General features: G+C 72.5%; 55 protein-coding genes, 1 pseudogene and 1 riboswitch (1 of these 57 running past the window's edge). Of the genes and pseudogenes, 32 read left to right on the forward strand and 24 right to left on the reverse strand.

The features are described from left to right. Positions 1-48 precede the first annotated feature (48 nt). The 11 genes from ACFV9T_RS06725 to ACFV9T_RS06775 all read right to left on the reverse strand — a co-directional run bounded on the left by ACFV9T_RS06725 (position 49) and on the right by ACFV9T_RS06775 (position 11,855). Positions 49-693 carry a 4Fe-4S single cluster domain-containing protein gene (locus tag ACFV9T_RS06725; RefSeq protein ID WP_385437164.1) on the reverse strand — a complete coding sequence of 215 codons (645 nt, stop codon included), beginning with the start codon at positions 691-693 and terminating at the stop codon, positions 49-51. Next, on the reverse strand, positions 690-1,742 hold the full coding sequence (locus ACFV9T_RS06730) for a hypothetical protein (RefSeq protein ID WP_385437165.1): 1,053 nt from the start codon (positions 1,740-1,742) through the stop codon (positions 690-692). Before ACFV9T_RS06730 ends, ACFV9T_RS06725 begins: the two co-directional genes overlap by 4 nt. A gap of 2 nt (positions 1,743-1,744) precedes the next feature. Beyond that, positions 1,745-2,581, reverse strand: a complete 837-nt coding sequence (locus tag ACFV9T_RS06735; protein ID WP_385437166.1) for a protein phosphatase 2C domain-containing protein — start codon at positions 2,579-2,581, stop codon at positions 1,745-1,747. Further along, positions 2,578-3,348 carry a hypothetical protein gene (locus ACFV9T_RS06740; RefSeq protein WP_385437167.1) on the reverse strand — a complete coding sequence of 257 codons (771 nt, stop codon included), beginning with the start codon at positions 3,346-3,348 and terminating at the stop codon, positions 2,578-2,580. The genes ACFV9T_RS06735 and ACFV9T_RS06740 overlap by 4 nt, the downstream gene beginning before the upstream one ends. Next, complete coding sequence (locus ACFV9T_RS06745) at positions 3,345-3,578, reverse strand: hypothetical protein (protein ID WP_385437168.1); 234 nt, start codon at positions 3,576-3,578, stop codon at positions 3,345-3,347. Before ACFV9T_RS06745 ends, ACFV9T_RS06740 begins: the two co-directional genes overlap by 4 nt. A gap of 152 nt (positions 3,579-3,730) precedes the next feature. Next, complete coding sequence (locus ACFV9T_RS06750) at positions 3,731-4,834, reverse strand: macro domain-containing protein (protein WP_385437169.1); 1,104 nt, start codon at positions 4,832-4,834, stop codon at positions 3,731-3,733. A gap of 49 nt (positions 4,835-4,883) precedes the next feature. Further along, positions 4,884-5,561, reverse strand: coding sequence for an RES family NAD+ phosphorylase (locus tag ACFV9T_RS06755; RefSeq protein WP_385437171.1), 678 nt, complete (start codon positions 5,559-5,561; stop codon positions 4,884-4,886). Then, positions 5,561-6,247, reverse strand: coding sequence for a hypothetical protein (locus ACFV9T_RS06760; RefSeq protein ID WP_385437172.1), 687 nt, complete (start codon positions 6,245-6,247; stop codon positions 5,561-5,563). Before ACFV9T_RS06760 ends, ACFV9T_RS06755 begins: the two co-directional genes overlap by 1 nt. Next, on the reverse strand, positions 6,244-9,555 hold the full coding sequence (locus ACFV9T_RS06765) for a CHAT domain-containing protein (RefSeq protein ID WP_385437174.1): 3,312 nt from the start codon (positions 9,553-9,555) through the stop codon (positions 6,244-6,246). Before ACFV9T_RS06765 ends, ACFV9T_RS06760 begins: the two co-directional genes overlap by 4 nt. A gap of 108 nt (positions 9,556-9,663) precedes the next feature. Continuing rightward, positions 9,664-10,161: a hypothetical protein gene (locus ACFV9T_RS06770; protein WP_385437418.1), complete on the reverse strand. Its 498-nt coding sequence runs from the start codon at positions 10,159-10,161 to the stop codon at positions 9,664-9,666. Between the two features lie 185 nt (positions 10,162-10,346). Continuing rightward, positions 10,347-11,855 (reverse strand): hypothetical protein, encoded by a 1,509-nt coding sequence (locus ACFV9T_RS06775; protein WP_385437175.1) that lies wholly within the window; start codon positions 11,853-11,855, stop codon positions 10,347-10,349. 132 nt (positions 11,856-11,987) lie between these two features. Between ACFV9T_RS06775 and ACFV9T_RS06780 the strand changes: the two genes are divergently transcribed. From ACFV9T_RS06780 to ACFV9T_RS06850, 15 genes are all read left to right on the forward strand, one after another. Then, complete coding sequence (locus tag ACFV9T_RS06780) at positions 11,988-12,794, forward strand: LamB/YcsF family protein (protein ID WP_385437419.1); 807 nt, start codon at positions 11,988-11,990, stop codon at positions 12,792-12,794. Beyond that, positions 12,772-13,551, forward strand: a complete 780-nt coding sequence (locus ACFV9T_RS06785) for an allophanate hydrolase subunit 1 (RefSeq protein ID WP_385437176.1) — start codon at positions 12,772-12,774, stop codon at positions 13,549-13,551. Before ACFV9T_RS06780 ends, ACFV9T_RS06785 begins: the two co-directional genes overlap by 23 nt. Continuing rightward, positions 13,544-14,515 carry a biotin-dependent carboxyltransferase family protein gene (locus tag ACFV9T_RS06790; RefSeq protein ID WP_385437178.1) on the forward strand — a complete coding sequence of 324 codons (972 nt, stop codon included), beginning with the start codon at positions 13,544-13,546 and terminating at the stop codon, positions 14,513-14,515. Before ACFV9T_RS06785 ends, ACFV9T_RS06790 begins: the two co-directional genes overlap by 8 nt. Before the next feature lie 58 nt (positions 14,516-14,573). Beyond that, positions 14,574-15,806 (forward strand): aminotransferase class I/II-fold pyridoxal phosphate-dependent enzyme, encoded by a 1,233-nt coding sequence (locus ACFV9T_RS06795; protein ID WP_385437179.1) that lies wholly within the window; start codon positions 14,574-14,576, stop codon positions 15,804-15,806. An 88-nt stretch (positions 15,807-15,894) separates the two neighbouring features. Beyond that, a complete protein-coding gene (locus tag ACFV9T_RS06800) occupies positions 15,895-17,232 on the forward strand; it encodes an MFS transporter (protein ID WP_385437180.1) in 1,338 nt (445 codons plus the stop codon). A gap of 36 nt (positions 17,233-17,268) precedes the next feature. Then, positions 17,269-18,324 carry a M24 family metallopeptidase gene (locus tag ACFV9T_RS06805; protein WP_385437182.1) on the forward strand — a complete coding sequence of 352 codons (1,056 nt, stop codon included), beginning with the start codon at positions 17,269-17,271 and terminating at the stop codon, positions 18,322-18,324. Between the two features lie 37 nt (positions 18,325-18,361). Then, positions 18,362-19,186 carry an aldo/keto reductase gene (locus ACFV9T_RS06810; protein WP_385437184.1) on the forward strand — a complete coding sequence of 275 codons (825 nt, stop codon included), beginning with the start codon at positions 18,362-18,364 and terminating at the stop codon, positions 19,184-19,186. A 4-nt stretch (positions 19,187-19,190) separates the two neighbouring features. Continuing rightward, positions 19,191-20,228: an NAD(P)-dependent oxidoreductase gene (locus ACFV9T_RS06815; RefSeq protein ID WP_385437186.1), complete on the forward strand. Its 1,038-nt coding sequence runs from the start codon at positions 19,191-19,193 to the stop codon at positions 20,226-20,228. Next, positions 20,225-21,007: an SDR family NAD(P)-dependent oxidoreductase gene (locus ACFV9T_RS06820; protein ID WP_385437188.1), complete on the forward strand. Its 783-nt coding sequence runs from the start codon at positions 20,225-20,227 to the stop codon at positions 21,005-21,007. The genes ACFV9T_RS06815 and ACFV9T_RS06820 overlap by 4 nt, the downstream gene beginning before the upstream one ends. Continuing rightward, positions 21,000-22,004 (forward strand): sugar phosphate isomerase/epimerase family protein, encoded by a 1,005-nt coding sequence (locus tag ACFV9T_RS06825; RefSeq protein WP_385437189.1) that lies wholly within the window; start codon positions 21,000-21,002, stop codon positions 22,002-22,004. Before ACFV9T_RS06820 ends, ACFV9T_RS06825 begins: the two co-directional genes overlap by 8 nt. Before the next feature lie 34 nt (positions 22,005-22,038). Continuing rightward, positions 22,039-22,803, forward strand: a complete 765-nt coding sequence (locus tag ACFV9T_RS06830) for an SDR family NAD(P)-dependent oxidoreductase (RefSeq protein WP_385437190.1) — start codon at positions 22,039-22,041, stop codon at positions 22,801-22,803. Then, on the forward strand, positions 22,800-23,591 hold the full coding sequence (locus tag ACFV9T_RS06835; protein ID WP_385437191.1) for an SDR family NAD(P)-dependent oxidoreductase: 792 nt from the start codon (positions 22,800-22,802) through the stop codon (positions 23,589-23,591). The genes ACFV9T_RS06830 and ACFV9T_RS06835 overlap by 4 nt, the downstream gene beginning before the upstream one ends. A gap of 37 nt (positions 23,592-23,628) precedes the next feature. Beyond that, entirely contained in the window at positions 23,629-24,672 is a 1,044-nt protein-coding gene (locus ACFV9T_RS06840; protein ID WP_385437192.1) for an L-idonate 5-dehydrogenase, read from the forward strand. 50 nt (positions 24,673-24,722) lie between these two features. Beyond that, complete coding sequence (locus ACFV9T_RS06845) at positions 24,723-25,400, forward strand: 4-carboxy-4-hydroxy-2-oxoadipate aldolase/oxaloacetate decarboxylase (RefSeq protein ID WP_385437193.1); 678 nt, start codon at positions 24,723-24,725, stop codon at positions 25,398-25,400. Positions 25,401-25,519: 119 nt separating this feature from the next. Beyond that, positions 25,520-26,488, forward strand: coding sequence for a LysR substrate-binding domain-containing protein (locus ACFV9T_RS06850; RefSeq protein WP_385437194.1), 969 nt, complete (start codon positions 25,520-25,522; stop codon positions 26,486-26,488). Here ACFV9T_RS06850 and ACFV9T_RS06855 read toward each other — a convergent pair. Next, complete coding sequence (locus tag ACFV9T_RS06855; RefSeq protein WP_385437195.1) at positions 26,446-27,315, reverse strand: NAD(P)H-binding protein; 870 nt, start codon at positions 27,313-27,315, stop codon at positions 26,446-26,448. The two genes, ACFV9T_RS06850 and ACFV9T_RS06855, sit on opposite strands and share 43 nt — an antisense overlap. Before the next feature lie 104 nt (positions 27,316-27,419). Between ACFV9T_RS06855 and ACFV9T_RS06860 the strand changes: the two genes are divergently transcribed. After that, positions 27,420-28,373 carry a cupin domain-containing protein gene (locus ACFV9T_RS06860; protein WP_385437196.1) on the forward strand — a complete coding sequence of 318 codons (954 nt, stop codon included), beginning with the start codon at positions 27,420-27,422 and terminating at the stop codon, positions 28,371-28,373. Between the two features lie 132 nt (positions 28,374-28,505). Then, positions 28,506-29,978, forward strand: coding sequence for an MFS transporter (locus tag ACFV9T_RS06865; protein WP_385437197.1), 1,473 nt, complete (start codon positions 28,506-28,508; stop codon positions 29,976-29,978). A gap of 112 nt (positions 29,979-30,090) precedes the next feature. Here ACFV9T_RS06865 and ACFV9T_RS06870 read toward each other — a convergent pair whose 3' ends face one another. Together ACFV9T_RS06870 and ACFV9T_RS06875 are read right to left on the reverse strand one after the other, a co-directional pair. Further along, positions 30,091-30,921: an Ada metal-binding domain-containing protein gene (locus ACFV9T_RS06870; protein WP_385437199.1), complete on the reverse strand. Its 831-nt coding sequence runs from the start codon at positions 30,919-30,921 to the stop codon at positions 30,091-30,093. Next, a complete protein-coding gene (locus ACFV9T_RS06875; protein WP_385437201.1) occupies positions 30,918-31,505 on the reverse strand; it encodes an RNA polymerase sigma factor in 588 nt (195 codons plus the stop codon). Before ACFV9T_RS06875 ends, ACFV9T_RS06870 begins: the two co-directional genes overlap by 4 nt. Positions 31,506-31,622: 117 nt before the next feature. Between ACFV9T_RS06875 and ACFV9T_RS06880 the strand changes: the two are divergent. The 3 genes and pseudogenes from ACFV9T_RS06880 to ACFV9T_RS06890 form a co-directional block, all read left to right on the forward strand. Beyond that, a pseudogene (locus ACFV9T_RS06880) lies at positions 31,623-31,790 on the forward strand (Asp-tRNA(Asn)/Glu-tRNA(Gln) amidotransferase GatCAB subunit A); the annotation flags it as partial. A 47-nt stretch (positions 31,791-31,837) separates the two neighbouring features. After that, complete coding sequence (locus tag ACFV9T_RS06885) at positions 31,838-32,110, forward strand: hypothetical protein (RefSeq protein ID WP_385437425.1); 273 nt, start codon at positions 31,838-31,840, stop codon at positions 32,108-32,110. Beyond that, entirely contained in the window at positions 32,107-32,760 is a 654-nt protein-coding gene (locus ACFV9T_RS06890; RefSeq protein ID WP_385437203.1) for an HAD family hydrolase, read from the forward strand. Before ACFV9T_RS06885 ends, ACFV9T_RS06890 begins: the two co-directional genes overlap by 4 nt. On the opposite strand, the gene ACFV9T_RS06895 is transcribed toward ACFV9T_RS06890, so the two are convergent. The 3 genes from ACFV9T_RS06895 to ACFV9T_RS06905 all read right to left on the reverse strand — a co-directional run bounded on the left by ACFV9T_RS06895 (position 32,744) and on the right by ACFV9T_RS06905 (position 34,789). Then, complete coding sequence (locus tag ACFV9T_RS06895; RefSeq protein ID WP_385437204.1) at positions 32,744-33,376, reverse strand: hypothetical protein; 633 nt, start codon at positions 33,374-33,376, stop codon at positions 32,744-32,746. The two genes, ACFV9T_RS06890 and ACFV9T_RS06895, sit on opposite strands and share 17 nt — an antisense overlap. A 115-nt stretch (positions 33,377-33,491) precedes the next feature. Beyond that, positions 33,492-34,223, reverse strand: a complete 732-nt coding sequence (locus ACFV9T_RS06900) for a 2OG-Fe(II) oxygenase (RefSeq protein ID WP_385437421.1) — start codon at positions 34,221-34,223, stop codon at positions 33,492-33,494. A gap of 59 nt (positions 34,224-34,282) precedes the next feature. After that, entirely contained in the window at positions 34,283-34,789 is a 507-nt protein-coding gene (locus tag ACFV9T_RS06905) for a methylated-DNA--[protein]-cysteine S-methyltransferase (RefSeq protein WP_385437205.1), read from the reverse strand. Positions 34,790-34,941: 152 nt separating this feature from the next. Between ACFV9T_RS06905 and ACFV9T_RS06910 the strand changes: the two genes are divergently transcribed. From ACFV9T_RS06910 to ACFV9T_RS06930, 5 genes are all read left to right on the forward strand, one after another. After that, positions 34,942-35,460: a toxin-antitoxin system HicB family antitoxin gene (locus tag ACFV9T_RS06910; protein ID WP_385437207.1), complete on the forward strand. Its 519-nt coding sequence runs from the start codon at positions 34,942-34,944 to the stop codon at positions 35,458-35,460. 83 nt (positions 35,461-35,543) lie between these two features. Beyond that, on the forward strand, positions 35,544-36,392 hold the full coding sequence (locus tag ACFV9T_RS06915) for a DUF4097 domain-containing protein (RefSeq protein WP_385437208.1): 849 nt from the start codon (positions 35,544-35,546) through the stop codon (positions 36,390-36,392). 69 nt (positions 36,393-36,461) lie between these two features. Next, positions 36,462-37,442 carry an ATP-binding cassette domain-containing protein gene (locus ACFV9T_RS06920; protein WP_385437209.1) on the forward strand — a complete coding sequence of 327 codons (981 nt, stop codon included), beginning with the start codon at positions 36,462-36,464 and terminating at the stop codon, positions 37,440-37,442. After that, positions 37,439-38,221: an ABC transporter permease gene (locus ACFV9T_RS06925; protein ID WP_385437210.1), complete on the forward strand. Its 783-nt coding sequence runs from the start codon at positions 37,439-37,441 to the stop codon at positions 38,219-38,221. The genes ACFV9T_RS06920 and ACFV9T_RS06925 overlap by 4 nt, the downstream gene beginning before the upstream one ends. A gap of 168 nt (positions 38,222-38,389) precedes the next feature. Beyond that, entirely contained in the window at positions 38,390-38,818 is a 429-nt protein-coding gene (locus ACFV9T_RS06930) for a hypothetical protein (RefSeq protein WP_385437211.1), read from the forward strand. A gap of 165 nt (positions 38,819-38,983) precedes the next feature. Here ACFV9T_RS06930 and metE read toward each other — a convergent pair whose 3' ends face one another. Then, the gene (gene metE, locus ACFV9T_RS06935; protein ID WP_385437213.1) at positions 38,984-41,302 is read right to left on the reverse strand and encodes a 5-methyltetrahydropteroyltriglutamate--homocysteine S-methyltransferase; all 2,319 of its coding nucleotides are present in this window, start codon (positions 41,300-41,302) and stop codon (positions 38,984-38,986) included. Between the two features lie 165 nt (positions 41,303-41,467). Continuing rightward, positions 41,468-41,691: riboswitch (cobalamin riboswitch) on the reverse strand. Between the two features lie 94 nt (positions 41,692-41,785). Next, complete coding sequence (locus ACFV9T_RS06940) at positions 41,786-42,169, reverse strand: winged helix-turn-helix transcriptional regulator (RefSeq protein WP_385437215.1); 384 nt, start codon at positions 42,167-42,169, stop codon at positions 41,786-41,788. 159 nt (positions 42,170-42,328) lie between these two features. On the opposite strand from ACFV9T_RS06940, the gene ACFV9T_RS06945 reads away from it, so the two are divergent. Beyond that, the gene (locus tag ACFV9T_RS06945) at positions 42,329-43,030 is read left to right on the forward strand and encodes an FG-GAP repeat domain-containing protein (protein ID WP_385437217.1); all 702 of its coding nucleotides are present in this window, start codon (positions 42,329-42,331) and stop codon (positions 43,028-43,030) included. A 67-nt stretch (positions 43,031-43,097) separates the two neighbouring features. On the opposite strand, the gene ACFV9T_RS06950 is transcribed toward ACFV9T_RS06945, so the two are convergent. Further along, positions 43,098-45,086 (reverse strand): APC family permease, encoded by a 1,989-nt coding sequence (locus tag ACFV9T_RS06950; RefSeq protein ID WP_385437219.1) that lies wholly within the window; start codon positions 45,084-45,086, stop codon positions 43,098-43,100. Positions 45,087-45,314: 228 nt separating this feature from the next. Between ACFV9T_RS06950 and ACFV9T_RS06955 the strand changes: the two genes are divergently transcribed. The 4 genes from ACFV9T_RS06955 to ACFV9T_RS06970 all read left to right on the forward strand — a co-directional run bounded on the left by ACFV9T_RS06955 (position 45,315) and on the right by ACFV9T_RS06970 (position 50,545). Beyond that, positions 45,315-46,157: a PhzF family phenazine biosynthesis protein gene (locus tag ACFV9T_RS06955; protein WP_385437220.1), complete on the forward strand. Its 843-nt coding sequence runs from the start codon at positions 45,315-45,317 to the stop codon at positions 46,155-46,157. A 214-nt stretch (positions 46,158-46,371) separates the two neighbouring features. After that, positions 46,372-48,603 carry an MMPL family transporter gene (locus ACFV9T_RS06960; RefSeq protein ID WP_385437221.1) on the forward strand — a complete coding sequence of 744 codons (2,232 nt, stop codon included), beginning with the start codon at positions 46,372-46,374 and terminating at the stop codon, positions 48,601-48,603. 35 nt (positions 48,604-48,638) lie between these two features. Then, the gene (locus tag ACFV9T_RS06965) at positions 48,639-49,865 is read left to right on the forward strand and encodes a sensor histidine kinase (protein ID WP_385437222.1); all 1,227 of its coding nucleotides are present in this window, start codon (positions 48,639-48,641) and stop codon (positions 49,863-49,865) included. Then, positions 49,862-50,545, forward strand: a complete 684-nt coding sequence (locus ACFV9T_RS06970) for a response regulator (RefSeq protein ID WP_385437224.1) — start codon at positions 49,862-49,864, stop codon at positions 50,543-50,545. Before ACFV9T_RS06965 ends, ACFV9T_RS06970 begins: the two co-directional genes overlap by 4 nt. A 7-nt stretch (positions 50,546-50,552) precedes the next feature. On the opposite strand, the gene ACFV9T_RS06975 is transcribed toward ACFV9T_RS06970, so the two are convergent. From ACFV9T_RS06975 to ACFV9T_RS06985, 3 genes are all read right to left on the reverse strand, one after another. Beyond that, entirely contained in the window at positions 50,553-51,515 is a 963-nt protein-coding gene (locus tag ACFV9T_RS06975) for an LLM class flavin-dependent oxidoreductase (RefSeq protein ID WP_385437225.1), read from the reverse strand. Positions 51,516-51,573: 58 nt separating this feature from the next. After that, a complete protein-coding gene (locus tag ACFV9T_RS06980) occupies positions 51,574-52,056 on the reverse strand; it encodes an SLATT domain-containing protein (RefSeq protein ID WP_385437226.1) in 483 nt (160 codons plus the stop codon). Between the two features lie 80 nt (positions 52,057-52,136). Continuing rightward, the gene (locus ACFV9T_RS06985) at positions 52,137-53,381 is read right to left on the reverse strand and encodes an MFS transporter (protein WP_385437227.1); all 1,245 of its coding nucleotides are present in this window, start codon (positions 53,379-53,381) and stop codon (positions 52,137-52,139) included. A 126-nt stretch (positions 53,382-53,507) separates the two neighbouring features. Here ACFV9T_RS06985 and ACFV9T_RS06990 point away from each other — a divergent pair, with 126 nt between their 5' ends. Continuing rightward, a complete protein-coding gene (locus ACFV9T_RS06990) occupies positions 53,508-54,074 on the forward strand; it encodes a TetR family transcriptional regulator (protein ID WP_385437228.1) in 567 nt (188 codons plus the stop codon). Between the two features lie 52 nt (positions 54,075-54,126). On the opposite strand, the gene ACFV9T_RS06995 is transcribed toward ACFV9T_RS06990, so the two are convergent. Further along, the gene (locus ACFV9T_RS06995; protein WP_385437230.1) at positions 54,127-55,032 is read right to left on the reverse strand and encodes a dioxygenase; all 906 of its coding nucleotides are present in this window, start codon (positions 55,030-55,032) and stop codon (positions 54,127-54,129) included. A 135-nt stretch (positions 55,033-55,167) separates the two neighbouring features. Between ACFV9T_RS06995 and ACFV9T_RS07000 the strand changes: the two genes are divergently transcribed. Then, a protein-coding gene (locus ACFV9T_RS07000) for a nuclear transport factor 2 family protein (RefSeq protein ID WP_385437232.1) crosses the window boundary here: on the forward strand, positions 55,168-55,433 show its 5' portion. Its footprint extends 181 nt past the window's final position; the window shows 266 of its 447 coding nt (coding positions 1-266); the start codon lies at positions 55,168-55,170; its stop codon lies off the right edge, out of view.

Here is a 55,433-nt window from a genome sequence, read left to right on the forward strand (position 1 = left end):
GGGCGTACAGCGCCCCGACGCGGACGCTGCTGTACTTCGGTGATCCGCTCATCGTTCCCTCCGTGCCTCGGTGTGCAGCACGAACCCCCGCGCCGCGAGCTGTTCTTCAAGTCCCTCCCGGAATCCGGGGGTTGGCGGCACCCCGGCCCAGGAGACGGATCCGTCGGCGTCCACCGACAGTTCGATCCCGGCGGTCGTGTCCGGCTCGTCCAGCGCCCGCGCGTAGCGGTCGGTGAGCGGGATCAGCCGCTGGTTGTCCGAGCCGCGCCAGCGCAGACTGCCGTGGCGTGCGGCGCGGTACGGCCCGTCGACCAGCAGGTCCAGCCGCTCCAGCAGGGCGAGCCGGTCCGGGGCGCCGCGCCGCAGTGCCTCGTGGCGGAAGCCGGAGTACGCCATCGCGCCGAAGTCCGGGCGCCGGGCCCGCACCGCGTCGAGCAGTTCGGCCAGCGCCCGGGCCTGGCTGAACGGCTCACCGCCGGAGAACGTGACGCCCTCGATGCCGTCCAGCCCGCAGAGCCAGTCGGCGAGTTCGGCGACCGGGCGGCTCGTCCCGCCCTCGAAGGGCAGCGTTTCCGCGGCCACACAGCCCTGGCAGCGCAGCGGGCAGCCCTGGACCCAGATGACCGCGCGGCTGCCGGGGCCGAGAGCCGTGCAGTGGTCCAGCGTCCGGGCGACGGAGAGGTGGGTCGTCATGTCTCCTCCTGAGGAGGGCCGGGGTAGCTGTCGGCGCCGCGCTCGGCCTGGTCGCACCACGGGCACCACGGCCGCTCCACGGTGTGGACGTGGCGGGCGTTCACCGCGCACACCTTCAGCCGCCCGGGAGCCAGCTCGGCCGCGAGCGCCCGGGACCACTCGGCCGCCGCCGGGCGTCGGCCCGCGCCCGCGAACGCCGTCCGGAACAGCTCCGCGAGCCGTCTCGGCAGCAGATCGGCGGGCGGTACGGAGCGGGGCAGCAGCACCGACGTACGGTCGACGATCCGGCAGCGGCCGTGGACCACGTTGTCGTCGTACGACAGATAGTCGCCGCCGTCCGCCGGGTGGCCCGCGAAGGGGTGCAGACCGGCCATGAGGAGCTGATGGACCAGGACGGCCAGGGCGAAATCGTCGGACGCGGTGTCCGGCGGCGTGCCGACGGGAGCGCCGATCCGCTCGGGCGCCGTGTAGCCGGGGGTGCGCATCCGGCCCGGGAACACCTCGCGGCCGTCCCGGAACTGCCACGAGTCGACGTCCGCCATGCCGACCCGGCCGGTCGTATCGACCCAGAGGTTGTCGGGCGTGAGGTCGCCCACCACATAGCCCTCGGCATGCAGTTCGCCCAGCAGCCGGGCGAGGGCGAGAGCGGCGCGGAGGGCGAGCGCCCAGGTCGCCCCGGGCAGGAGAGTGCGGCGGGTGGAGAGGCTGATGAGGTGGCTGAACGGCTGGTAGGCGTGGCGCATGTCCGTCATCACGTAGCCGTCGACACGATCCGCGCCCGTGCCACCGGCCGTACGCACCGGGACCAGCGGCCAGGCCAGCCGGACGGGTGTGCCGGAGAGCAGGCCGACGGTGCGGGGTTCACGGCGCTGGCGCACCAGGCGGGCCACGCGGCGCCGGTAGGCCTCGGGGTCGGGCGGGTCCGGGACGAGTTTCGCGACGAGGGGGCGGGCGTCGTCGACGCCGTACACGAACCCCTCCGAGCCGCTGCCGATCTGCTCGGTGAGCCGCCATGTGTGTCCGCTGCCGGACACCACCGTCAGTCCCACGGTCACCCCCCTTCGACCAGTGCGCACAGCAGGGTCAGATCGTCACCGGTCCGCGCGGCCTCCGGCCCGGAGAGCCGACTCCGCAGCGGCTCGGCGTCCCCGTGGTTCTCGCGGAGCGTGGCGGCGAGGCCGAGGAAGAAGCGCTCGGCCGGTAACGGTCCTGCCTCCAGGGGGAGTTGGCGGACCGAGGGGTGGTCGAGGGTGAGCGCGGCGCAGCCGTCGGTGGCCAGGACCACGCCGCTGAGTTCCGGTTCCCAGACGACGAACGTACGGACCCGGAGGGCCGCGCCGGGGGAGGAGAGGAAGGGGGCCGGGGCGGTGGGCGGAGGGAGGACCAGGTGGCAGCGGTCGTCGCGGGTCAGCAGGGTGCCGAAGCCGTCGCCCAGCGAGACGAAGGCCACCCAGGGCGGGGCGACGACCGCCGCGGTGAGGGTGGCGGCCAGCGCGCCGGAGTGCCCTGGGCCCGGATCTGGACCCGGACCTGAATCCGGACCTGAATCCGGACCGGAGCCCGGATCCGTGCCCGCACAGGGATCCGTGCCCAGCACCCCCGACACCGCCCGCAGATACTCCTCGACCACCCGTCTCCCGCGCCCCGCGATCCACCGGGTCCATGCCTCCGGTGGCTCCTCCGCGCCCGGTATGTCCTCCGCCAGCAGGCGGCAGGCCGCGTCGACCGCTATATGAGCGCCCAGGGCGCTGCGGTCACGGCTGCCCGCGCCGTCGGACACGGCCAGGACCGCCGCGTCGCCCAGGTCGACCGCCTTGAACGCGTCCTGGCAGCCCTGCCCGATGGCGAGATGAGCGGTGCCCTGGACGGAGGCGCCCGCGATGATCACCGGAGGTCACTCTCCAGCCTCTCCATGCGCGCGAGCCGGGCGGCGCGGTCGTTGACCTGCTGGTGGATGAGATCCGCGTCCTGATCGGGGCTGCTGTCGTCCGTGCTCTGGAAGAGCAGGTCGAGGATCCGGCCGAAGTCCAGGTTCTCCAGCGGGGACGTGGCCTTCGGCGCCAGGACCCGGAGCATCGGCAGGTCGGCGCCGCGCACCCCGATCACCTGGAAGACCCACTCCCGCCGCTCCTCGCCCTGGCGCACCCGCCCCGCCGTACCCGCCAGGGCCGCCGCGTCCAGGGGGCGGCCCTCGGCGTCGCTCGGCGCGCCGTCCGTCAGGACCCACAGGAAGGGGCGGCGCGCCGGTACCCGCTGTCGCTGCAGGGTGCGGTAGCGGGCGCGGGCCAGTTCGAGGGCCGTCTCCACCGCGTCCGTCAGCCGGGTCAGGCCCTCGGCGCGCAGCGTGGGCGGGCGCATGCTGTCCACGGGGACGAAGAGCCGGTCCGCGTCGGCTTCCCCGACCGGGATCAGACGGCCGAGGCCGGGGTCGTGGACCCGCACCGCCGAGTCGAAGGTGATGAGGCAGACCTCCACCCGGGTACGCAGCCGCTCCTGCGCGCGGACCCCGTCGAACCAGCGGGTCAGCGCGTCGTTCAGCTCGTCGATCCGCGGGTGTTCCTCGGGGCGGCCCATGGACGCGGAGGTGTCGAGGAGGAGGACGACGGGCTGCCGCTCCTCGTACCCGGCCCCGAACTCCATGCTGTGGACGCTCATCCGGCCACCGCCCCGGAGTCAGGCGCCGCCCCGGTGTCAGCGGCGTGGGCCACCAGCCGCCGCCGCTCGGGATCGTGGCGTACGGTGACGGCCGTACCCGGCGGCAGGCCGGGCGGCTCGGGAACCATGCGCAGCAGAACACCCTCGACGAGTACGAACGCGTCCGGGTCGGGCCAGGTCACCGTGCGACCCGCGCAGCCGTGCGCCCACTCAACCATCCCCCTGGTCATCCGGTCACGGTAGGGGACATTGGCACCCACATGCTCGGTCCTTACAGTAAATTGACACCGCGTTCGATATTGGGCGGTTTTTCGGGCGCGAGCCGCCCAGGGGGAAGGCGCTCCCCCGAGGCACCACCCACCTGAGCGACCCGCCCCTCCAGTCAATCGGACCGGCTGGGCGCCGACTGGTCGCGCGCCGGGCGGGGCCTGGCCGGAATCCGCTCCACCACGCGGGCCGCTTCCGGGGTGCGCACCACGAAGTGCACGTCCCAGCGCGCCCCGCGCGCCAGCTCCGCTTCGACGGCGCTCCATACGGCGGCCGCGCTCACCCGGTACGGAAGCCCGCCGCGCCCGGAGCCCAGCAGCGGAAAGCACACGGAGTGCAGCGGCGGGGTGTGCCGGTCGTGCTCCTCGGCCAGCGTCGCGAACACGCGCGAGGTGGCGCGGGTGATGTCGGCGGGCAGCACGTCGTAGTCGTTGGTACCGGCCCGGGGCGTGGCCACCGCCGCGTGGTAGATCCGCCGTACGCCGTACTCGGCCAGGGCGCCCGAACCGGTCGCCGCCACCGTGCCCGGGATGACCGAACGCCCCGAAGTGCCGTGCCGCGCGGTCCACTTGCGCAGCTCGTCGAGGACCGGGTCGTCCAGCAGATCGCCGGTCACCCCGCGCACGGAGGCGGCGCGGCGCAGCGAGGCGGAGACCGACGCCTTGTACGGCTCGGGCAGCGCGAAGTAGGTGTTGGCGGGGGAGACCACCACGTCCACGTCCCGCAGCAGATCGACGGAGTGGATGTGGAGGGTGAGCCGCGCGCGCCGCTCGCCCGCCAGGACGTCCACGGTGCGGTGGGTGTCGCCCGGCCAGTCGTCCTCGCCCGGTTCGTCGCCGCCGCCCTCCGCCCATTCCACGATGTGCGCGGCCACCTGGCCGAGCACCATCACCTCGTGGTGCTTGCGGAAGCGCTCCTCGCTGACCCGGTACACCTCGGCCGCGCGGGTCCGGCGGGAGGAGGCGGGCCAGTCCCGGGTGCCCTGGGCCAGGCCCAGCGTGTACTCGGCGGCGGTCCGCAGGGTGCCCGCGTCGAGCCGCGCCACCGCGCGGCGGAGCAGCGCCTCCACGGCGCCCTCGCGGGTGCGCGCGGTCGTCAGAGAGGCCGCGGCCGCCTCCAGGGCGGGCAGCTCGCGGCCGCGCAGCCGCAGGAGCCCCGCCCGCCGGACCGCCTGTAGTTCCACCAGAAGTGACGCATGATCAAGGGATCCTGGTGCCATGCCGTAAACGATGACACCACGCGTCACATGGGGACAAGGAGCGGGTGTCTCAACGGCGCATGGGCTCCTTGATCGCCGAATAGAGGGGTTCCAGCAGCTGATTGGCCTCCTTGATGCCGTCCGGGGAGCCGAGATCCGGGATGCTGCGGTACGGCAGCGCTTCGAGCGGTCCGTCCGCCACGTCCGCGAGGCGGTCGCCGAAGAGCACCAGGGCCCGCTGTGACGGGTTGCGCCGCGAGCCCCAGATCATCCCCGTGGCTTCGGGCGCCTGGGCCCGGATTTCCCGCGCCCAGTCCCGCGTGTGCCGGTAGTGCTCCGCTCCCTCGCCCTCCAGCAGGGTGTTGTCCTGGCAGACGGCGGCGAGGGCCGCTCCGGAGCACAGCGAGACGAGTCGCAGCTCGCACCGGGTGCGCACCGCGTTCAGCGACTTGCCCCGCACCTGCGCCCAGGGGACCAGCCGCGTACTGGTCTCCAGGTCGAAGGAGACCGAGCGGAGCAGGGTCTCGGCGAGGGCGGTTTCCGGGTCCGACGCCGCGTACAGACAGGCGTACGGGTCATCCGGCGTGCCGTGGAAGCGGCCGGGCGCGCGGTCGTCCGGGGCGAACGGCTTGAACTCCACGGCCGCGTACCGGGACGAGTGCAGCCGCCACAGCTGAGTACCGGCGGGCAGCACCTCCCAGTGCGGCCGGAAGCGGTACGCGGAGGGCGGCACGGTGTCCTCGTGCATCAGTCCCCCTCCACCAACGCCACTGCCGCGCCCACCAGTTCGCGGTCCGGCCGGATGCCGAGGAGGGCGGCGGGCGGCCCGCCGCCCAGCCACGTATTTCCGCTCAGCCACCAGTCGGCGGCCCCCCACGGGTCCGCGTCGGCGAGCAGTACCCGGTTGACCTCCAGGACGACCTCGTACGGTGCTCCGCCCCCGGGCCGGAACTGGAACTCCGGGTAGCGGTCGCCGAGGTCGGCGTCGGCGAACCGGATCAGCTCGGGTGGTGGCGCCGAACCGCCGTACCGGTCGCGGACGTCGGCGGCCGAGAGGGCGGGTGCCTGGCGCAGTCTGCGCTCGGCGGCGGCGATGATGGCCGTGGTGTCGGGGCGTGATGGCGGCATGAGCTGGACGAGCAGATCCCGCGTCCGCAGGACGGCCAGGCCGCTGACGGGCGCCACGCCGACGAGCCGGACGGAGTCCAGCGCCTTGCGGACCGGGTGGGCGTACGGCAGCGGCACCAGGCAGTGGCGTACGCCCTGGAAGGCGCGGCGCATGGCCCGGAGGTCGTCCGGTGGGATGTGGGCGAGCGTGTTCAGGCGGGTGAGCAGGAGCCGGTACTGCTCTTCGGTCAGTGCGGCGCGGATGCTGTCGGCGTGTTCGGCGATGAGGCCGAGCACCCTCGTCCCGCCGTCCTCACTCCGGGTCATCCGGTCTCCTTTCCCTGGCCGGGGTGGCCCTGATGGATGAACGCGGCCCAGTTGGCGGGCCGTTCGAGGTCGGGGCGGGCGATGTCCCGGCGGAGATCGTCGCTGAGGTGGCCCGGGTCCTCGCGGTCCGGGTCGAGCATCCACAGCTGCGCGGCCCGCAGCGCGTCGACAGGGCTGAGCCCGGCCCGCAGATGGTGGTGGAAGACGGCCATCAGCAGGACCGACGCGCTGTCCCGGGCGGTCCACCGCGACCCCACGACATCGCGTGCGCCACCCGAGACGAACGCCGTGGTGAGAGTCAGCGCCTCGTCGTGGTCGCGGGTGCTGAGGTCGGTCTCGCAGGCGCTCAGCACGATCAACGGACCGTCCGGCGAGGCCTGTTCGGCAGGTTGCGGCCGGTCGAGGAGCCGGGTCACGGTGAGCCGGTCGATCTCCTCGCCGGGATCGGTTGGGGCGAGGTGCAGCGCCGACTCCGTCGGCCGTACCCCCGCCATGCCGTGGGTGGCCAGATGGACCATCGAGTGGTCCTGGGCGAGCAGGGCCAACAGCTGCTCGGGGGTGCCCTCCGGCACCGAGTCGGGCGGGAAGGCGGCGAAGTCGCCGTACAGCCGTGCCCCCGGATAGAAGGCGTTGCGCAGCTCCAGGACCTCCAGCTCGGCATACGTCAGCGACAGGCTCGGGTCGGCCACCAGGGCCGGGGCCGAGACCGGATCGCGTGGCGCGCGCTGCACCGACCGCAGGAACTGGCTGCCGGACGCCGCGTAGCTGATCACCAGGGCCTGGCAGAGGTAGTCGTACGGGGCGTCCGCCGGGAAGCGCGCCGCGTGCCAGGGGACGATCCCGAGGCGGCCGCAGGGGACCAGGACGACCCTGGGCGTACGGCGGTCGGCGGCGTCGCCCGGGAGGTGTTCCTCCAGCCCGGCGAGGACGTGGACGAACACCTCGTACGCCCAGTCGCACAGCTCGGACAGGGCCTCCTCCCAGGCCCGTTCCGCCTCTTCGTCCGCGTGGTCCGGGTCCGTGGAGCGGGCGGCGGCCGCGTCCAGATACCGCTCCAGAGGGGCGCTGCCCGCTTCGGAGAGCATGGGCAGCGCGCCCACCCCGATGCCGATCTCGGGGCCCACGCCCAGCACCATGCCCGGGGCGTCGCCGTCGCTGCCGGGGACCAGATAGATCAGCGCATCCGCACCGGCCTCGCTCACGCCGTCCGCCAGTTCGCGCAGCGTGGGGGTGGTGAGCAGGCCGCCCCGCTCCCGGTAGCCCAGGGCCTCCAGGGCCTGCCGTCGCAGGTTGCTGGGCAGCTCGGCGGGCAGTTCGGTGCTGTCGGGCGCGCCGGACTCCCGCCAGGCGGCGGCGAGGTCGGGATGGCCCCGCTCCTCCAGCAGATCCGGTACGGCCCGTGAGGTGGCCGCCGCCTGCAACACCAGCGCCCGGCCCAGCTCCAGGGTGGCGACCGCGTCGTCCACCTTGTTGTGCGCGGCGGCCCACAGGGCGGCCCGTACACCGAGGGAGGCACCGCTGCGGGCGGTCGTCAGCCGGTGTTCGGCGCCGTGCTGCAGAAGGACATCGGCGGCGAGGGTGGACAGGGCCTCGTTCGCCGCGTCGATGGCGGCGTCCACATCGGAGTCGCCCCGCTCCCGGTGCCAGCGGGCGCGGTAGGACTCGGCGAGCGACCACAGCGACTCTGCGGCGACGCGCGGGGCCCGGCCCTCGCGGATGTGCTCGCGGAGCCGTTCCAGTGTGGTGATGGCGGCTTCGAGGTCTACCGAGTCGTGGGTGATGGTGTAGCGCAGGCCGAGGCGGTTCGCGGCGGAGTGCAGCTGGTCGGCGGGGGCGTCCGGGGGCGGCACGTCCCGGTCCGGGAGGTCCGTCGTGTCGTCGGCGAGGTAGGAACGCAGGAGCGCGAGGTCGGGGACCATGGCCACCAGTTCCTCGTCCCGGATCGGGAGCCTGCTCTTCCGCGCGGCCGTCCGGCTGTCGTCGAAGTCCGCGAGGCCGCGCAGGAGCAGTTCCCTGTCCATGGTGAACCGGCCGAGCATGAGGCGGGCCATGGCGCGGGCGAGGAGGGCGATCACGCGGAAGTCGTGGTCCTCGGGGACGGTGTCGGCCAGCGCCTCGGCCTGGGGCAGGAGATCGCGGAGCCGCCGCACGTCCTCGGCCTGCCCGGCGGCGCGGACCTCGGACATCAGGCCCATCACATCCGCCATGATCGCGAAGCCGTCGGCCATGGGGATCGAGCTGTGCGACTGGCGCCTGAGGAAGTCGGTGACCGTCTTGGTGTGCCCGAGGCCGAGCGCCTGGTCCTGGAGGGTTCCCCCGGCGCCTTCGCTGACGTTGAGGAGCAGGGCCATCAGCCCTTCGAGGGCGTCCTTGTTCGGTACGCCGTCCGGCAGCCCGTCCAGCGCGTCGCGCAGCCGTCCGAGCTGCTGGTTGAGGGCGGCGGGATCGCCGCCGCCGACGTTGTTGACGAAGTCCACGGACGTGGTGTTGACGGCCTGCAGCGCGGCGAGGAGGCGGCGCATGTCGTCGGGGGTACGGGGTGTGGCCGAGGCGTCGGCGTCGGCTTCGGCCTTGCCGGACGGGGTTGGGGCCTTGCCCGCGCCGCTCCCCGGGGCCGCGCCACCGGCCATCGTCGTCAGCCAGTCCGTCATCATCCGGCGCATCTGGTCGGAGCCCGGAAAGCCGTCGTCGGGCAGCAGGCCCGTGAACAGGTCGGCCATCCCGTCGGCCGAGGGATGGGCGTAGAAGTCGCGCAGTTGCCGCAGCTGCCGCAGGCTTTCCGGCGGCAGCGGGAGTTCGGCCGCCTCGGTCACCAGCTCCCGCACCTCGGCCGCGAGGGCGGCCATCCCGTCCGGCCCCGCCCGCGTGATCATGTCGAACATGGCGGTCGCGTCCGGCTCCGGCGAGAGCCCGCCCAGCATCTCCTGCAGCGGCATCGCGTGCGTCAGCAGGAACAGCGCGGCCCACCGCCGCTCCTCGGTGGAGGCCGCGGCCCCGATCGTGGTCGCCGGGTCCCGTACGTCCCGCAGCAGACCGCCCGCCCGCTCCCGGTCCCCGGGCGACCCGCCCCCGGCGGCGTGGCGCAGGGTGAGGGCACCGCCGAGCCATCCGGCCACCGAGGCGCGCAGCGGCGGATCGTGGTCCAACAGGCCCATGAGCGCGTCGAGTTCGGCGACCGAGTCATCATGGGCGCGCGAGGGTCTGGCTACGGTGTCCGGCTCCGGCAGCAGCGCCTTCGCCCGCCCGACGGCCTCACCGGCCCAGGCCCGCAACGCCTGAACGCCACCGGTCTCCTCTGCTTCCCCCACCGGCACTCCTCACGTCCCGAGACGTCAATCATCCGTCCCGATCGCCCTGATGACGAGATGTAGGTCACCATGACGTCCGATCACCGAGTTTTTCCAACAGACGCCCGATCACCGCCCGGAACTCGCCCGGGGCGCGCCCAGATCCGCCCGCATTCCGCGCCGCAGCTCCCGCAGCCGTTCCCACAGGGCGTCGATCTCCCCCTGTGCGGCGTCGAGCGAGTCGTCCGGGTGGGGGACGCCGTCGTCCAGGCGCCGGAGCCTGCCGTAGAGGCCGCCGAGCGCGTGGGTGGCGTCCCCGGCCAGGGCGAGTACGGGGTCGGGCAGCCGCATCTGGGCCTCCGCGTACACGTCCCGGTGCAGATCCCGCGCCTCGGTGAGGCGCTGCCGTACCGCGCGCGGATCCTCCGCGCGGAGCAGGGCGTGCATATGGTCCGTGAGGGCGGCCAGATACTGCCGGGACGCGGTGTTGAGGGCGACGTAGCAGGTACGCCGCTCCTCGACATCCCTCGCCCGCGCCGCTGCCCGCTCGGCCCGCTCCTGCTCACGCTGTCGGCTGCGCTCGGCCGCGCGCTGGGTGAGCAGGGCCGACAGCAACGTTCCGAGCATCCCGGCCACCGCCACGATCGGCGCCCCCGCCTCCGCGACCGTGACGTCCAACGCCCCCACCCCCGTATCGCCGTATGCCTCCAGCGAACCGGTGCCGTACGGCTGCGGGGAAGCCCACGCCCGAACCCCGCCCGGCCTTCGCCCGGCTCCTGCCCGGGTGGCAGGTGGCCGGGGCCCCGGCGGGGTCACCCGCAGGAGCCGCCCCCGCTTCCGGCCGGTGCCAACCACGCCTTGTTCGCGGGGAATTTCACGGGCTCCTGGGTGGCCTGGTCCCAGAGGACGACCGTGCCGCCCGCCACGCCGATGAGCAGGTACGGCCGCTTCCGGTCCAGCGCGGGGCCCTCGCCCGGGACGTTTCCGGGGGCGGTTGTCGTCCGTACGCACGTCCAGGACGGCTCGACGCCGAAGTACTGCGGCGGCTTCGTGCCGTCCGCGGCCGCGCCTTTGATGCGTTCCGCCGCCATGCCCGCCGAGTCGAGGGCGAACCCGCCCGCGACGGCCAGCGAAGTGACGAAGACGAGGGTGTGCAGGATGACGTTGGTGCGGTCGCCGGGTGCCGCGTAGAAGTGGTGGCGGTGCCGGGCCACACCCCACCACGCGGGCACCACCAGCACATAGGCCAGCATCGATACGAGCTTCAGCGAGGCGAGGAACTGCCACAGGGGCGGGACGTCGAGATCGCCGCTGCTGAGGCCCAGTTCAGCGGCGTACAGGGCGTGGAGCACGGAGCCCGCCGCCACGAACGTCGAGACCAGCAGCGTGATGACGAGAGGCACGGCCCAGGCGACCCACTCGCCCCACGTCCACTGCCGCACCAGCAGCCACAGCCCGGTGACCACTCCCACGATCAGGGCGGTGTAGAAGACATCGGTGGGCCCCCAGCCTCTGGATCCGGCGAGCCCAAGGCCGCCCGCGGTGAAGACCACGGACACCGCCAGGACCAGCAGGGCGCCCGTCTTCCGGCCGTCGGGGAACAGCCGCCAGCCGGTACGCGCCGCCCCCGCGAAACCGGCGAACGCGAGGATGCCCCAGAACCACCAACTGGCCCGGACGGCATGGGCGGCGAACACCACGGCCACGGCCGGTACGAGGGCCCACAGGACCGCGTGAACCGTCCGCCGCTCGCCCTCCTCCTCCGGCCAGCGCCGCACCGGGTCCTTCCACATGCCGTCCAACGGCCGAATGGCCACTGCGGACGGGGTCGTCGCCGGTCCGCCGCGGGCCAGCCGCAACGCCTGCCGTGCGGTGCCGGTGACGATGCCGCCGGCGTCGTAGGAGCCGCGCGCCAGCGACCAGCCCGCGACGTGTCTGCGCCATGGCGAGCGCAGCGCGGCCCGTCTGCGCCGCGCGTCGATGACGCGCCACCGTGAGCGCGTCTCCCGGTCCCGGTGGATGTGCTCGGCGCGCAGTACGTACGCCTCCAGCCGCGCGGCCCGCGCCACCTTGCGCACGCGCTCGGCGGCGCCCAGGTCGCTTCCTCTGGCGACGCCGAAGAGACGCACCTCGATCTCGTAGACACGTGCGTCGGGCCCGGGTTCGACACCGGCCCCCAGCGGGCCCTGTCCGGCGGGGCGGTGGGTGCGGACGGGCCAGCCGTGCCGCGTGAACCGGTCCTCGGCCTCCTGCCAGTCGTCCTGCCCGCCCCGGACCTCGACGAAGACGCGGACCCGCTGGTCATAGCGTCCCTGAGTCATCGAGCGCTCATCTCCCCCCTGTGCCGATCCCCCTGTGCCGAGCCATCGGGAACCGCACTACCCCCATGGCTCTTCCTGATGTGTCCTTCTGCCCGCGCCGCGCCGGATCTAGTGTCCAGCGGCACACGGTCCCTGCGGAAAAGGAGCCTCACTGTGCCTGTCGTCGATCTGGTGGCCGACCTCGGAGAGAGTTTCGGGGCCTACACCATGGGCAATGACGCCGCGCTGCTGAACCTGCTGACGTCGGCGAACGTGGCGTGCGGATTCCACGCCGGGGACCCGCGGGTGATGGACGCGACGGTGCGGGCCTGCGTGGAGCGCGGCGTCGGCGTCGGCGCGCATCCGAGCTTCCCCGATCTGGTGGGCTTCGGGCGCCGGGCGATGGATCTGACGCCGGACGAGGTGCGCACCGATGTGCTGTACCAGATCGGGGCGCTGTCCGGGTTCACCCGCGCACACGGCACCCGGATCAACCATCTGGCACCGCACGGCCGCCTCGGCAACCTCGTGGTCGTCCGGCGCGACTACGCCGAGGCGGTGGCGGACGCGGTGGAGGCCTTCGACCCGTCCCTCGTGATCCTCATGCAGGAGGGCGAGATGGCGGCCGTCGCACAGGAGCGCGGGCTGCGGATGGCCATGGTGGGCATCGCGGACCGGGCGTACGAGGACGACGGCACGCTGGTGTCCCGGTCCGAGCCCGGCGCCGTGCTCCACGACCCGGACGAGGTCACCCGCCGGACCGTCCGGATGGTGACCGAGGGGGTCATCACCAGCCGGTACGGCACGGATCTGCCGGTCCGCACGGACTGCGTCCAGCTGCACGGCGACGGTCCCGCGGCGCTGGAGCTGGCGCGGCGGATCCGTGGCGAGCTGCTGGCCGCCGGAGTCGGCGTGGCGCCGCTGAACGAGGTGCTGGATGCCCGCGCTCAGGCGGCGTGACCCGGGCGGCATCACGGTCATGCCGACAGCGCCCAAGATCGACATATCGCCGTGCGGCGACGCCGCGCTGCGGGTCACCGTCGTCGGCGACGACACCGACGAGGTGTGGGCGGCCGTGCACCGGCTCGCGGGATGGCTGAACCGTGGCGAGATCCACCCCACGGTGTCCGCCGTGCCGACGTACGACGCGGTGCTCGTGGAGTTCGACCCGTACCACACCACGGGCGACGCGATCATGTCGTACATCCAGTCCTGGGACGCCGCCCCCGGCGTGGGGAGCGCGGTGCCGTCCGGGGTCATCGACGTGCCGGTGCTGTTCGGCGGCGACGCGGGCCCGGACCTGGAATGGGTCGCCGGTGTGGTCGGTGCGCCGGTGGCGGAGGTCATCGGCCTGGTCTGCGCGAAGGAACATCTCATCCGCTGTCTGGGCGGGCCCGCCGCGTCGGCCATGACGGACGGGCCGGAGTTCGGCGTCCCGGTTCCCCGGCTCGCCACGCCCCGGCTGCGGGTGCCGCCGGGCGCGGTCTCCGTCGCGGGACGTCAGGCGGTGATCGGGCCCGTCGCCGCGCCGAGCGGCTGGCGGCAGATCGGCCGTACGCCGCTGACGATCCTGCGGACGGACGGGACCGGTGAGAGCGGTGGCGGCGACGCCGTCGTGCCGTACCGGCCCGGGGACCGGGTCCGGTTCTTCCCGGTCGACGAGGCCACGTACGCCGGACTGCTCGGCGTCCCGATGCGCTACCGGGACCATGACTGACCGCCCCGAGCTGTACGTGGAGGCCGCGGCGGCGTGCGTGGTGACCGATCTTGGCCGCACCCTGGGCCCCGCGCGCGGTCTCGCGGTCAACGGCGCGCTCGACCAGTTCGCCGCGCGCGCCGCGAACGCCCTGGTCGGCAACGCGCCGACCGCACCGCTCATCGAGGCCACCGGGTTCGGGGTCACGCTCCGGCCCAGCCACGACATCCTCCTGGCCGTCACCGGCGCGCCCGCAGAACCGGCCGTCGACGGCCTGCCGCACCCCGCGTGGTCACCGCTGTCGGTGCGGGCGGGGGAGACGGTGCGGGTGGGCATCTCGGATACGGGGCTGCGCGCGTATATCGCCGTGCACGGGTCGTTCGACGTGCCCCTGCTGATGGGGAGCTGCGCGCCGGACTCGATGATCGAGTTCGGCACCCCGGTGACCTCCGGAATGTCCCTCTCCCTGCACCGATCCCATCGACCGCTGGTCAACCGGCACTTCGGGGCCACCGTCTTCGACTTCGGCATCCCCCGCGACATCGGCCGGGTGCCCGCGGCGCTGGAGGTGATCGAGGGGCCCGACGCCGCGGAGTTCGGCACCGGGCTCCAGCGGCTCTTCGACTCCCCGTACACGGTCACCCCACGGATCAACCATGTCGGCCTCCGCGTGGCCGGGCATGTGCCGCAGCGCTCCGTCACCGGGGAGGTGCTGTCGCGGGGCGTGCCGGTCGGCGCGGTCGAGGCCCCCGCGGGCGATGAGCTGCTCGTCCTGATGCGCGGCCGGGGGATCACCGCGGGCTACCCGGTGCTCGCGGTGCTCACCTCGCGCGCCCTGGACGTCGCGGCGCAGCTCAGGCCCGGGCAGGAGATCCGCTTCCGCCGGACCAGCGCCGCCGCCGCGACCGCCGCCTACCTGGAGCGACGGCGGCTCCTGGACCGGGTCGCGCTCCGCGCGCGCACCGCTTTCGCCGCACTGTCCTGACGCCCACCCCCGATCTCACCAGCACCCACCGCCCACGCACCATCGAAGGAGGAAAGGGATGTCCTTTCCCGACGTACTGCCGACCCCCGTACTGGCCGAGCGGATGTCGCGCGTCAAGGAATCACCGAGTTCCCGGGTCGCGGACCGGGTGCGCGCATTTCAAGCGGCGGGCCGCAAGGTACTTCCACTGACGATCGGCGAGCCCGATTTCGATACGCCGGACCATGTGAAGGACGCGGCGATCGCGGCAATTCGCGAGGGCGAGACGAAATACACCTCGGCGAACGGCACACCCGCCCTGCAGAAATCGATCATTTCCCGGCTGCGGCGCAAGACCGGACAGTCCTACGGCACCGGCGAGATCTGCCTGGGCGGCGGCGCCAAGCAGCTGATCTTCCTGGCGTTCGTGGCGACGCTCGACGAGGGCGACGAGGTGATCGTCCCGGCACCGTACTGGGTGTCCTATCCGGACATGGTCACCGTGAACGGCGGGCGTCCCGTGATCGTCGCCACCACAGCGGCGGACGGGTACAAGCTCACCCCGGACAGGCTCCGCGCGGCCATCACCGACCGGACGAAATGGGTCGTGCTCAATACGCCCAACAACCCCACCGGCGCGGTCTACAGCGAGGACGAGCTACGGCGGATCGCCGATGTACTGCGCGCTCACCCGCATGTCTCGCTGCTGTGCGACGAGATCTACGACGAGATCAACTTCGGCGCGCAGCCGGTCCCCAGCGCCGTGACCGTCGCCCCCGACCTGCGGGAACGCGTCTTCCTGGTCAACGGCGTGTCCAAGGCGTACGCCATGACCGGCTGGCGGATCGGCTACGGCGCCGGGGCCACGTCGCTGTGCCGGGCGATCGGGACGCTCCAGTCGCAGAGTTCGTCGTGCCCGTCGTCGGTGAGCCAGGCGGCCGCGGCCGCCGCGCTCGACGGCGGCCGGGAGTTCATCGACCGCACGGTACGGATCTACCGCGAGCGCCGGGACCTGCTCGTGGCCGGGCTCGACGCGATCGAGGGGCTGCGCCCGTCGGTCCCCGGGGGCGGCTTCTACGTATGGACGGACGCGTCCGCGCTCACGGGCGCCGTGACCCCCTCGGGGGCGGCGCTCACCTCCGACGCCGATCTCGCCGAGCACCTGCTGGAGACCTCCGGCGTCGTGGTGATCACGGGTGACGTCTATGGCTGCCCCGGCCATTTCCGGGCCAGCTTCGCATTGGACTCCGACACCATTCGAGAGGCGGTCTCCGGGGTCGCGCATTCGGTATCCCTGCTGCGGCTCTCATGAATTCCGCCTGCCCCCTCCCTCCGGCGGCCCGACGGCCGTAAATTTCCTTCCGGTGGCCAAGGCGTCACCCATGAGAAAGGTAGCCCCCGTGAACAGCAAGGTCTCCGAAGCCCCGCCGGTCGGGCAGCTGCCCCCGGCTCCGAAGACGAAAGCGACGAAGGCGACGAGAGCATCGATCTTCGGTGGTCTCATCGGTGTCTTCGTCGAGCTGTACGACAACGCCGTCTACGGTTTCGTGGCCGGGACGCTCGCCGTCGTGTTCTTCCCCAGCGACGCCCCCGCCACCAGCGTCCTGCTGACGTTCCTGGCCTTCGCCATCCCGTTCTTCTTCCGCCCGCTGGGCGCGGCCGTCGCCGGGTCCTGGGGCGACCGGATCGGCCGCAAGCGGGTCCTGCTGGTGCTCATCGTCCTGATGAGCCTGTCCACCGGCTTGGTCGGCCTGCTGCCGAGCTACGCCGTGGCGGGCGCCTGGGCGCCGATCATGCTGGTGCTGCTGCGCTTTGTGCAGGGGTTCGCGATGGGCGGCGAGGTCGGCAACGGCAACTCGTTCCTCGCCGAACACGCCGGGGAGGGGCGCCGGGGGCAGGTGGTCGCGTACGCCAACGCCGCCACGTTCGTCGCGATGCTGCTCGGCACCATGTTCACCGCCCTGCTCACCGCCGTGCTCTCCACCTCGGCCATGGAGTCGTGGGGCTGGCGGCTGCCGTTCCTGCTCGCCCTGCCGCTCGGCCTGGTGGGCCTGATCGTGCGACGGCTGGCCGACGAGTCGCCCGAGTTCGCCGAGGCCGAGGAGGAGGGCCGGGTGACCCGCAGCCCGCTCCGCGAGGCCTTCTCCTCCCGCGAGAACATCCGCGCGATGGCGATGACGGTCGTGCTGCCGCTGTTCAACAGCTCCGGCTACTTCATCCTGTTCATCTTCATGCCGTCGTTCATGAAGAACGACATGCACTTCTCCGCCCTGGAGGGCCTGCTCGTCACGGGCATCATGCTGGCCGTCGGCACATTCGCCGTGCTCTACGCCGGGCGCCTCTCCGACCGGGTGGGCCGCAAGAAGATGCTCTCCATCTCGGCGTTCGGCATGGTCGTGATCGGCTTCCCGTGTTACTGGCTGCTGACGCAGGGCTCCTTCGCCGTGGCGACGGTCGGCGCGGTCCTGATGGCCCTGTGTTTCGCCGGAACCAACGGCGTGATGCAGGTGACGCTCGCCGAGCTGTTCCCCACCCGCATCCGCACCGTGGCCTACGGCTTCGGCTACAACATCGGCACCGCGATCTTCGGCGGCGCCGCCCCGCTGCTGGTCTCCGCGCTCATCGTCGCGACCGGCAGCACCTGGATCCCGGCCTGCTACCTCGTCCTCACCTCCGCCGTCGCCGGGATCGCCGCGCTGCGCATCCGCGAGACGGCCTTCGAACCCCTCAAGCGCTGACCCCCACCCGTAGACATCCGAGAGGACGGTGGTCCCGTGGCGACAGCGGCCACGAGCCAGGCCGGAGCCGGGCTGGACCGGCTCCGCGAACAGATGGACAAGGCGGGCCTCACGGCCCTGCTGCTGACCTCGCCCGGAGGGCGCCGCCACGTCCTCGGGTCGGCTCCCGGCCTCGCCGACGCGGCCGCCGTCCTGCTCACCACCGACGGCACGGTGGTGAGCGTGGCGGACGGCGACCTCACCGCCGCGCTGAACGCGGGCGGGGTGGCACACGGCGCGGTCGGCGTCGACGCCGCCCCGCCGTGGGAGGTGTCCGGGCAGGCCGACGCCACGGGGATACGGCTGCGCCCCGCCGCCGACCTGCTCTTCGCCGAGCTGGCGAGCTGCGAGCCCGGCGAACTGCCCGGGTTCGCCGCGGCCGCCGACCTCGCCGCCGTCGGCTACACCGCGGTCATGGACCACCTGTGTGTCGGCATGGACGTACGGGAGCTGTCCGGCAACGTCGACCGCTCGATCCGCCGGGCCGGTGGCCTGCTCGGCTGGTACGACCCGTACGGCGGTGACGGCGGGGGTGGCGGTGGCGGTACGGACGACCGGGCGGCCGGAACGGACCTGGTGACCGTCCGAGGCCACGACCCCGGCACCGCCCGGCTGATCACCGGGACACCGGTCCGCTACGTCCTGCACCCCCTGCTGGAAGGCGTCGCCGGATACGCCGCCGCGAGCGCCGTACTCGGCAAGCCGGACGGCCCGCTGCGCGCCGCCGGGGACAGCTGCGGCGCCGCGACGGCCTCGCTGCTGGCCGCGCTGCGGCCCGGCGATCCGCTCCGCACGGGCTACGAGGCGTTCGACCGCGAGGCCGCCGGGCACACCTCGGCGTGCCGCATCGTCACACTGCGCGGCGGCGCGGCGGCGCCACCGCTGCCCCGCGACAGCACGGTGGCCGCCCAGCCCGGCATGGTGCTCGGCGTGCGGACCAAGGTCGCGGTGCCGGGCGGTGGCGCGGTCGAGCTGGCGGAGACCGTCGTCGTGACCGCCTCGGGAGCGGAGCCACAGGCGCGGACACCGCTGCGGCTGGTCGAACTGTACTGAGCCACCGGCCCGCCACCACCGAACGAGGAGAACAGTCATGGATACGACCCTCCAGCCCGGAGCGGGCGGGATGATCCCCACGGCCGACGCGGGCGGCCGCGTCATGCCCCTGCTCGGCTTCGGAACCCACCCGATGCGCGGCGACCAGGCCACCGAGGCCGTGCTGACCGCGCTCTCGGTCGGCTACCGGCTCGTCGACACCGCCACCCGCTACCGCAACGAAGCGGCCGTCGGCGCGGCCCTCACGGCGTCCGCCACGCCCCGGTCCGACCTGTTCGTGACCACCAAGATGCCGCCCGACCAGGTCGGCCGGGAACGGCTGACGCTGGAGCAGAGCCTCACCGCGCTCGGCTGCGACTACGTCGACCTCTGGCTGATCCACTGGCCACCGGGCGGCTTCCCGGGCGTCACCAGCTGGCGCGAGTTCATCCGCGCCCGCGACGAGGGGCTCGTACGGGCCATCGGCGTCAGCAATTACTCCATCGAGCTGATCGACGCCCTGCACGAGGCCACCGGGGTGTATCCCGCCGTCAACCAGGTGCAGTGGGGCCCCGGCGACTACGACCCGGACTTCGCCGAAGCGCTGCGCCGCCGTGGCGTGGTGCTCAGCGCGCACAGCCCGCTGCGCAGCACCGACCTCGACGCGCCCGTGCTCGCCGATATCGCGCGGCGGTACGGCCGTTCGGCGCGCGATGTCGTCCTGGCCTGGAACCTGCACCACCAGGTGGCCGTGACCGTGAAGTCCGCACACCGGGACCGGATGGAGCAGAACCTGTGCGCCGTCGACCTGACACTCGCCCCGGTGGACATCGAGTCGATCGACGGCCTCGCCACCGCCACCGGATCTCAGGGAAACGGGTGACAACGTGGCGTACCAGGTCGTGGTCACCCGGGGCTATGCCGAGCCGGACGGGACGACCGTCTTTGGCGACATCGGACTCTCCCGGCTGACCGATGCAGGGCTGGCGTGGCGGGTGCTGGCCGAGGAGGTCGAGGAGCTGCGGCCCGACCAGCTCGAAGAGGCGGACGCGGTCCTCGTCCTGGGCCATGAGCGGGTATCGGCCGCGTCGATACCGGGCAACGGGCGGCTGCGCCACGTCGCGCGGTTCGGCGCCGGGTTCGACGCCGTGGACACCGGGGCCTGCGCCCGGCGCGGGGTGCTGGTGACCAACACGGGCGCCGCCGTACGAAGGCCGGTGGCCGATTCCGTGATCGCGCTGCTGTACGCGCTCTCGCACCACCTCGTGGTCAAGGACCGCCTGGTACGGGAGGGGCGGTGGGCGGAGCGCGGGGTGTGGCGCGGCCCGGGGCTGACCGGCGCGACGGTGGGCATCGTCGGGCTCGGCGGCATCGGCCTGGAGGCCGCGCACCGGGTCCGTGCGCAGGGGCTGCGGGTGCTGGCGTACAACCGGAGCGACCGCAGCCGCGAGGCGGCCGAGGCCGGGGTCGAACTCCGTTCCCTGGACGGCGTGTTGGCGGAGAGCGACTACGTCGTGGTCACCGTCGCCGCCAACCCCGGTACGCGGCATCTCATCGGCGAACGCGAACTCTCGCTGATGCGGCCGACCGCCCGGCTGATCAATGTCTCGCGTGGCGTGGTGGTCGACGAGGGGGCGCTCACCGCGCGGCTGTCGGACGGACGGCTGGCCGGGGCGGGCCTGGACGTGTTCACCGAGGAGCCGCTGAAGGCGGACAGCCCGCTGACCGCGCTGGACAACGTCACCCTCGCCCCGCACTCCCTCTGCTGGACGGACCACTACACCGCCGCCGTCTCGGCGAGCGTGATGGCATCGCTGATCGCGGTGAGCCGCGGCGAGCGGCCCGACGAGACGGTCAACGGCCCTTTTCCGCACGGCACTTGGGCCCATCGCACCGAACACGACGACGAGAGGGACAGCACATGACGGACGACCCTGGACATCGCGGCACGGCGGTGCCCGGCACGGCGGTCATCACCGGCGCGGCCTCGGAGCGCGGCATCGGCCGCGCGCTGGCGGCGCGGCTGGCCGCCGCGGGCTGGAGCCTCGGCCTGCTCGACGTCGACGCGGAGGTCGAGAAGGTGGCCGCCGCGCTGGGCGCCGAGCACGGCGTCGCGGCGGCCGGTGTGGTCGCGGACATCGCCGACCCCGCCTCCGTGGACGCCGCCGTCGCCACGTTCGAGACGGACCTGCCGCCCGTCGCCGCCCTGGCCAATATCGCGGGCGTCAGCTCACCGGTGTCCTTCCTGGACACGGACCTGGCCACCTGGGAACGCGTCATGCGGATCAACGCCACCGGCACCTTCGTGGTGAGCAAGCGGGTCGTGCCCGGCATGGTGGAGCGCGGCTACGGCCGGGTGGTGAGCCTCGGGTCGACGGCGATGCAGAACGGTGGCGGTACGTACAGCAAGTCCACCTATGCCGCGTCCAAGGGCGCGATGGAGGCGTTCAGCCGCGCGCTCGCCCTCGAAGTGGCCGCGCACGGAGTGACGGTCAACGTGGTGGCACCGGCCACCATCGACACCGACATCATGGGCGGCCGGATCACGGACGACCGCAAGCCCGCGTTCCTGGCACAGCTGCCGGTCGGGCGGCTCGGCACGCCCCGTGATGTCGCCGCGCTGATCGAGTTCCTCTTCGGCGAGGAGGCCGGATACATCACCGGCGCCACCTACAACATCAACGGAGGTCTCCGCATTGGCTAGGCTCGCCGTATCCCCGGTGTCCGCCGTGCACACCGAGCGGCCGTCCCTGGTGGTTCCGCCCGAACTCCCCGCGCCGCACACGCCCGAGGCGTGGCCGATCGCCGCCGCCATGCTCCAGTTCCCGCCGCACGCGGCGGACGGCACTCCGGTGGAGAAGCTGGATCCCGACGAGTGGCGCCGCCTCCTGCAGCCCGTCGTGGACGAGGGGTTCACCCACCTGGAACTGTCCACCGCCTGGCTGCCGTTGGGCGATCTGGACCGGGCCCGGCTGACGGCGCTCGGCGAGGTCCTGGCCGACGCCGGGCTCGCGGTGCCCGGCGTGGGCGTGGTCCGGCAGAGCGTCATCCATCCGGAGCGGGGAGAGCGCAACCTCGCCTTCTCACACCGGACCATCGACGCGGCCGCCGCCCTCGGCGCGGACATCGTGTGCCTCGGCCTCCACGACACCCTGACCCCGGAGCAGCAGCGGGCGCTGTGGTTCTGGACCGTGCCGGGGGACGCGGCACCGGGCGATCCCGAGGTGCGCGAGCTGGCCGTACGCCGGTTCCGGGAACTCGGCGACCACGCCGCCGACATCGGCGTCGAACTGTCCCTGGAACTGTACGAGGACACGTACCTGGGCAGCGCTGACGAGGCGATCCGCTTCCTCGACGACATCGGACACCACGCGGTGGGGCTCAACCCCGACCTCGGCAACCTCATCCGGCAGCAACGGCCGGTCGACTCCTGGGAGTACCTGGTGTCGGTCACCGCGCCACGCACCAACTACTGGCACATCAAGAACTACGCGCGCCTGGAGGACCCCGCCACCGGCACCGTCCTCACCCACCCGGCCTCGCTCGAACTCGGCATCGTGAACTACCGCGCCGCCGTCCGGTACGCGATCGCCCACGGGTTCGGCGGGGCGTTCGTGGTCGAGCACTACGGCGGCGACGGCCTGAGCGTGGGCGCCACCAACGCCGCGTACCTCCGGCGCGTCCTGCCCCGCACACCCTGACCGCCCGCTTTGTCTACCGTATGGCAGGAGAACCGTGACATTCCCGTCTGAACGCACCGCGATCGTCACCGGAGCCGCCTCCGAGCGAGGGATCGGCCGGGCCACCGCCCGCTGGCTCGCGGCCGAAGGCTGGTCGGTCGCCGTGTTCGACCTGGACGAGAACGCCTGCCAGGACCTCGCCACCCGGCTCCAGGACGAACACGGTGTGCCCTGCCTGGGGATCGGCGTGGACATCCGCGACCGGGGCGCGGTCCGGGCGGCCGTGGACCGGGTGGACGAGGCGCTGCCGCAACTCGTCGGCCTCGTCAACAACGCCGGGGTGAGTTCGCCCGTACCGTTCCTGGAGGTCTCGGAGGCCGAATGGCACCGGGTGATCGACGTCAACCTCAACGGCACCTTCCACGTCACCCACGCCGCGGCGCAGATCATGGCCGGGCACCGGCTCGGCCGCATCGTGAACGTCTCGTCCGCCTCGGCCGAGCGCGGCGGCGGTGTGTACGGGCGCGCCGCGTACTCGGCCTCGAAGGCGGCGCTGCTGGGCTTCGCCCGCACGCTCGCCCGGGAGCTGGGCCCGTACGGCATCACCGCCAACTCCGTGGCGCCCGGCTCCATCGACACCGACATCATGGGCGGCCGCCTGTCCGACGAACGCAAGGCGGTGCTGCTCCAGGAGCTGCCCGTGGGGCGGATCGGCACCGTACGCGATGTGGCGGCGGTCATCGCCTTCCTGCTGGGCGAGCACGCGGGCTATCTCACGGGCGTCACCTACGACGTCAACGGCGGATCGCACATCGCATGACACACGACGAGGCCACCACACAGGCCACCACAGAGGACATCACCGTGGACAACGACGTTCCGTTCACCGCCGACCTGACCGGCAAGACCGCCGTGGTCACCGGTGCCAGCAGCGGCATCGGGCACGCCATCGCCGACCTCTACTTGCGAAACGGCGCCACCGTGGTGGGCATCCACCGCCGCGAGACCGCCTCGCACGAGGGAAAGTACGTACCGGTGGTGGCGGATCTCGGCGACCCGGCGCGGGTACGGACCGTCGCGGCCGAGGTGTTGCGGGACCACCGGGTCGACATCCTGGTCAACAACGCGGGGCTCAACCTCCGCCACCCCGTGGAGGACTTCCCCCTCGACAGCTGGGACCGGGTGCAGCAGCTCAACGTCCGGACGGTCGTCGAGCTGACGCAGCTGTTCGGCCGCCCGATGCTCGAACGCGGGGCAGGGGTGATCGTCAACCTGGCGTCGATGCTCTCCTTCACCGGCGGGTTCACGGCCTCCGCGTACGCCGCGTCCAAGGGCGCCGTCGGGCAGTTCACCAAGTCGGTGGCCAATGAATGGGCGCCGAAGGGCGTACGGGTCAACGCGATCGCGCCGGGGTTCATCGCCACCGAGATGAACACCGCGCTCGTCGCCGACGAGACCCGCAACCGCCAGATCCTCGAACGCATCCCGGCCGGGAGGTGGGGCACGGCGCAGGACATCGCCGGGGCCGCGCTCTTCCTCGCGTCCGACGCCGCCCGGTTCATCCACGGAACGGTGATCCCCGTCGACGGCGGCTACCTCGGCCGCTGAACGCGCTGAATCCGCCCCAACGAAAGGAGTGGCCGACATGAAGGCCGTCGTCGTCCACGGACCGAAGGACCTGCGCGTGGACACCCTGCCCGACCTCCAGGTGGCGCCGGACCGGGTCGCCGTCCGCATCGTGTACGGAGGCATCTGCGGCTCGGACCTCCACTACGCGGCGGACGGCCGCAACGGGCCGTACGCCGTCACCGAGCCGCTGGTGCTCGGCCACGAGGTGGTCGGCGTCATCGAGGGGCATGGCCGGGACGTACGGGACGACGCACCGGCCGTCGGCACCCGCGTCGCGCTCCACCCGGCCACGCCCTGCGCGCCGCCCGATGCCACCGGCGCCACCGGTCTCCATCTGCGCCCCGGCGGCACGTACTTCGGCAGTGCCTCGACCCAGCCGCACACCCAGGGCGGGTTCGTCGAGCTGCTGGAGGTGCTGCCCGGGCAGCTGCGGCCGCTGCCCGACGGGCTCCCGCTGCGCCGGGCCGTGCTCGCCGAACCCCTGTCCGTCGCCCTGCACGGGGTGGCGCGGCTCGGCGAGCGGGTACGCGGCGCGCGGGCGCTGGTCAGCGGCGCGGGCCCGATCGGCGCCCTCGCCATCGCCGGACTCCGCCACGCGGGCGCCGCCGAGATCGTCGCCGCCGACCTCCAGGACTTCCCGCTCACGGTCGCGGCGGCGGTCGGCGCGGGGGAGACCGTGAACCTGTCCCGGGGCGGTGCCGTCCCGGAGTCCGCGTTCGACGTGGTGGTCGAGGCGGCGGGCGCCGTGCCCTCGCTCGCCACCGCGCTGCGCGCGGTGCGCCCTGGTGGCGCCGTGCTCCAGCTCGGCATGCTGCCGAGCGAACCGGTGCCGGTGGCCATGTCGGCGGTCATCGCCAAGGAGATCGCCCTGTACGGCTCGCAGCGCTTCGACACCGAACTCGACACCGCGATCGCCGTCCTCGCCGCCGACCCGTCGCTCGACGCGGTGCTCAGCCATGAGTTCGGCATCGACGACGCCACGGAGGCCTTCGGCTGCGCGGCGGACTCGTCCCGGTCGTCCAAGACGGTGCTGCGGATGTCCGCAGACCCCGAGAAGTGACCCCACCGAACGAAGCCCCGAACGAAGCCCCGAACGAAGGGAAGCCCGCCATGATTCACGTCCGTACCAAGATCGAGCGACCGTCCGCCGATGTGGTGGCCGCGCTCGGCCAGTTCTCCGCTGCCACCATCCACGAGGCGCAGGGCCGCAAGGGCGCGCTGGCACACCGGCTGAAGCCCGTCGACCCCGCCATGTCGTTCTGCGGCCCCGCCTTCACGGTCGACGCGCAGGCGGGCGACAACATCATGGTCCAGGTCGCGATCTCGTACGCACAGCCCGGTGACGTCGTGATCGTCGCCGGTTCGGAGTTCGCGCAGGCGGGCTCCTTCGGGGATGTGCTCGCCACCGCGTGCCAGAGCAAGGGGCTGGCCGCGTTCGTCACCGACTCCGGTGTGCGCGACAGCGCGGATCTGCGGAAACTGGGCTTTCCCGTGTTCTCCGGCTCGGTCTGCATCGAGGGCACGGTCAAGGAGACCCTGGGCCCGGTGAACCGCCCGATCTCCATCGGCGGGCAGATCGTCCGGCCCGGCGACATCCTGCGCGGCGACGCGGACGGCATTGTCGTGGTCGACCCGCTGGAGGCGGAAGACGTCGTACGGCTTTGCCAGGAGCGCGAGGACCACGAGGCCGGGATCCGGGCGCGGCACCGGCGCGGCGACGCGACGCTGATCGAGGTGCACGGCCTCGTGGAGAAGCTGAAGGCCAAGGGCCTGGTCGTCGAGGAGTGAGAGCGGACCACGCGGCTGTCTACGAGGTGATCTCGCGGGCGACCCGCACACCCGTTCCCCGGACCGGCCACGGAGGGTAGGTTCACCGCATCGACCGGCGACCGGCGAGGAGGAGCGCGATGGACACCCGCAGGCTCGCCTACTTCGTCCGGGTCGTGGACATCGGCAGCATCACCAGGGCCGCGGACTCGCTGCACATCACGCAATCGGCGCTCAGCCAGCACATCTCGGCGCTGGAGCACGACGTCAAGACCCGCCTGCTCGAACGCACCGGACGGGGTGTGGAGGTCACCCCGTCCGGGCGCTCCCTCTACCGCTACGCGCAGGGCATCCTCCGGCTGGAGCAGGCCGCGCGGATCGATCTGCACGCGGGCGGCGACACCCCGGCCGGGCTGGTGACCGTCGGCCTGGCCTCGTACAGCATGGCGCCGGGCCTGGCCGTGCCGCTGCTGCGGATGGTGCGCGAGCGGTACCCGAACATCCACCTCCAGCTGATCCAGAACCTGACGGTGGTCATGAGCCAGGCGGTGCTGCTCGGTCAGGTGGACATGGCGCTGATCTACGACCCCGGCTATGTGAAGGGGCTGGCGGTCCAGCAGGTCCTGGAGGAGGACTTCCACCTGATCACCAGCGCGAAGATCCCGACCGTCGCGAGCCGCGGTGACACCGTCACGCTCAAGGAGGCGAGCCGACTGGGGTTCATCCTGCCGAACGAACTGCACACCGTCCGGCGGATCACCGACGCCGCCTTCCACGCCGCCGGGCTGCACTGCTCGGTCGTCGCGGAGGTCGAGACGGGCATGGTGCTGCGGGACGCGGTGGTGAGCGGCCTCGGCGCCACGGTGCTGCCGCTCAGCGCGGCCAGGACCCACTTCGCCCCCGACGAGATACGCGCCTACCGGTTCGCCGACGGCCGGGTGCGCACCGCCATGTCCCTGTGCACCCCCGAGGTGCAGCCCCTCTCGGACGCCGCCGCGCTGGTGGCGGACCTGCTGCGCACGCTCATCCCGGACCACCTGGACCGCTCGGGTGGTGAGCAGGGCGGTCAGCGCCGCCAGGCGCCCGCCGCCGCCACCCGCACGACGTAGTCCTCGAAGGTCCGGGGAGCCCGCCCCAGCAGAGTGGCGAGGTCATCCGTCGTCCCGGCGATCAGCCCGCGTTCCATCATCACGAACATCTCGGCGACGTGGTGGGCGTCGTCCTCGCTCAAACCCTCCTTGACCAGCGTCGCCGCGTAGTCGTCGGGGGAGATCCGCCGGTAGGCGATGGGCTGCCCGGACGCCCGGGAGATCAGCTCGACGGCCTCACCGAAGGTGATCGCACGCGGTCCGGTCAGCTCGTAGATCCGTCCGGCGTGCCGCCCGGGCTCGGTGAGCACCGTGGCCGCCGCGTCGGCGACGTCGTCGATGTCGATGAACGGCTCGGGGACCGCACCGGCCGGGAGCGCCAGCTCCCCGGCGAGCAGCGGCGCCCGGAAGACGTCCTCGTCGAAGTTCTGCGCGAAGTTCGACGGGCGCAGGACGGTCCACTCCAGCGCCGAGCCCCGCACGGCGTCCTCGGCCGAGCGCATGTCCAGCCCGAACGGGGAGTCGCCCCAGGTGTCGGCGCCGTGCCCGGAGAGCAGCACCAGCCGCCGCACCCCGGCGGCCTCGGCCCGCGCCACGAACTCGTGCACCGGACCCGGCACCTGCGGGGCCACCACGTAGACGGCTCCGACACCCCGCAGGGCCGTGTCCCAGCTGTCGGTGTCGGCCCAGTCGAACCGGGTTTCGCTCGACCGGGAGGCGGCCCGTACCGGCGTGCCGCGCAGCCGCAGCCGGGGGATGATCCGGCGCCCGGTCTTGCCGGTCGCGCCGAGGACGAGAGTGGTGTCGTTGTCCTTGCTCAAGGCGTCGTTCATGGCGTCGTTGCTCATGACCTCGATTGAACACGGCCGATCCGGACGATCCCATAGGTGAGAGGCCGGATTGCCTGTGCGTTCGTCCAAACCGTTCGTCCAAACCGTCTAGACTCGCCGAGGTGGACGCCTTCAGTGACCTGATCCGTGGAGTGCGGGCCCACGGCTCGTTGTTCGGCAGCTCGACCCTGTCCCCGCCCTGGGCGCTGCACTTCGTGGACGGCGCGCCGCTGACCCTGTGCGCCGTCCTCACCGGGGCGGGCTGGATCGTGCCGGAGCACGGCCCGCCCGAGCCGCTGCGCGCCCACGAGACGGTCGTCGTACGCGGCCCCGCCACGTTCACCTTCGTCGACGAGGTCGGCACCCGGGCCGAACCGATCGCGTGTGGCGAGCACTGCGCGACCCCCGAACAGGGCGGGACCCGCCACCGGCTCGGCTGGAACGACGACGGCGACGCCGTCGACGGCCCCGGTGCGACCACCCTGATCGTCGGCGCCTATCCGGTGCGCGGCGAGATCAGCCGCCGACTGCTGGACGCGCTGCCCGTCGTACTGCGCGTGGACGCCGGGGGCACGGCCGACCCCGTACTGGACCACCTCGCCGCCGAAGTCGCCGTCGACACACCGGGGCAGCAGGTCGTCCTCGACCGGCTGCTGGACTGGATGCTGGTCTGCACGCTGCGCGAATGGTTCGACCGGCCCGGCGGCGCGCCCCCGGCCTGGTGGGCCGCGCAGCGGGATCCGGTGGTCGGCCACGCGCTGCGCCTGCTGCACGCCGAACCGGCGGCGCCGTGGACGGTCGCCGCGCTGGCCGAGCGCACCGGTGTGTCGCGCTCGACGATGGCCAAGCGGTTCGCCGACCTGGTCGGCGAACCGCCGCTGACCTACCTCACCCACTGGCGCATGACGCTCGCGGCGGACCTGCTGGTCGAGCGGCGGGCCGCGACCGTCGCGGACATCGCCCGCACCGTGGGCTACTCCGACCCGTTCGGCTTCAGCGCGGCGTTCAAACGGGTCCGGGGCGCCAACCCCAGCGAGTTCCGGCGCACCGCGACCACCGTCACCCCGGCGCGGTGAACTCCGGGCGCCGTCGGTGCAACCCGTGGCGCGGCCGCGGTGTTATCCCTTCGGAAGGCTCCGATGAAGGCTCCGATGGGCTGAAGGCTCCGATGGGCGCATCGGCGGCAGGCGACGGAGGGAGACGACGGGATGGGGAGCGAGTCCGCGGGCCGGGCGGGCCGGGCGGCATTGCTGACGGTGCTCCTGGTGGGTCAGTTCATGGCCAACATCGACACCGCGATCGTGAACATCGCGGCTCCCTCGATCCAGGCCGACCTCCACGCCTCCGCGGCCCAGGTGGACCTGGTCGTCTCCGGCTACATCCTGGCGTACGCCGTGCTGCTGGTGACCGGCGCCCGGCTGGGCGACACCCACGGGCACCGGCGCATCTTCCTGCTCGGCCTGCTGGGGTTCGTCGTCACCTCCCTGGCGTGCGGCATCGCGCCCGAGCCGGTCACGCTCATCGTGTCCCGGCTGTGCCAGGGGGCCTCGTCCGCGCTGATGGTCCCGCAGGTGCTGAGCGGGATTCAGCTGCACTTCACCGGCCAGGCCAGGGTCCGGGCCATCGGGTATTACACGCTGGCCCTGTCCGGCGGCGCGATCGTCGGTCAGGTCCTGGGCGGGCTGCTGGTCTCGGCGGACATCCTCGGCACCGGCTGGCGCCCGGTCTTCCTGATCAACGTGCCGATCGGCGTCGTCCTCCTGCTGGCCGGGCTGCGCGCGCTGCCGCCCGACGCGGTGACGCGGCGTCAGACGCTGGATCTGCACGGGGTGTGCGCGCTGTCCACCGCCGTGTCGCTCGCCATCGTCCCGCTGGTGTTCGGACGCGACCAGGGCTGGCCGGTGTGGAGCTGGCTGAGCCTGGTCGCGAGCGTGCCCGCGTTCGTCTGGTTCGTGGTCGTCGAACGGCGGCTGGGAGCCGCGGGCGGCCGCCCCCTGGTGCGCCTCGACGTGGTGGGCCGGGCCCCGGTCCGCTGGGCCCTGATCGCGCACGGGCTGACCACGCTCACCTATCTGGCCCTGCTGTTCGTCCTGGCGCTGTACCTTCAGCACGGTCTCGGTCAGAGCCCGGCCCAGGCCGGGCTCGCCATGGTCGCGTGGGTGGCCGCCTTCGGCATCGCCGGACCGGTGCTGCCCCGACTTCCCCGGCGTGCGCAGCGGTTCATGGCCGCGGTCGGGTGCCTGCTCCTCGCCCTCGGGTACGCCGCCGTGAGTACGTCGGTGGCCCTGGGCCATGAGGACGGAGCGCTGCTGCTGGTGCTGCTGGGTCTCGGCGGGCTCGGACTCGGCGTCAGCTCCCATGCGCTCATCAGCCATCTGACGAGCGCGGTGGAGCGGCGGTACGCGACCGACCTCAGCGGTGTGATCAGCACCAACGCCCAGCTCGCGGGCACCGTCGGCGTCGCCGTCTTCGGCACCCTCTACTCCGGTCTCGCCCCGCACCCGGGGGCGGACGACGCCATGCGGGCGTTCACCACGGTCACGGCCGTCTTCGCGGTGCTGGCGCTGACCTCGGCGGGGGCCGAGCTGCGGGCCACCCGCCAGGTCGGCGCCGCCCCGGCGGAGGCCCTGCGGGACGACGGCCCCCGGCACGCCGTCGCCGAACCGGGCCGCCCCGGCTGACGCGCCCACTCCTCCGGCGGCCCGGCCACTTTCCTACGGTGGGTACCGCCGCACCCCGTCAGCTCCGAGGCCCTGCACCGGGTGGGGCGGCGCGTGATCGGGGCGGGCGCGGTCAGACCGCCTCGGGCAGGCAGCTCTTGCAGCCTCGGTAGCCGGAGGCGACGGCCTCGCCCGCCGAGCGGAACGGGACCTGGTGGACCGGGATGATCCGGCGCGCCTGCGCACAGGTCGGATGGCAGTAGATACGCGTCGTATCGCTGCCCAGATACCGGACCTGCCGCTCGGCGAACCGGCTCACCCGCTCCACGTCGACCCCCTCCGCGACGCGCAACGCCAGGCCCACCTCCGGCGGGTACGGCCCCGGGGCGCCCTCGGGCGCGCCACGCCGCACCTCCACGCGGTGGCACGGGACGAGCACGGGCGCGGGGTTGCGCGCCAGCAGCGCCACCACCGTCTCCTCCGGGGCCGCCACCCCGGCCCGGGCCGAGACCCAGGAGGCCGGGCGCAGCTGCCCCGGCGGGATCGAGCGGACGGCACCGAGCAGCGCCTGTTCCGCGTCGGTCAGCCCGGTCAGGGCGAACGGGAGCTTCCCGGTGCGCCCGGTGCGCAGCGCGGAGGACATGCCGGGCGGGGACGTACGGACGGGGAACACCGGGCGCCCCACCCGCGCGTGGTACGCCGCCTCGAAGGACTCCGGCCCGCCCACCGCGGCCGCGAGGGCTGAGCCGGTGATCGCCCTGTGCTCGTCGCAGGAGACGTACAGCGGCCCCACGGGGCCGTCGGCGCGCACGTAAACGTCGTAGTGCCGCGCCGGAATGCCGACGGCTCTCAGGATCCTGACCGCGTGCCCGGCCGACGGTGGCCCGGCAAGCCCGGTCAGCCGGGTGGCCAGGCCATCGGCGTCGTCGCGCAGGGAATCCGCACCGCCTCGTTCGTCGTTCATGGTCTCACCTCCTCCGCTTCCCGCACCTGCGGTTCCAGCTCGGCCCGTAGCATCTTCAGACCCCGTGACACCTGCGCCTTCACCGTGCCCACGGGGGTTCCCTGGGCCTCGGCCACCTCCTGGTAGCTCAGACAGGCGATATGCCGCAGGACCACCGGCACCCGGTACAGCTCGGGTAACCGGCCGAGCGCGGCCGTCAGCCGGGAGCGGTCCTCGGCGAGCGCGGTCCGCTCCTCCGGCCCCGGGGAGTCGTCCGCCAGGGGCAGACAGGACTCCTCGATCCGCGCCGCCACCGAGGGGCGGCGCGATCTGCTCCGCACGTGGTTGCGCCAGACGTTCATCGCGATCGCCATGAGCCATGATCTGACCCGCAGTTCGCGCCTGCGCTGCGCCGAATATCCCTCCAGAGCTGTGTAGGCCCGCAGAAAGGTGTCCTGCCCCAGGTCCTCCGCCTCGGCGGCGGAGCCCGACACCCGATGGAGAAACGCGTGCACCACACCGAGGTGGACCCGGACGAGTTCGGTGAATCCCGCGTCGAGATCCGCTGCCAACTGCTCGGTGAGCCGCTCGTTTGTTTCATCCATCACCCGGTAGAACACCTCCCGCCCCGGATCGGTTGCGTTGCGCAACCGCATGCCCCGGCCCGGTGTTCTTCATGCCGAGAGGCGGTCGGCGGCCCCGGACGGAAGGAGACACGGCTCATGGAGGATCTCGCATCGACGACGGCGACCACGCTCGCGGCGCTCATCTGCGCTGCCGCCGCCGGACGGGCCGAGCGCGCCCTCGTGGCGGGCGAGGAGCCGGGGCCGCTGCTCGGCGTGCCGGTCGCCGTCGCCGACCTCGCCCCGATCGCGGGGGTGCCGATGATGCGCGGCTCGCGGGTGTTCGCCGACGACGTGCCGACGGACACGGCGCCGTGCGTGGAACGGCCCGGCCCAACGCCTACCGCTGGCGCGACGCCATGGGCCGCTGCGCCCCGGTGGCCCGCACCGTCGAGGACGCCGCGCTCGCGCTCGGCCTCATGTCCGGGGAGCATCCGGGCGACCCGTACTCCTTCCCCGTCCTCGACTCGTTCGCCGATGGCCTGCGGTCGCCCTCGCTTACCGGCGCCTTCGTGAGCGTCGTCGCGACCGTCCTGATCCGCCGGAGCCCTCGGCACAGTTACTCGGAAAGGTTTGAACGGACATGAACTCAACTGCGGCGCTCTTCGACCTCGACGGCACCCTGGTGGCCACCGAGCACCGGAGCCGGGCGGCGTGGACCCGGCTGTTCCGGGCCCATGGGCTGCCGGTCGACGACACCCTCCTGGCGACCTTCGTGGGGCGCCGTGGCAAGGAGGCGCTGGCCGACCATGTGCACCGGTTCCCCGGCGGGACGGTCGACGAGCTGTTCGAGGAGGCCGTCGGCTATCTCACCGGGCCGGACAGCCCGGCTCCGTACGCCGTGCCGGGCGCCGAGGCCCTGGTGAAGTCCCTGCACGCGGAGGGCGTCCCCATGGCGGTCGTCACCTCGGGGCTGCGGGACCACGCGGGAGAGCTGCTGGAACTGGTCGGCGGCGCCGGTCTGTTCGCGGCGTTCATCACCGCCGAGGACGTGCGCCGGGGCAAGCCGGACCCCGAGGGCTTCACGGCGGGATGCGCGGCGCTGGGCGTGGCCCCGGCCGACGCGATCGCCTTCGAGGACGCCCCTGCGGGCATCGCGGCCGCCCGCGCCGCCGGGCTGCGCTGCGTCGCGGTCACCACGACGCACCCGGCGGACGCGCTCGCCGGTGCCGACCTCGTACTGCCCGATCTCACCGGGGTCGCATGGCCCACGCTGCCGCTCACGTCCGCGCGCTGACCGGGAGGACCGACCCATGACGGTCTACACGACCCTCGACAGCCCGCTCGGCGAACTGCTGCTGGTGGGCGAGGCGTCGGCCACTGCCCCCCGGCGGCACCGCGCTCGCCTCATCGGCGCGGGCGGGGCGCTGTCCGGTTATGCGGGCGGCGTCGAGCGCAAGCGGCAGCTGCTCGACCCGGAGCGCGCTCGGGCCGACCGGCGGGTAGGACGTCACCCAGCGGTCCCGCACGGCCCAGGTGCCGCCCTCGGCGGTGGCGCCGCGCAGCCCGTGCAGCGTGTCCGGCCCGGTCAGGGCGGGGAGGCGGGAGTCCCTGAGGGCGGCGAAGGCGACCGTGCGGGCCGGGCCCCAGTCGGTGGAGTGCCGCAGTCGCCGCGCCAGCTGGACGAAGCCGAGCGGGGCGGCGGCCATTACCCAGGCGTCGGGCTCCCCGGCGGTCAGACGGCGCGCGGGCCGCAGCCAGGACGCGGCGCTCTCCGGCCAGTCCACCGTGGCCAGGACCCTTCCGTCGCGCGCCTGCCACGCGGCCGCGAAGGCCTCGGCGGCGGCGCGGGAGGCCGTATCACGGCTGTGGCCGATGGCGACGGTCTGGACGCGGCCCTTCGCCGAGGCCAACAGGCCTAGCAGCGCGTCGAGTTAGGGGGCGGTGTGCGGGTCGGGGGACGGCAGATCGCCGTACGGGCCAGCTCCTCCGCGCGGATCAGCGGCGACCGGGACGCGGGTTCGGGCGTCATGCGGCGTCGTGGAAGACGAGGCCGAGGGTGTGGCGCTGTCCGGAGCGGACGGTGCTCACACCGTGCCGCATGGGCCCGTTCGCCCAGCCGCGCTTGGAGGCCACGGGGCGGTCCCGGGTGGTGAAGATCAGCCCATGGCCCTTGGGCAGGGTGGTGGACGATCCCCTCGACTGCGCCCGGGGGCGTTGCTCGGTCATGATGAACTCGCCGCCGGTGAAGTCGTCGCCGGGGGCGTCGAGGCCGACCACCACCTGCAGCGGGAAGAGCATGTCGCCGAACACGTCCCGGTGCAGGGCGTTCCAGTCGCCGGGGCCGTACCGCAGCAGGATCTGGGCGGACTTGGTCTGCCCCGCCTCGTGGCACATCGTCAGCCACTCGTCGAGGGTGTCCGGCCAGGGCGCGGGGCGGCCCAGCTTTCCGGCCCAGTCGCGGGCGATGGGGAGCAGCCGCGGATAGAACGCCTCGCGCAGCTCGCGCACCAGGTCGGGGAGGTCGTGGGTGAAGTAGCGGTACTGGCCGGAGCCGAAGCGGTAGCGGGCCATGTCGATGGTGGAGCGGAAGTGCTCCGTCTCGTCGTACAGCCCGGCGACGCCGTGGCATTCGGCGTGGGTGAGGAACGGGCCGGTGAGTGCGTTGCCGTACGCGTCGAGTTCGTCGGTGAGCGTGGCCCAGTCGTCCGCCGCGACGCGGTCGGCCACCGGGTGCGCGTGGCGGGTGGTGTCGGTCATGACGGTCATCGGCCTTCTTCCTTCCCTGAGGGGCACGGCGGTCGGGCGGCGCGGGCTGGTTACATGAGGGTCGGCTGCAGCGCGCCCTCGTGGGTGAGGAGCCGCACCTTGCGCTCGACGCCTCCGGCGTAGCCGCGCATGGTCCCGTCCGCGCCGATCACCCGGTGGCAGGGCCGCACCAGCAGCAGCGGATTGGCACCGATCGCCGCGCCCACGGCTTGGACCTGCCCACGGGGTACGTCCAGCCGGTCGGCGAGCTGCCCGTAGGTGATCGTGGTGCCGTAGGGGATCTCCTCCAGCGCGTGCCACACGCGCTGCTGGAAGTCCGTGCCGCCGCCGGGGGTGAAGGGGATGTCGAAGACGGTGAGACCGGCGTCGAAGTAGGCGCTCAGCTGCCGGGCGGTCTCCGCGAACGCGGCGGGCGCGTGGCGCCAGTCGGGGCGTATGGCCGGGGCGTTCTTCTGTCCGGGCATGGACAGCGAGGTCAGCGTGGTGCCGTCCGGTGTCTCGTCGCCCACCAGCAGCAGTTCGCCGAGGGGGCTGTCCACGGTGGTGTAGATGGTCATCGCTGTGCTCTCCCGTGCTCTTTCGCTTCACGGTCAACGATGGGGGGTCGTGGTTCGGAATGCTGGCGGTATTCGGACATTACGTTGAGGGTGGCGCGGCTTGGCGCCATTCGGGGTTGCGTGTGGCGCCATCGTGGTGCCACTATGACGCCATGGACCTCACTCCGTATGTCGACACCCTCCGCCGCGAACTCGCGGTGGCCGCCGAAACCGGCGGGGACGACGCCCGCGCGCTGGCCGAGCGGCTCACCGCTCCGCTGGAGTCGGCGACCCGGCTGGCCATGCTCAACGTGCTCTCCGCCGCGATGGACGAGATCACCCGCGAGCTGGCGCCCGGCTCGGTCGACGTACGGCTGCGCGGGCTCGACCCCGACTTCGTGGTGACCCCGCCGCCCGCCGACCACGGCCCCGTGGAGGCGGCCGCCGCGCCCCTCGAACCGTTCACGGCCGCGGCACCCGCCGACGCCGACGAGGGTGGCACCGCCCGCGTCAATCTGCGTCTTCCGGCCCACCTCAAGGCCCGCGCCGAAGAGGCCGCGAACCGCGAGGGCCTGTCGGTCAACGCCTGGCTGGTCCGGGCCGTCTCGGCAGCGGTCGACGGCGGCGCCCGGCCGCGTACGCCGGAGAAGACCCAGACCGTCGGACAGAGCTTCACGGGCTGGGTGCGCTAACCGCACCCCCGCCCGTACCACTTCACTCCACACCACGTCCCACCAGCGGGGACGCCCTGAAGACCCAAGAGGACGGGACAGCCATGCCTTCTTTCGACACCCCCGAGCCCATCTCGGCCACCGCGCATGTGGAGGCCGGTTCCCTCCAGTTCACGGCGGGCGACCGCCCCGACACCGTCGTCGAGGTGCGGCCCCGCGACCCGAAGAAGGACCTGGACGTGCGGACGGCCGACCAGACCGACGTCTCGTACGCGAGCGGCGTGCTGACCGTCAGGACACCCAAGCCCAATCTGTTCGGCCTCGGCCGCACCGGTGCTGTCGATGTGACGGTCGAGCTGCCCACGGGCTCGCGTATCGACGCGACCGGCGCCTGGACCCAGGTGCTCGGCGAGGGGCGGCTCGGCGAGGTCCGCGTGAAGACCGCCACCGGTGACGTCCGCCTCGACGCGACCGGCCCGCTGCGGCTGACCGCGTCGCACGGCTCGATCACCGTGGGCCGGGTCGACGGCACGGCCGAGATCACCACCAGCTCCGGCAGCCTGCGCGTCAACCTCGTCGACGGCCCCGCCACCCTCAGGAACTCGCACGGCACCACGACCGTCGGCGCCGTGACCGGCGAGCTGCGGGTGCGCGGCGCCAACGGCGACATCGACATCCGGCGCGCCGAGGACTCGGTCACCGCCACCACCGCCCATGGCACCCTGCGGGTAGGTGAAGTGGCGCGCGGTACGGTCCAGTTGGAGACCTCCTTTGGCGCCATCGAGGTCGGCATCCGCGAGGGCACGGCCGCCTGGCTCGACGTCAGCTCGCACTCCGGCCAGGTGCGTAACACGCTCAGCACGTCCGAGGCCCCGGAGAAGACCGAGGACACCGTCCAGGTCCGCGCCCGCGCCCGGTACGGCAACATCGACGTCCGCCGCGCCGCCGTCTGAGCCACCCCACCCCCGTACTCCTCCCGCCACTTCACCCTTCGATCGGAGGGCTCCATGCTTTCGTCTGTCATGCCCACGTCCAAAAGTTCCGCGCCCGCCGCCGTCTCCGCCATCGGTCTGCGCAAGGCATACGGAGACAAGACCGTCCTCGGCGGCATCGATCTGCGCATCCCGGCGGGCTCGGTGTTCGCCCTGCTCGGGCCGAACGGCGCGGGCAAGACCACCACCGTGGAGATCCTGTCCACGCTCATCGCCGCCGACGGCGGACAGGCCCAGGTCGCGGGCCACGACGTCGCCGCCGCGCCGGACGCGGTACGTTCCGCGATCGGTGTCACCGGGCAGTTCGCCGCGCTCGACGATCTGCTCACCGCCGAGGAGAACCTGCTCCTCATGGCCGACCTGCTGCGCCTCGGCAAGCGCGAAGGCCGGTCCCGCGCCCGGGCGTTGCTGGAGCGGTTCGGGATCGCGGACGTGGCGGACAAGCGGGCCGCGACCTTCTCCGGCGGGATGCGGCGCAGGCTCGACCTCGCCATGACGCTGGTCGGAGACCCGCAGGTGATCTTCCTGGACGAGCCGACGACCGGGCTCGACCCCCGCAGCCGCCGCACCATGTGGGAGATGGTGCGCTCGCTGGTCGCGGGCGGCACCACGGTCTTCCTCACCACCCAGTACCTGGAGGAGGCCGACCAGCTGGCCGACCGGATCGCCGTGCTGGACGGCGGCCGGATCGTCGCCGAGGGCTCCGCCGACGAGCTGAAGGCGCGGATCCCCGGCAGCCACGTCCGGCTGCGGTTCACCGAACCCGCCGAGTACGAGCGCGCGGCCGCCGCCTTCCCCGGCGCCGCCCGCGACGAGGAGAACCTCGCCCTGCGCGTGGCGGGCGACGGCGGCATCGACGCGCTGCGCGCCCTGCTCGACCGGCTGGACGCCGCCGGGATCCGGGCCGCCGACTTCTCCGTGCACACCCCCGACCTGGACGACGTGTTCCTCGCCCTGACCGGCGACGGCGCCGCCGCCACCCCGCTTTCCGTCAAGGAGACCCTGCGATGAGCACCCTCACCTACGCCGTGCACGACTCGATGACGATGCTGCGGCGCAACCTCAAGCACGCGATCCGCTACCCGGCCGTGGGGTTCGGCAGCGCCATGACGCCGATCCTGATGCTGCTGCTGTTCGTCTACGCCTTCGGCGACTCGATCGGCGCCGGGATGGGCGGCGACCGGGACGCGTATCTGACCTATCTGACGCCCGGCATCATCATCATGGGGGTGGCCGCCGGTTCGATGTCGACCTCGATCGCGGTGTGCTCCGACATGACCGAGGGCATCATCAACCGCTTCCGCACCATGAGCATCACCCGCTCGTCGTTCATGACGGGGCATGTCATCGGCAGCGTCATCCAGACCATGGTGTGCGCCGTCCTGGTCGTGGGCGTGGCACTCGCCGTCGGCTTCCGGTCGGACGCGACCTGGCTGGAGTGGCTGGCCGCCACCGGTCTCCTCGCGGCCATCGCCTTCGCGGTGACCTGGCTGTCGGCCGCGCTCGGCCTGATCTCCAAGACCGTCGAATCGGCGAGCAACAAGCCGCTGCTGGTCCAGTTCCTGCCGTTCCTCGGCTCGGCGTTCGTCCCGGCCGACTCGATGTCACCGGGCCTGCGCTGGTTCGCCGAGTACCAGCCGTTCACACCGATGACCGAGACCCTGCGCGGCCTGCTCTCCGGCTCCGCGATCGGCGACAGCGGCTGGATCTCGCTCGCCTGGTGCGCCGGGATCACCCTGGTCGGCTACCTCTGGTCGCGCTCGCTGTTCAACAGCACCACCAAGCGCTGAGAGCCCGGTCCTTCCACCCCGGCTCCGGCCGACGGCCCTTACCCGCGAGGTAATCGACCGTCCGCGCGGGTGGCGGCAAGGTGAGGGTCGTGGGGCCCCGAGTCGGCGCACTCCGGCTCGGGGCCCGGCGTTGACCAACGCCCCTTCCCCTGACGGAGGTTGATTGCCATGTCCGCAACCCACGTGGGCCGTACCGCACCCGCCGACGCCCCCGCGGCCCGCCTCTGGCTGCGCCGCTTCCTGGCCCTCGACGCCGCCGTCACCGGCGCCAACGCCCTCGCCTACCTGGCCGCCTCGGGGCCTCTCCGCGATCTGCTCGGCGTCGACCGGGCACTGCTCGCATGCGGGGGAGTGTTCCTGCTCGTGTACGCGGCGGGCGTCGGCTTCCTCGCGTCCCGGCGGCACCCGCCGGTCCTCGCGGTGCGGTGTGTGGTGGAGGCGAACGTGGCGTGGGCGGTGCTCAGCGTCGCGGCGCTCGCGCTGTGGCTGTCGCCGTCCACCGCCGGGACCGTGTGGATACCGCTGCAGGCTGCCGTGGTGGCGGGCTTCGCGGCGCTGCAGTACGGCGCGCTGCGAGCCGCCACCGCGCGTGGCTGAGCCACGAGCGCGACTCCCCGTGGCGGGTGTTGTGCCGCGAGAAAAAGTTAGGTAAACCTAAGTGCGGCGCGGAAGTGAGGCCGCGCGCCTGTCCCGACCGGGGGCCGGGGCAGGAAACGGGCCGGGGTGCGCGAGGCGCCCCGGCCCGTAGGGTGTGTGTCCGGGTCAGGACCCGGACAGCTCGCCGCGGACCGTGCGGGCGGCGGCCACCAGGTTCTCCAGCGAGGCGCGGGTCTCGGGCCAGCCGCGGGTCTTCAGGCCGCAGTCGGGGTTGACCCACAGCCGCTCGGCGGGAATGGCATCGAGCCCGGCGCGCAGCAGTTCGGACGCCTCCTCGGCGCTCGGCACGCGTGGGGAGTGGATGTCGTAGACGCCCGGCCCGGCCTCGCGCGGGTAGCCGTGGGCGGCCAGTTCGCGCGCCACCTGCATATGGGAGCGGGCCGCTTCCAGGCTGATGACATCGGCGTCGAGGTCGTCGATGGCCTGGACGATGTCCCCGAACTCGGCGTAGCACATATGGGTGTGGATCTGCGTGGCCGGACGCACCCCGGTGGTGCTGAGCCGGAAGGCCTCGGTGGCCCACGCCAGATACGCCGCGCGGTCGGCGGCGCGCAGCGGAAGGGTCTCGCGCAGCGCGGGCTCGTCCACCTGGATCACCGAGCTTCCGGACGCCTCCAGGTCGCCCACCTCGTCGCGCAGAGCCAGGGCGACCTGGCGTGCCGTCTCACCGAGTGGCTGGTCGTCGCGGACGAAGGACCAGGCCAGCATGGTGACCGGACCCGTGAGCATGCCCTTGACCGGCCGTGAGGTCAGGGACTGGGCGTACGCCGTCCAGCGCACCGTCATCGGCTCGGGCCGGGAGATGTCCCCGGCCAGCACCGGCGGGCGGACGTAGCGGGTGCCGTAGGACTGCACCCAGCCGTGCTGGGTGGCCAGGTAGCCGGTGAGCTGTTCGGCGAAGTACTGGACCATGTCGTTGCGCTCGGCCTCGCCGTGCACCAGGACGTCCAGTCCGGCCTTCTCCTGGAAGGTGACCACCTCCTGGATCTCGGCCTTGATCCGCTCCTCGTACCCGGCCGTGTCGATCCGCCCGGTCCGCAGGTCGGCGCGGGCGGCGCGCAGCTCGCCGGTCTGCGGGAAGGAGCCGATGGTGGTCGTCGGCAGCAGCGGCAGGCCGAGGTGGGCGCGCTGGGCCGCGCTGCGCTCCCCGTACGGCTGGGAGCGGCGGGTGTCGGCGTCCGTGACCGCGGCGGCGCGGGCCCGTACCGCCGGATCGTGGGTGATCGGCGAGTCGGCGCGGGAGGCCAGCGCGGCCCGGTTGGTGGCGAGTTCACCGGCGATGGCGTCGGTGCCCCGGGCGAGGCCCTTGGCGAGGGCGACGATCTCGGCGGTCTTCTGCTTCGCGAAGGCCAGCCAGCGCAGGATCTGCGGCTCGATGTCCCGCTCGGCCGCCGCGTCGAGCGGCACGTGGAGGAGGGAGCAGGAGGCGGCCACGTCGACCCGGTCGGCAAGACCCAGCAGGGTGCCCAGCGTCGACAGGGACTTCTCCAGGTCGTTGACCCAGATGTTGCGGCCGTTGACCACGCCCGCCACCAGGCGCTTGCCGGACAGTCCGCCGACGGCGGCCAGCGCGTCCAGGTTGGCGGCCGCCGCCTCGGTGAAGTCCAGCGCGAGCCCGTCGACCGGGGCCTTGGCCAGCACCGGCAGGGCGTCGCCGAGCCGGTCGAAGTAGGTGGCCACGAGCAGCTTCGGCCGGTCGGCGAGCGCGCCGAGGTCGCGGTACGCGCGCTCTGCGGCGTTCAGCTCGGCCGGGGTGCGGTCCTGGACGAGGGCGGGCTCGTCCAGCTGCACCCACGCGGCGCCCGCCGCGCGCAGGTCGGCCAGCACCTCCGCGTACACCGGCAGCAGCCGGTCGAGCAGGGTGAGCGGGTCGAAGTCCGCGGCCACCCCGGGGGCGGGCTTGGCGAGCAGCAGGTAGGTGACCGGGCCGACCAGGACGGGCCGGGCGGTCAGGCCCAGGGCCAGGGCCTCCTTCAGCTCCGCCACCTGCTTCGTGGAGTCGGCCGAGAACACCGTGTCCGGGCCCAGCTCGGGCACCAGGTAGTGGTAGTTGGTGTCGAACCACTTCGTCATCTCCAGCGGCGCCACGTCCTGGGTGCCGCGCGCCATGGCGAAGTAGCCGTCCAGGGCGTCGGCCTCGACGGCGGCGCGGTGCCGGGTGGGGATCGCGCCGACCATGACGGTGGTGTCGAGGACATGGTCGTAGTACGAGAAGTCGCCGGTGGGCACCTCGTGGACGCCCGCCCCGGAGAGCTGCCGCCAGTTGGTGGCGCGCAGTTCGGCGGCGGTGGCGCGGAGGGCGTCGGCGGTGACGCGGCCCTTCCAGTAGCCCTCGATCGCCTTCTTCAGTTCCCGGTTCCGGCCCTGGCGGGGGTAGCCGTACACGGTGGCCCGTGCTGCCGCGGCCGCGGTCTTGCTGGTCACGGAGATCTCCTTCGCGAGATGAATCCCTGAGATCCCGGCGACGGGACGAGAGCGCGAAGGGTGACGGAACCCGGCGGAAGACGACCCCGCGCGGCACAGCGCGGTCATCCGCCTGGTAGGTACGCCGACCCGCCCTCGAGGTCACCGAGATGCCGCGCACGAGTGGTTCGTACGCGGGCCACTGGCAGGTCTTCGGACTCGCGGGCACGTCCTCCGGGGGAGGACACCTACTGGCCGTCGCTTCCCAGGCCCGATGTCGCCGGGCCCAGTGCACATGACGGCGGTCGTTCCCGCTCACCGCTGCGGGGCAGTCCCGGATTCCCACCGGGTTCCCTCTTGCGACGCGTCCCGCCTGGCGGACGGGGCGAACCAGCTGCACCGGCCAGCCTACGGGGTGGGGCGCGGGAGGGAAGAGGGCCGTCCGCCATCCGGATGGTGAGGTGGGCCACCCTCTGGGCCACCTCGCCGACGCGGCCCGCTCCGTCAGGCGCCGAAGCGCTGGCGCGCGTCCTCGATGCGGTCGAGGTACTGGTGGGTCCAGCCGCACAGGGCGTCGACCGTGGTGCGCAGGGCCCGGCCCGGCTCGGTGAGGGTGTACTCGACCCGCGGCGGCACGGTGGGGTACACCTTCCGGTCGACCAGGCCGTTGCGCTCCAGCATGCGCAGGTTCTGGGTGAGCATCTTGTGGCTGACGCCCTCGACCTCGTTCCGCAGCTCGCTGAAGCGCAGGGTGCGCTCGCCGATCGCCTCGATGATCAGGAGTGCCCACTTGTTGGCCACGTCCGAGAAGATCTCGCGCGCCAGGGAGTCCGCGCGCCTCAGGTCCGCGTCCTCGGGCAGGCCGTTGAGCTGTTGTTTGGTCACCATCAGGGCACTCTCCTACGGTTTCCCAGTCACCGCAAGAGAGTGCTGTCGCTACGGCGGCATCGGTGGAATATCACATTCGGATAACGCGGTGTTCGTGGGTGAACTTCCGTGCAAGCGCAGGCATCTCACGGTGCGTCAGCAACTGAAAGGTGTTCATCAATGCTTCGGAAGCGCTCACGTTTGATCGCCGTGCCGCTCGCGGCCGCCGCCCTGAGCCTGACCTTCGCCGGTTACCAGGCCGGGGCGGCCGAGCCGTCGGCCCCGTGCCTGGCCGACGCGACCACGCTGCTCGGTGACCTCGACGGCGACACCTACCCGGACAAGATCACCAACCCCGGGCACACCGGCACCGAGATGACGGTCCAGTGGGGCGCCAAGAACGGCTCGTTCGGCAAGAAGCTCCCCGTCAAGGACCTTCTCGGCGCCAAGAAGGGTGAGATCGCGACCGCCGCGGTCGCCGACTTCCGACACGACGGCACGCTGGACATGGTCGTCAACATCGTCGAGCCGTCCGGCGGCGACGACCCCTCGACGGCCCGCCTCGCGGAGTACCGTCCCGGCCCGCTGGACCGGACGAACCTGCGGTCCGCCGACGCCGAGCACTCCGACATCGGCGACCACGGCGAGGCCAGGCAGCTCACCATCGCCCGGTACAACGACGACGCCTACCCGGACCTCGCGATCCGGAACAACGGCGGCGACGGGCAGATGGACCGCGACGTACGGCTCTCGAAGCCGGGCGGCGGCCTCGCGGACTTCGACTACGAGGCGTTCCAGAAGTACGGCGAGGCCGGGTCGTGGGCCGAGCCCCCGGCCATGCCCACCGACGGCTGGAAGCAGTTCTACAAGCCCTGCTCCTGACCATCGCCACCGGGCGCCGCGGCATGTCTCAGGACACCGCGGCGCCCGGTGCGCGTTCTTTCACCGCTCAGCCGACGTGGACGTGCGGCCTGCGCGCCCGGTCGGGTTCGGCCTCGCGGAGGACTTCGCGGGTGACGGGGGCGACCTCGCCCTGGCCGAACAGGAAGAACCGCAGGAACTGGGCGAAGGGGCTGCCCTCGGTCCACTCGAAGTAGATGTGCGGCCTGCACCCGGTCTCGTCCCGTACGTGCAGCAGCAGGGCGGCCAGCGAGTTGGGGATGCTGGAGCCGTCGAGGGTCAGGACGCGGTAGCGGCCGTGCAGCACCTCGCCCCGTACCCGTACCGCGGATTCGAAGTCGGAGGGGTCGCGGACGGTGACCTCGACGAAGATGAGGTCCTCTTCCGCCGGGATGTCGTTGTCGGCCCGGATCTGCTGGGTCTTGTCGCGGTACTCGCCCACGTCGCGGTGGTCGGGCTCGTTGGCGATGAACCGTATCCGGCGGGTGGCGCTGTCCCGGACGAAGCGCTCGGCCATGGTGTCCAGCTCCATGTCGGTGACCCGCAGCTCGAAGGCGCGGGCGAGCCGGGAGAGCAGGGACACCGCGATGATGCCCGCGATGAAACACGCGCCGATCTTGACGCCGTCGGGGCGTTCCACGACGTTGACCGCCGTGGTGTAGAGGAAGACCACGGAGATGGCCCCGAAGGCGATGGTCCAGCCGCGCTGCCGGGCGCGGCGGGCGGCGATGGTGACGGCGACGGCGGCGGACGTCATCAGGACCAGTACGCCGGTGGCGTAGGCGCCGCCCTGGGCGTCCACGTCGGCGTCGAAGATCCAGGTCACCAGGAACCCGATCAGGGTGAAGATGAGCACCATGGGGCGGACCGCGCGGGCCCAGTGCGGTGCCATGCCGTAACGGGGCAGATAGCGCGGCATGAGGTTGAGCAGCCCGGCCATGGCGGAGGCGCCCGCGAACCACAGGATGCCGATGGTGGCGGCGTCGTAGAGGGTGCCGAGCGCCGAGCCCAGGTAGTCGTGGGCGAGATAGGCCAGCGCACGTCCATTGGCCGGGCCGCCCGGCTTGAACGCGTCCTGCGGTATGAGCAGGGTGGTGATGAAGCTGGTGCAGATCAGGAAGCCACTCATGATCACCGCAGCGGTGGTGAGCAGCTTGCGGGTGTCCCGGATCCGGCCGGTGGGCCGCTCCTCGGTGTCGCCGGGGTCGCCCTTCACATGCGGCATGACCGCCACGCCGGTCTCGAAGCCGGACAGGCCGAGGGCGAGCTTGGGGAAGACCACCAGCGCCAGACCGACCATGATCAGGGGATTGCCGTGCTGGGCGGTCAGCGCCTGCGACCAGTCGGTGACCACATGGGAGGCGGTGGCCACATGCCACAGCCCGACGACCACCACGACCGCGTTGAGCGCCAGATACACCCCGACCAGGGCCACTGCCACGCCGATGGCCTCGGTGAACCCCTTGAGGAAGACGGCGCCGAGCAGGGCGACCAGACCCATGGTGATGGCCACCTCATGGCCGTGCAGGGTGCTGGTGAAGTGCGGGTTCTCCACCAGGTGGGTGGTGGCGTCGGCCGCCGAGAGGGTGATCGTGATCAGGAAGTCCGTGGCGGCGAAGCCCAGCAGGGTCAGGACGAAGAGCTTGCCCTTCCAGAACGACAGCAGCCGCTCCAGCATCGCGATCGACCCCTCGCCGTGCGGGCTCTCCTTGGCCACCCGCCGGTACACCGGCAGCGCCCCGAGCAGGGTCACGGCCACCAGGACGAGCGTGGCGATGGGGGAGAGCAGCCCGGCGGCCAGGGCGGCGATACCGGGCTGGTAGCCGAGCGTCGAGAAGTAGTCCACGCCGGTCAGGCACATCACCCGCCACCAGCGCTTTCCCTGGTGCTCCTCGGAGGGCTGGGCGTGGGGGCCCGGCTGGCGCTTGGCCATGTCGGACAGGCCCACCAGCATCCAGGACCGCAAGCGGCCCGAAGCCCGGCGGCGACCGCCCGCACCGTCCTGCGGAGGGGCCGCCACATCGGAGGAGGTGGCCATCGTGTGCTCCTGTCCCACGCTCGATCGAACACGTCACCGAAGAAAATCGGCCAGATCAGAGTAAGCGGGGCGATCGGTGGCCCATGCGGCGGTGGCCAGTCCACCTTTTCGGCGGTGGCCCTGTCGCACCGGACGGCCAGCCGATGGGATAGGAGCTGCTTCCGCCGGTGCGCGGGACACACCAGGACCACCGCCACCACCGCCGCTTTCGAAAGGCCCTTGATCGCCATGCCGCGTTCCCGCTCATTCGCCCAGGTCGACGTGTTCTCCACGGCCCCCTACCGGGGCAACCCGGTGGCCGTCGTCCTCGACGGGACGGACCTGACCGACGAGGAGATGCGGCAGCTGGCCCGCTGGACGAACCTGTCCGAGACCACGTTCGTCCTGCCTCCCACCACCGCCGAGGCGGACTACCGGCTGCGGATCTTCACCCCGGGCGGCGAGCTGCCGTTCGCCGGGCACCCCACCCTCGGGTCCGCGCGCGCGTGGCTGGATCACGGCGGCACACCGCGGCACGCCGACCACATCGTGCAGGAGTGCGGCGCAGGCCTGGTCCGGGTGCGCCGCGGCGATGGCGTGCTGTCGTTCGCCGCCCCGCCGCGCGTCCGCGACGGCGCGCTCGACGAGGAGTACGTCGGCGAGATCGTCGCCGCGTTCGGCATCGAGCGTGACCGCGTCCTCGCCCATCAGTGGGTCGACAACGGACCCGGCTGGGCCGTGGTCCAGCTGGCCACCGCCGCGGAAGTCCTCGCCCTCGAACCCGATCTGTCCCTCATCCCGACCGCGATGGTCGGCGCGATCGGCGCCTACCCCGAGGGGGACGCGTACGACTTCGAGCTGCGCACCTTCGCGCCCGGCGCCGGTGTGGCCGAGGACCCCGTGTGCGGCAGCATGAACGCCGGGGTCGGGCAATGGCTCACCGCCACCGGGGCCGCGCCCTCCGCCTACCGGGTCTCCCAGGGCAAGCGTCTGGGCCGGGCCGGGACCATCGAGATCACCGCCGACGCGGACGGCACCCTCTGGGTCGGCGGCGCCGCCACCGGCTACATCCACGGCACCATCACCCTCTGACCCGCTCCGCGCCAACCCCGCGTGCCCGGGGGCCGGTTACGCCGGTCCCCGTCATCCGTACGCAGCATTTCGCGCTCCTCCTCGAGGAGGACGGCGGCGCGTCGGCTCGTGCGGCGCCACCAACGGAGAGTGCCAGCACGCGCACGATGCCACGGCGCCCCGGTCCGGCCAGGCTGGTGTTCCACTCGCACTCAGACCTGGAGACCCGTTTCTCGTGGCTACGTTCCTCTATCGGTTGGGCCGGTTCGCCTTCCGGCGGCGCCTGTTGATGACGCTGTTGTGGGCGGTGATGCTCGGCGCCGTCGGCCTCGGCGCCGCCAAGGCCCCCGCCGCCTCCGACGACGGCACGTCCTTCATGCCGGGCATCGAGGCACAGAAGGCCTTCGACCTGATCGGAGAGCGTTTCCCGGGCCCGGCCGCCAACGGCGCCAGCGCCCGGATCGTGTTCGTCGCACCCGATGGGGAGAAGGTGACGGCGGCCGACCACCGCGCCGCCGTCGACACGTTCGTGGCGAAAGCGGCGGACGAGCCGAAGGTCAGCGGCGCCGTCAGCCCGTTCACGGCGGGCGCGGTGAGCAAGGACGGCTCCACCGCCTACGTCACGGTGAACTACGAGGTGAAGTCCGGCGATCTCACCGATGCCGACAAGGCCGCGCTGCGGAAGGCCATCGACGGGGCCGGGGACTCCGGTCTCACGGTCGAGGTCGGCGGCAACGCCCTCGCCACGCAGCCCGCGGCGGGCGGCTCCTCCGAGGCCATCGGCATGGCCCTGGCCGCGGTCGTCCTGCTGATCACCTTCGGATCCCTCGCGGCCGCGGGCCTCCCGCTGTTGACCGCCCTCGTCGGCATCGGGATCAGCATGGCCGCCATCATGGCCCTGGGCAGCACCTTCGGACTCACCCTGACCACCGGGACGCTCGCCACGATGCTCGGACTCGCGGTCGGCATCGACTACGCCCTCTTCGTGGTGTCCCGTTACCGCGAGGAGCGCGCCAACGGACACGACCCGCGCGAGGCGACCGGTCTCGCGGTCGGCACGGCGGGCTCCGCCGTGGTGTTCGCCGGTCTGACGGTCGTCATCGCGCTGGCCGGACTGACGGTGATCGGTGTTCCGATGCTGGCCAAGATGGGGCTGTGCGCCGCCGGTGCCGTCATCGTCGCCGTGCTGATCGCCCTCACCCTGGTCCCCGCGCTGCTCGGCATGTGGCCCGACGCCGTCCTCTCGCGCCGTACGCGCAAGGGCGGCCACGTGGCTCAGGTGGTCGACAACGGCGGCACCCGGTGGGCGCGGTTCGTCCTGCGCCGCCCGGTGACCGTGCTGGTGGCGTGCGTCGCGGGCCTGGGCGTTCTGGCGCTGCCCGCCGCGCAGTTGGAGATGGGCATGCCGGGGGCCGAGTCCAAGCCCGTGTCGTCGACGGAGCGGCGCGCCTACGACGCGCTCGCGGACGGCTTCGGCGCGGGCTTCAACGGGCCGCTGACGATCGTGGCGGACGTCAAGGGCGCGGACGAGCCCAAGGCGGCGGCGCGTGCGATCGCCGAGAGGATCGGCGCGACCCGCGGGGTCGTGTCCGTCTCTCCCGCGCGGTTCAACCAGGCCGGTGACGCCGCCCTCTTCTCGGCCGTCCCGGCCACGGGCCCGAACGACGAGGACACCAAGGGCCTCGTCAAGGACATCCGCGCGGAACGCCCGGGCCTGGAGCGGGAGACCGGGGCGACGTTCGAGGTGTCCGGCAGCACCGCGATGGACATCGACGTGGCGCAGGCACTGCAGGACGCGCTCGTGCCCTACCTGGCCGTCATCATCGCCCTGGCCCTGGTGCTGCTGCTGGTGGTCTTCCGTTCCGTCCTCGTGCCCGTCAAGGCCGCACTCGGGTTCCTGCTGTCGGTGCTGGCCGCCCTCGGCGCGGTCGTGGCGGTCTTCCAGTGGGGCTGGGGCGCGGAGCTGCTGGGCGTGGAGCAGGCCGGTCCGATCATGAGCCTCATGCCGATCTTCCTGGTGGGCATCGTGTTCGGCCTTGCGATGGACTACGAGGTGTTCCTGGTCGCGCGGATGCGGGAGGCGTACGTGCACGGGGACCGGCCCGTCCAGGCGGTCGTCACGGGCTTCCGGTACAGCGCCCGGGTGGTCGCGGCCGCTGCCGTCATCATGATCGCGGTGTTCTCCGGCTTCGTCGGCGCCGAGGAATCGATGATCAAGACCATCGGGTTCGGCCTCGCCGTCGCGGTGCTGTTCGACGCCTTCGTCGTCCGCATGGCGCTCGTGCCCGCCGTACTCGCCCTGCTCGGGGACAAGGCGTGGTGGATACCGCGCTGGCTCGACCGGCTGCTGCCCCGCGTCGACGTCGAGGGCACCGGGCTGGCCGCGTCGCCCGCGTACGAGGCCTCACCTGTGGGCGGCGAACCGGTGGGCGGCGAACCAGAGCGCCAGGAACCGGCCCGCACCTGACACGGGCCCCGGGCGGAGTGTTTTCTTGGAGAGTGATGAACAACAGCTGGCAACGCCGGGCGGCGGCCCACCCCACAGCCGTCGAGGCCACGACGGTGGCCCTGCTGTTCGCCTGCACCGTCGCCTCCGTCCTCCTCACCCGGTCGTTCATGCCCGGGACACCACCCCTGTGGCCCGCCATCGCCCTGGCCGCCGTCGCCTGCGCCGCGTTTCCGTGGCGCGGGCGACGGCCCCTGTACGTCCTCGCCACGGCCACGGCGTGCGCCATGGCGCTGGGTGCCCTCGGCTACCTCGTGACGCCTGGGCTGATGGGTCCGCTCCTGGTCGCGCAGTACTCCACGGGTGTGCGGACCGCACGCCGTACCACCTGGAACAGCGCGCTGGCGGCCACCGCGGGCATGGTCGTCACCGGGGGGTTCCGCCCGTCGTTCCCCCACTCACTGATCATCACGATCGTCAACCCGGCCGCCTGGGTGCTCCTGTCGGCGGCCCTGGGCGCCTACGTCCGGGTGCGCCGGGAGTACGCGGCGGCCCGCGCCGAACACGCCGACCGGCAGCGCGAGGAAGAGGCACGCCGCCGGGTGATCCAGGAACGCATGCGCATCGCGCGGGAGTTGCACGACGTGGTCGCCCACCACCTGACCCTGGCCGACGCGCAGGCGGGCGCGGCGGCCCACCTCGCGCGGACCCACCCGGACCAGGCCCTCGGGATCATCGCCAAGCTGCCGGACACCACCGCGGCCGCGCTGCGCGAACTCAAGGCCACCGTAGGGCTGTTGTACCAGGACGACGACACCGCCGACCTCGCTCCCGCCCCGGGTCTTGAGCAACTGAACGAGCTGGTCGACACCTGCGCTACGGCCGGCCTTGAGGTGATCGTCACCGTCGAGGGACGGCGGCGTCCGCTCTCTCCGGTGCTCGACCTGACGGCGTACCGGATCGTCCAGGAAGCCCTCACCAACGTCACCAAGCACGCGGCCACCCGCACCGCCGAGGTCCGGCTCCGCTACGCGCCCCGCTCGCTGACCCTGACCGTCACCAACGACACCGGCTCCGGCCGCCCCCTGGTCACGGCCGCCTCCGGAGGCGGCTTCGGCCTGCTCAGCATGCGCGAACGCGCCACCGCAGCGGGCGGCACCTTCCACGCGGGCCACCGGCCGCGCGGCGGCTTCGAGGTCGCCTGCGGCCTTCCGCTTCCCGCCCCGGTCCACAGCCACGACGAGCTTCCGCTCCATCACCACGACGAGGGTCCCGCCACATGACCATCCGCGTCCTGCTCGCCGACGACCAGGCCCTGCTCCGGGCCACCTTCCGCATCCTCATCGACTCGGTCGAGGACATGACCGTCGTCGCGGAGGCCGCCGACGGACAGGAAGCCGTCGACCTCACCGCCGTGCACCGGCCCGACGTGGTCATCATGGACATCCGCATGCCGAACCTCGACGGAGTGGCGGCCACCTCGGCCATCTGCTCCCGGCCGGAGCTGTCGGAAACCCACATCCTCATCCTCACCACCTTCGAGAACGACGAGAACGTGGCCAAGGCCCTGCGCGCGGGCGCGAGCGGCTTCCTCGGCAAGGGCGTCCGCCCCGACGACCTGATGTCGAGCATCCGCACCGTGGCGGCCGGGGACTCCCTCCTCTCACCCACCGCCACCCGGGCCCTCATCACCCGCTTCCTGGCCACCCCGGACACGGACGGCTTCCTCGCGCTCCCCGACACCGTCAAGGCCCTGACCGACCGCGAACGCGAGGTCACGGCCCTGGCCGCGTACGGCAAGTCCAACGCCGAGATCGCCGACCGGCTCGTCGTGAGCCCGCTGACCGTACGCAGCCACATCCAGCGCGCCATGACCAAAGTCGGCGCCCGGGACCGCGCCCAGCTCGTCGTCATCGCCTACCAGAGCGGCCTGGCCACACCGAGGCCACGCCCCGGCGGCTGATCCCTGCTCACAGCACCCGCGCCAGCGCGTCCAGCGACGCCAGGTAGTCGCCGCCCACCGGCGTGAGGACGGCGCTGGTCACCCCGGCCTCGAACAAACCCGCCAGCGTGGCCCGCGCCTGCTCCGGCGTACCCGCCACGGCCAGCTGCCGCACCCACGCGTCCGGCATGGCGCGGGCGAACTCCTCCGGGCTGTCGCAGCGCGAGCGCAGAGCGGCGAGATCGCCGTAGAAGGGCAGCGGAGCGACATGGGCCCGCCAGTCCGGCTCCCCGACCACGCCGAGGGCGGGCCGGACAGCCGCCAGCGCCACGGCGGGATCGTCATCGACCGCCGCGATGTTGTACGCAACCAGACGGTGCGGGCGGGTGGCGGCGATGCGCCGGAGCGATTCCCGTACGTAGGCGGGCGTCACCGGTTCCGCGAGAAGCGTTCCGTCGGCCACCTCACCCGAAACAGCCAGCGACTTGGGCCCCCGCACCCCGGCCAGCACGGGCGGCACGGTTGGCGGTACGGCGCTCTCCTCCAGCCGCACCCCGTCGACGCGTACGTACCGCCCCTCGTACCGCACGAGTTGGCCGCCCAGCAGCGACTTCAGCACGGTGATGTACTCGCTCAGCAAGGCGAGCGGACTCCCGGGCCACGCCCCGACACTCCGCATCCAGGACGGCATCCCATGGCCGACGGAGATGTCGACGCGGCCGGGATACAGCTGCGCGAGGCTCGCGACCTCCATCGCGCCAAACGCCACGTTCCGCGCCCCCGCGGGCAGCAACCCCACCCCGACGCGCACCCGCTCAGTGGCACCGAGCACGGCAGCCGCCTGAACCAGCCCGCCCCGAAACCCGAGGTCTTCGACCACCCACAACTCATCGAAGCCGTGCGCCTCCGCGCGCCGCGCGAAGGCGACGATGTGTCGCGCCGGAATGTCACGTGGCATGAGGACGCCGATGGCGCCTTCCCGTCTCGTCATACTGATGTCATGCCCAGCGGGCCCACCTTCCATGGCTGAGGGGCCCTTGGCCGGGCCTCTAGGCCTGGGGCGACGGTGCGGGTTCGCGGCGGTGCTCCAGCCAGGTGCGGCTGAGGTCATCCCAGATCGTCTGGTAGCGGCCGAAGATCTCGGTCAGCTGATCGAATGTGAGGTCGTCGGCGGATGTCGACGCCAGGAGGTATTCGAGGTCGTCGGCAAGCCGCTGGAAGCGATACTGCGCTTCCTCCATCAGCACCCACCGGGAGCGCCAGTTGAAGAACGGTTCGACGGCTCCCAGCAATGTCACCAGTGCCACACAGGCCAGGGCCAGACCAGCCCACGCGTTGAGATTCTGCAGGCCCAGGATGACGGTGGACGCGGCGGACAGGGCGAGTGTCGCCACCTTGGTGGCGGAGGCGCTTCGGCCGAACCGCTTCTTCTTGCCGCGGGCGTAGTCGTTGCCCTGACGAATCTTGTCCAGCAGGAAGGCGGCCGCCTCCCTCGGGCTGGGACCGACACCTGGTCCACCGTCCGGCTGCACTCCGCCCCCAAAGCTCCGTCGCCACCTTGCAGTTCGCCCCCGGCAGGCGCTGCCCTGGCGCCGCCTACGATAGCCCCCTGCTACGGAAGGTGATCAAGGCGGTCACTCGTGGCGTGACCGATGCAGCAGGTCAGCGCGGGGCCGGTGGGGTACGTGGCGAGCGCCACCGCCACGGCGAACGCTATGAGCGCGCACACGCCCGCCCAGCCGAGGTGGGTGTACGCGCGGGTGCCGAGCCACGAGCCCGCGCTCGCGCCGAGGAACGAGCAGGTCATGTAACCCGTGTTGAGACGGCTACGGGCCTCGGGACGCAGGGCGAAGACACGGGCCTGGTTGGCCACCTGCCCGCACTGCACCGCCACATCGATCAGCAGCAGCCCGGCGCCTAGCGCCACGAGCCCGGCGGCGCCGCCCAGGGAGCCGCCGGTCAGAACGGCCGCCGCGGCGAGCGCGCCCCCGATGCACCACAGGTTGACGCGGTCGGCGCCGTACCGGTCGACCCAGCGCCCGGCCGTGGGAGCGAAGAACATGCTGCCCGCACCGACCAGGGCCAGCACCCCCACGGCCTGCGTGCCCATCCCGTACCGCGAACCCGTGATCAGCAGGGCGACCGCCGTCCAGGCCGCGCTGAAGCCTCCGAAGACGGTGACCTGGAAGAACACGGACCGGCGTAGCTCCTTCTCCGTACGCAGCATGCGCAGGGTGTCGGCGAGCAGCGTCGGATAGCGGTCCCGGGTGGCCGGGGCGGTCGTGGGCAGGACGAGGCCGAGCGCGACGGCGAGCAGCCCGGTGAGCGCGGCGGCGATCAGGTACGGGGCGCGCCACCCCAGGTGTTCGCCCAGCACGCCGCCGAAGGCGCGGGCCAGCAGGATGCCGCCGATGAGCCCGGCCTGCAGCGTGCCGATCACGCTCCCGCGCCGCTCGGGCTCGACCAGCCCGGCCGCCATGGGCAGGAGGACCTGCGGGACCACGGTGGCCAGCCCCACCAGCGTGCCCGCGGCGAGCAGCAGGCCGGTGGCCGGCGCGAGCCCGGCGGCCAGCAGGGCCAGGCTGGTCACGGTGAGCAACACGGTGACCAGGGGACGGCGCGGCAGACGGTCCCCGAGCGGGACGAAGAAAAAGATCCCGGCGGCATAGCCGAGCTGGGTCACCGTCGCGAGGGTCGCGGCCGTGGCCGGGGAGACGCCGAGACTCTGGGCGATGAGCGGGGTGATGGCCTGCGGGAAGTAGACGTTGGCCACGGTGATGCCGCAGGCCAGCGCCATGAGGAGAGGCAGTCGGCGCCCCAGGCCCGCCGTGGCGGGCGGTGAGGTGTGCGGGGACATGACGTACGGACTCCTGTCGGTCTTCGTGGCGGGCAACTGAGAACGAACCAGTTGGTTCGGAATGCCGCCCAGGGTCGCACGGCGTACCACCGCGGTCAAACGAACCGGTTCGTTACCCTGAGACACATGGCATACGACTCGACGGCCACCAAAGAACGCATCCTCACGGCCGCGGCCACGGAGTTCGCCGCGCATGGCGTCGCCGGTGCCCGGGTGGACCGTATCGCCGCCCAGGCCAAGGCCAACAAGCGCGCGATCTACGACTACTTCGGCGACAAGAACAAGCTCTTCGCCATCGTCCTGGAACGCGTACTGGCCGACCTCGCCGAGGCCGTACCGCCGAGCGACGACCTGCCCGGCTACGCCGAGCGCCTCTTCGACTATCACCGCGCTCACCCCGAGGCCCTGCGCCTGGTGATGTGGGAGGCCCTGGAGATCGGCGACCAGCCCGTCCCGGCGGAAGAGGCCCGCACCCGCCACTACCAGGACAAGGTCGATGCTGCCGCGTCCGACGGCCGGGGCGACGACGCGCGCGCCCGGGTGTTCTTCACGCTCGCCCTGACCGGCTGGAGCATCGCCATGCCCCAGCTGCGCCGCATGCTCCTCGGCGCCGATTACCCGCTCGACGACCTCCGCGCGGATGTCTCCCGGGCCGTGGCGGCCCTGCCGCCCGCTGGCAGCGCGGGGGATTGACGCGTCCGGGAGAGATCCCGCCGCCGTGCGCGCCGCGATCCGTGCGTGGCGGTCATGCCCGCTGCGGGGCGAGCCGGATGTCGAACCGCACCCGGGACCAGCTCCGCCCCGACAGGTCGCGCCCGTCGGGAGTCGGCGTGCCGACCGGCTGCCGTTCGAAGCGCTTGATGAGGGATTCCTTGACGCCGAACACGGCGTCGGAGCCCAGCAGGTCGTCGCCTTCGACGAAGATGTGGGTGACGAGGGTGCGCAGGCCGGGCGCGGTGGCCTTGAAGTGCAGATGGGACGCGCGCAGGGGCGAGCGCGCGGTCTTGTCCAGCAGCTCTCCCACGGGTCCGTCGTGGGGGATGGGGTACGGGGTCGGGGTGAGCCCCCAGAACGCGTAACCGCCCTGGTCGTCGGTGTGCAGATGGGCCCGGCCCGCCAGCTGGTCGCCGTCGCGCTGCACATCGTAGAGGCCGTCTTCGTCGGCTTCCCACACATCGAGGCGCGCACCGGACACGGGGTTGCCCTCGGTGTCGGTGACGGTCCCCTCGACCCAGCAGGGCTCTCCCGGGGCGCCCGCGGCCATGTCGCCGCCCAGGGCGATCTCGGGGGAGCCCTCGACGAAGAACGGGCCGACCACGGTGGCCTCGGTGGCGCCCGCGGTGGCCTCGTGGTTGACGTTGATGGTCTGCGTCGAGGCGCCGAGGACGTCGGACAGCAGCACGAACTCCTGGCGGCGGTCGGTGGTGCGGTGTCCGGTGGCGGTGAGGAAGTCGATGGCCTGCTGCCACTCGGCCTCGGTGAGGCGGACCTCGCGGATGAAGGCGTGCAGATGGCCCACCAGGCCCTGCATGACTTCCCTGAGCCGGGCGTCCGGCGTGTTCTCGAACGAGGCGAGCACCGTGCGCAGCAGCTCGTCCTCGATCTGACGCTGGCGCTGCCGGTCCGGGTCCGCGGGGGTGGGGGCGGTCATGGTGAGGTCCCTCCTGCGTGGGCGTGGTGGTCCTACCCGGAGGTGCGCCGGGTGTGACGCCCGTCGTGGATGCGGCAACGGCGCATCATACTGAGCGAACTGACGATCCGTATTCCTGAGTACGAGGTGTGAGTCATGACCACAGCCCCAACCGCAACCGCCGCACGCTTCCGCGCCGCCGTCGACAACCGCGACCTGGCCGCCCTGGACGACCTGTTCACCGACGACATCCGCTTCTACAGCCCCGTGAAGTTCACCCCGTTCGAGGGCAAGCCCCTGGTTCTGGGCCTCTTCGGGGTCCTGCTGCGCACCTTCGAGGACTTCCGCTACACCGGCCACCACGACGGCACCGCCGAGACGAGCGCCGACGGCGGTGTCTCCGACTCGGCGGTCCTGCTCTT

Source organism: Streptomyces sp. NPDC059850 (assembly GCF_042731515.1).
Taxonomy (GTDB): Bacteria; Actinomycetota; Actinomycetes; order Streptomycetales; family Streptomycetaceae; genus Streptomyces.

Excerpts from the sequence above, each read along its gene's own strand:
- ACFV9T_RS06915 (WP_385437208.1), top strand. The coding sequence starts at position 35,544 with ATGCCTTCTTTCGACACCCCCGAGCCCATCTCGGCCACCGCGCATGTG.
- ACFV9T_RS06745 (WP_385437168.1), bottom strand. The coding sequence starts at position 3,578 with ATGACCAGGGGGATGGTTGAGTGGGCGCACGGCTGCGCGGGTCGCACG.
- ACFV9T_RS06925 (WP_385437210.1), top strand. The coding sequence starts at position 37,439 with ATGAGCACCCTCACCTACGCCGTGCACGACTCGATGACGATGCTGCGG.
- ACFV9T_RS06740 (WP_385437167.1), bottom strand. The coding sequence starts at position 3,348 with ATGAGCGTCCACAGCATGGAGTTCGGGGCCGGGTACGAGGAGCGGCAG.
- ACFV9T_RS06865 (WP_385437197.1), top strand. The coding sequence starts at position 28,506 with ATGGGGAGCGAGTCCGCGGGCCGGGCGGGCCGGGCGGCATTGCTGACG.
- ACFV9T_RS06820 (WP_385437188.1), top strand. The coding sequence starts at position 20,225 with ATGACGGACGACCCTGGACATCGCGGCACGGCGGTGCCCGGCACGGCG.
- ACFV9T_RS06970 (WP_385437224.1), top strand. The coding sequence starts at position 49,862 with ATGACCATCCGCGTCCTGCTCGCCGACGACCAGGCCCTGCTCCGGGCC.
- ACFV9T_RS06810 (WP_385437184.1), top strand. The coding sequence starts at position 18,362 with ATGGATACGACCCTCCAGCCCGGAGCGGGCGGGATGATCCCCACGGCC.
- ACFV9T_RS06755 (WP_385437171.1), bottom strand. The coding sequence starts at position 5,561 with ATGCACGAGGACACCGTGCCGCCCTCCGCGTACCGCTTCCGGCCGCAC.
- ACFV9T_RS06795 (WP_385437179.1), top strand. The coding sequence starts at position 14,574 with ATGTCCTTTCCCGACGTACTGCCGACCCCCGTACTGGCCGAGCGGATG.
- ACFV9T_RS06920 (WP_385437209.1), top strand. The coding sequence starts at position 36,462 with ATGCCCACGTCCAAAAGTTCCGCGCCCGCCGCCGTCTCCGCCATCGGT.
- ACFV9T_RS06940 (WP_385437215.1), bottom strand. The coding sequence starts at position 42,169 with ATGGTGACCAAACAACAGCTCAACGGCCTGCCCGAGGACGCGGACCTG.
- ACFV9T_RS06790 (WP_385437178.1), top strand. The coding sequence starts at position 13,544 with ATGACTGACCGCCCCGAGCTGTACGTGGAGGCCGCGGCGGCGTGCGTG.
- ACFV9T_RS06875 (WP_385437201.1), bottom strand. The coding sequence starts at position 31,505 with ATGGATGAAACAAACGAGCGGCTCACCGAGCAGTTGGCAGCGGATCTC.
- ACFV9T_RS06840 (WP_385437192.1), top strand. The coding sequence starts at position 23,629 with ATGAAGGCCGTCGTCGTCCACGGACCGAAGGACCTGCGCGTGGACACC.
- ACFV9T_RS06855 (WP_385437195.1), bottom strand. The coding sequence starts at position 27,315 with ATGAGCAACGACGCCATGAACGACGCCTTGAGCAAGGACAACGACACC.
- ACFV9T_RS06995 (WP_385437230.1), bottom strand. The coding sequence starts at position 55,032 with ATGACCGCCCCCACCCCCGCGGACCCGGACCGGCAGCGCCAGCGTCAG.
- ACFV9T_RS06945 (WP_385437217.1), top strand. The coding sequence starts at position 42,329 with ATGCTTCGGAAGCGCTCACGTTTGATCGCCGTGCCGCTCGCGGCCGCC.
- ACFV9T_RS06965 (WP_385437222.1), top strand. The coding sequence starts at position 48,639 with ATGAACAACAGCTGGCAACGCCGGGCGGCGGCCCACCCCACAGCCGTC.
- ACFV9T_RS06725 (WP_385437164.1), bottom strand. The coding sequence starts at position 693 with ATGACGACCCACCTCTCCGTCGCCCGGACGCTGGACCACTGCACGGCT.
- ACFV9T_RS06775 (WP_385437175.1), bottom strand. The coding sequence starts at position 11,855 with ATGACTCAGGGACGCTATGACCAGCGGGTCCGCGTCTTCGTCGAGGTC.
- ACFV9T_RS06905 (WP_385437205.1), bottom strand. The coding sequence starts at position 34,789 with ATGACCATCTACACCACCGTGGACAGCCCCCTCGGCGAACTGCTGCTG.
- ACFV9T_RS06975 (WP_385437225.1), bottom strand. The coding sequence starts at position 51,515 with ATGACGAGACGGGAAGGCGCCATCGGCGTCCTCATGCCACGTGACATT.
- ACFV9T_RS06750 (WP_385437169.1), bottom strand. The coding sequence starts at position 4,834 with ATGGCACCAGGATCCCTTGATCATGCGTCACTTCTGGTGGAACTACAG.
- ACFV9T_RS06870 (WP_385437199.1), bottom strand. The coding sequence starts at position 30,921 with ATGAACGACGAACGAGGCGGTGCGGATTCCCTGCGCGACGACGCCGAT.
- ACFV9T_RS06785 (WP_385437176.1), top strand. The coding sequence starts at position 12,772 with ATGCCCGCGCTCAGGCGGCGTGACCCGGGCGGCATCACGGTCATGCCG.
- ACFV9T_RS06990 (WP_385437228.1), top strand. The coding sequence starts at position 53,508 with ATGGCATACGACTCGACGGCCACCAAAGAACGCATCCTCACGGCCGCG.
- ACFV9T_RS06835 (WP_385437191.1), top strand. The coding sequence starts at position 22,800 with ATGACACACGACGAGGCCACCACACAGGCCACCACAGAGGACATCACC.
- ACFV9T_RS06760 (WP_385437172.1), bottom strand. The coding sequence starts at position 6,247 with ATGACCCGGAGTGAGGACGGCGGGACGAGGGTGCTCGGCCTCATCGCC.
- ACFV9T_RS06985 (WP_385437227.1), bottom strand. The coding sequence starts at position 53,381 with ATGTCCCCGCACACCTCACCGCCCGCCACGGCGGGCCTGGGGCGCCGA.
- ACFV9T_RS06910 (WP_385437207.1), top strand. The coding sequence starts at position 34,942 with ATGGACCTCACTCCGTATGTCGACACCCTCCGCCGCGAACTCGCGGTG.
- ACFV9T_RS06850 (WP_385437194.1), top strand. The coding sequence starts at position 25,520 with ATGGACACCCGCAGGCTCGCCTACTTCGTCCGGGTCGTGGACATCGGC.
- ACFV9T_RS06955 (WP_385437220.1), top strand. The coding sequence starts at position 45,315 with ATGCCGCGTTCCCGCTCATTCGCCCAGGTCGACGTGTTCTCCACGGCC.
- ACFV9T_RS06930 (WP_385437211.1), top strand. The coding sequence starts at position 38,390 with ATGTCCGCAACCCACGTGGGCCGTACCGCACCCGCCGACGCCCCCGCG.
- ACFV9T_RS06950 (WP_385437219.1), bottom strand. The coding sequence starts at position 45,086 with ATGGCCACCTCCTCCGATGTGGCGGCCCCTCCGCAGGACGGTGCGGGC.
- ACFV9T_RS06900 (WP_385437421.1), bottom strand. The coding sequence starts at position 34,223 with ATGACCGACACCACCCGCCACGCGCACCCGGTGGCCGACCGCGTCGCG.
- ACFV9T_RS06890 (WP_385437203.1), top strand. The coding sequence starts at position 32,107 with ATGAACTCAACTGCGGCGCTCTTCGACCTCGACGGCACCCTGGTGGCC.
- ACFV9T_RS06845 (WP_385437193.1), top strand. The coding sequence starts at position 24,723 with ATGATTCACGTCCGTACCAAGATCGAGCGACCGTCCGCCGATGTGGTG.
- ACFV9T_RS06770 (WP_385437418.1), bottom strand. The coding sequence starts at position 10,161 with ATGCTCGGAACGTTGCTGTCGGCCCTGCTCACCCAGCGCGCGGCCGAG.